Below are 57,671 nucleotides of genomic sequence, written 5' to 3' on the forward strand. Positions count from 1 at the left end.
AGTTGTTGGTGGTTGATAGTTGGTTATTTCCAATCCCCAATGCCCAATCCCCAATGCCCAATCCCCAATGCCCAATCCCCAATGCCCGATCCCCGATCCCTAATGCCCTACTTGCTAAGGCCTCATATAATATAGTAAAAGTCTGGTTGCAATTGTGATTTGGTGAATTATTCTGCACTGTCTTCAGAAGTAGACCCCAGTTCTGTATTTCCTTTTGAACTGGATGCGTTCCAGCTAGATGCGATCGCTTCTCTCAATGCTGGACGTTCTGTGGTGGTTTGTGCGCCAACAGGTTCGGGTAAAACCTTAGTTGGAGAGTATGGAATTTATCGTGCCTTGGCGCGAGGAAAACGGGTATTTTATACTACCCCCCTGAAGGCACTTTCTAACCAAAAATTACGTGATTTTCGTGACCAATTCGGCTTTGATGCCGTTGGGTTGTTAACAGGAGATGCTTCGATCAATCGGGATGCACCAATTGTAGTCATGACTACAGAAATTTTCCGCAACATGCTTTACGGCACACCGATTGGGCAAGTTGGTATCTCCTTAACAGACGTCGAAGCAGTGGTGTTAGATGAATGCCACTACATGAACGATCGCCAACGGGGAACAGTTTGGGAAGAATCGATAATTTATTGTCCCCACGAAATTCAACTGATTGCTCTATCAGCAACAGTCGCCAATAGTGAACAACTCACCGATTGGCTAAATCAAGTCCACGGTCCGACTGATCTGATCTACTCAGATTATCGTCCCGTTCCTTTGGAATTTCACTTTGGAAATCTCAAAGGGGTATTTCCACTGTTGAATGACAATAAAACCCAAATTAACCCGCGTCTGCTCAAACGAAACAGAAAAAAAGAATTAGAAAAAGGCAAGGGCAATCGCAGACCGGAAGCACCTAGTATAAATTTTATTCTTAGTCATCTCCAGCAACGAGATATGCTGCCAGCAATCTACTTTATCTTCAGTCGTCGCGGCTGTGATAAAGCAGTGACAGAAGTAGGTGATATGTGGCTGGTGAATGAGCAAGAAGCACAGCAACTACGGCGACAAATTGACGACTTTTTCAGCCGTAACCCAGACGCGGGGCGAGCCGGACATATTGCTCCCCTCTACCGTGGTATCGCTGCACACCACGCCGGGATTTTACCTGCGTGGAAAGTACTAGTAGAAGAACTATTTCAGCAAGGACTAATTAAAGTCGTATTTGCCACAGAAACCCTAGCAGCAGGAATTAATATGCCTGCTCGCACAACAGTTATTTCTACCATATCTAAGCGTACTGATACTGGACACCGGATGTTGACAGCTTCTGAATTTCTGCAAATGGCAGGAAGAGCAGGACGTCGGGGTATGGATGAAGTTGGTCATGTGGTGACATTACAAACTCCCTTTGAGGGAGCAGAACACGCAGCAGCTTTGGCAATCAAAAAACCAGACCCGTTGGTCAGCCATTTTACGCCCAGTTATGGCATGGTGTTGAACTTGCTGCAAATTCATACTCTTGATGAAGCTAGAGAACTCATCGAGCGCAGTTTTGGTCAGTATCTAGCAAATGTACATCTCCAACCAAGGCAGCAATATATTGCCCAGTTGCAAGCAGAATTAGAAGAAATTAATACACAAATTGCTGCGGTAGAAGAAAGCGAAATCGCTAGCTATGAAAAACTGCGACAACGCCTGAAAGTAGAACAAAAATTATTAAACACACTGCAAGAGCAAGCAAACGAAGGGCGGCAAGAAGAATTAAATATGATGCTCAACTTTGCCGTCTCAGGAACATTACTTAGTCTTAAAGGTAAATACCTAACAACGTCTCTACCAGTAACCGCAGTACTAGTCGGCAAAACCCAAGGTGCTAGCCAAACACATTATTTAGTGTGTTTAGGGAGAGATAACCGTTGGTATGTAGCAACTACAGCAGATGTAGTCAATTTATATGCAGAATTACCGAAAATTGATGTACCTCCTGACTTGCTACCACCTGCACAGATGAATTTAAAGCCAGGACAGTCCTGTCGTGGTGAAGAAGAAAGTAGAGTGATCGCTAACCAAATTCCCGAACCAGAGGAATTTCTACACACACCGCCCGAAGTCGTAGAACAACTCCATGTAGTTGCCTGTTTACGAGAGCAAATAGAAGCTCACCCACTGCATAAAACTGGCAATGTCGGTACTATTTTCAAACGAAAAGTACGGGCTGCCGAACTAGAAGAAGAAATTCAAGAATTGCAAATCCAGATAGAGCAACAATCCCAACGACATTGGGAAGAGTTTCTTAACCTGATTGAAATTTTGCAGTATTTTGAAGCCTTAGATAACTTATTACCTACACAATTAGGACAAATTGCCGCCGCAATTCGGGGTGAAAATGAACTGTGGCTTGGTTTAGTCCTTGCTAGTGGAGAACTAGATAACCTCGATCCCCATTGTTTAGCAGCAGCAGCAGCAGCATTAGTCACAGAAACTCCACGTCCTGATAGTAAAGTGCGCTTTGAACTTAGTGATGAAGTTGCAGAAGCTTTAGCGAAATTACGGGGAATTCGCCGCAAGATGTTCCAACTACAACGCCGCTATAACGTCGCTTTACCCATCTGGTTGGAGTTTGAATTAATCGCTTTAGTTGAAAAGTGGGCATTAGGGATGGATTGGGTTGAACTGTGCGACAATACTAGTCTTGATGAAGGTGATGTCGTACGGATTTTGAGGCGGACACTGGATTTATTATCCCAAATTCCCCACGTACCTTATATGTCAGAGTCCTTAAGACGTAATGCTTTACGTGCTATCCAGTTAATTGATCGATTCCCAGTCAATGAAGTTATGGAATAGTCATAAATCAGTTATCAGTTATCAGTTATCAGTTATCAGTTATCAAATTAAACTACTCACTGTTAACTGTTAACTGATTCATGCCCGATCCCCGTACCTATGAGAAGCCGCTGACGCGTCTACGCGAAGCGTCTCCTCTGGAGAATCCCCAATCCCTCTTTTCACTCTGGGTATTCGTGAGAAACAAACGGAACTTCTACTATTTCACCTGCAACTTCTCCAACTTGAACTTGCAAACCGACACCACCAGCTTTAGTACGGATATAGCCTAAACCACGATAACCATCGACAGTTTCAACGCAACTGGTCAATTTACCGACTTTTTCATCTCCTACTGTAATTCCTGTTCCTGGTTCGACAGCAGCACTCAGTTTGAGACCCCAAAGATATTGTTTTATACCTTTATAAGTATTTAAACGGGCAATAGTTTCTTGACCAATATAACAACCTTTATTAAAGGAAATTGTCTGCCATAAACCCACTTCCAAGGGATTGTAATCATCAGTTAATTCTTGCTCAGGAACCGGGCGACCTTGTGTAATTCGTAACGCTTCCCAAGCGCGATCGCTCATCGGTACTGCGCCTAACTCAACAATTTTATTCCAGACGATTTCTTTGATAGAGGCTGGCAAAATTAGAGTGTAGCCAGGAGAAGCTAAACCACTACCCACAGCAATATCTATACCATCAAATACTTGGTGATTTCCGTAGGATTGACCAATAATGGCGTTACCACCTAGCTTTTCAATAATCGTGTCACTGGCTGGCCCGATCAAACTTAAAGTTGCAGTTTCATCAGTGACATCAGTCAGTTGTACTTTATCAGCAAAAAAGATATAACGATCTAGCCACTGTAACAGATACTCACGACGGTTAGGTGAAACCAAAAGTAGGACTGCATCTTCCATCACATAGCCGGTTGCTAAGTCAATGGTACGAGCAGTGGATGTCACAAAAACTGTATCACAGCCTTGTCCTGGTTGCAGCTTTTGAAAATCGTTGGTGCTTTGGTTGTGCAGAAAACGCAGACGATCGCCATCCGAAACTTTAATACGTCCCCAGTGTGAGCGATCGCATATTGCAACTGTGGTTTGTGCTGCTGCGATCGCTGCTGTGTCTTGAGTGTCAATGGCAAATGTAGGCATAGTAATATATGAATTGAAACCACGACAAAATTTATCTTTGGAAAATCAACCACCAATGCACACCGAGTAGATTATGCGTTGTTGTTAATTATTAATTATTGTTAGCTATCTTTGCACTTTAGTTTATGCAATCAACTGGCGAAAACGTTTTTCTTTGGCAATTAATTCAAAATCTATGTCGGTTTCTGCTTGTTGTTTATATCTGGGATTGAAATTAATTGCTTGTTGGAGATTTTCTAAAGCTAATTCTAGCTGAGACTGTAAAGCATAACAGGCGGCTTTATTGTAATAGGCGTTGGCGTAATCTGGTTTAATATTCAAGGCGCGATCAAAGCTTTGAATTGCTTCATCGTCATCACCAAGCATAACTAAGGCGTAACCTCTGTTATTCCAAGCTTTGTAAGAGTCGGGATTTAATTGTAGTGCTGTGTCAAAAGATGCGATCGCTTCTTCGTATTCTTCCAATTCTTCTAGGGCTAATCCTCGGTTTAACCAAGCCACAGCATCATCTGGTTTAATTTTTACGGCTCTATCAAAACATTGAAAAGCTTCTTTTTGGCGCTTTAATAATCCTAGTGCTACACCTTTATCACACCAAGCTTGATGATATTCAGAGTTGATTTGTAAGGCTTGATCATAACAAGCGATCGCATCTTGGTATTGTTTTAATCTTCCCAAAGCAATACCCTGCTTCAACCAAATTAGCGGTTCGCCTGGGTTAAGTTTAATTGCTTTTTTGTAGAGAGCGATCGCATCTTCATAACGTTTTTCTGCAAACACCACATCTGCTTGTTTGAGGTAATCATCAACAGTCAATATATCCTGTGCTTCAGTAGTTTCTGAATCTACTGGTTGTGACGGTGCTGGCTCTAATATTTCTTGCACTTCCACAGTTACCACTTCTAAATTAGCTGGAGGTGTAATTTCAGCTAATTGTTTAAGAGTTTCTGCTTTTTGTTGTTGGGCTTCTGTTTGTAATTGGGCAAGTTGTGAGAGAAAATCTGACTTAATCTTTTCTAGCTTTTCTATAATTTCCAATTTTTGTGATTGTGCATTTGATTGTAATTCGGAATACTGAGCAGCAAATTCCGATCCTGATTTTTCGAGATTTTCAATTACTAATTCTTTACTACGTTTAACGTCTATCAACAACTTAGAAATTTGTGAGCCAATTTCAGTTTGTAATTTCTCTAACCTTTTAATGATACGCTGCTTTTGCTGGATAGCTTCTGTTTGTACATCACTAAGTTGAAACTTAATCTCAGATAATGTTTTATCTATTTCTGTTAAAACTTGGTCTTTTTGTTGTTGAGTTCCTACCTGCCATTGCGTCAGCTGGGCTGTAAAATCTGCTTGCGATTTTTCCAATCTTTTTATAACTTTTTGCTTTTGTTCTTGAGTCTCTGATTGCACATTATTCAATTGACATGTTAACTCAGATATTGATTGTTCTACTTCAGCCCAAGCTTGTTGTTTTTGTTGTCGAGTCTCTGTTTGTAAGTTTGACAATTGAGAGGAAAATTCTGATTGTAAATTTTGCAAACCTGCAATAATTTGTTGCTTGTGTTCCTCTAATGCCAAATTTGAGCCAGCTAATTGAGATGCAAATTGTGATATTAACTCTTGCTTAGAAGTTTGTAAATCTGCAAAAGCTTGCTCTTTTTGTTGTTGAGTCATGATATTTAAATTAGCAAGCTGTGTCGCAAATTCCGATTGCCAATTAGTCACATTTGCTAAAACTTGCTGTTGCTGTTGCTCAAGTTCCGATTGCCATTTTGCTAATAGAGTTCTAAATTCTTGTCGTGATTTTTCTAAGTCAGCAACTGTTTGTGCTTGATTTTGTTGATTAGCTGATTGATACTCTGCTAATTTTCCAACAAACTCTGCTTGTAAATTTTCTATATTTGCTATGATTCGCTGTTTTTCTTTTTGAGTATCAGACTGAATTTCAGTAATTTTTGATGTTAATTCTGTGATTGATTGTTCTAATTTTGTAAAAGCTTGTTCTTTCTGTTGTTGAGTGCTTGTTTTAATATCAGATAGTTGTGCCGAAAATTCTAACTGAGTTTTATTTAATTTTTCTCTAATTTGTTCATTTTTTTGTTTAACTTCTGACTGCCAAGCAGTTAATTGAGAAGTAAATTCGTGTCGAGATGCGTCTAATTCAGTGAAAGTTTCTTCTCTTTGTTTTTGATGTTCGTATTTAAAATCAGAGATTTCTGATATTAGTTCTGATCTTAATTTTCCTAAAGTATCAAGCGTTATATTTTTTTGATGTTGAGCATCTATTTCTAATTCTGACAATCGAGCGCCAAATTCTGCTTCTAGATTTTTTAATTGTTGTTTCGATGCATTTATTTGTGTTTCTAGTTGTGTTAATAAATGTACTTTTGACTCAGATATTTCCGATGGAATAACAGAGGTAATCTGTTCTCGTACCGCTTTGGCTTCTTGTTCTAAATCAGTGGTCAGATTTTTGGCTTGTTGGATACTCTGTTGTGCAGTTTGTCTCACACTAAGCAGTTGCTTTTGTAATTCTTCTAATTCCTTGAACTGCTGTGTCGCTTTATCTACGATTTCACGCACTACAGCCCGTCGCAATAGCCAAAAAGAAGCAATTACAGCGACTGGAAATACAGTCAGTATAATTACCCAAATATTTAGTAAACTGCGCGTACGACCAAAAGCCCGATCTACTTCTGTCTGGACTAGTTCTCGGACTTGTTGCTGTTGCGGTTGTTGAGTGACTGTAGGAGATGGCGAAACTTGAGCGATAACATCACCAACGGATAGTATAATGGTAGAAAATACTACAGCGCCTTGCAACAGGAATGCGTAGACAAATTGATGCTTGCTCTTCATGTACCTATCCTTATCCGTTTGGTCAGTTTTAAACTAAGCGTGCCTGTCTCCAATTTACCAGCCGTTGTCAGCCGTAATTCGAGGACGCAGCAACACCAAACAAAACCTATTCCTCCATAATAGAACTGTTATTGATTGGTTGTTGGTCACAGGGTCAATGGTCAAGCGTCATTGGGTATTGGCGGAAAGCGAGCCAAGCTTTGATATCTTCTGAGGTGAGTTCAGAAAAATTTTCCAGAATTTCTGCTTCGGTCATCCCACCTGCCAGATAAGCTAATCGTCATTCATTTTTCCAGACTGATTCGCTTGTAAGTACTTATGCAAAATTAATTAGACATTTTTTATTCTGTATCCTTGATTTGCCAAACCAAAGAGACAAACGAGATATATAAATAATTTTGCCTAATTACTTAGTAAGGGCTTTAGCCCTGATTTTATGCAACTTAAATGCTCATTAGTTTATTCCATGATATCGTACATGGTGATTCGCATTCCCCGAATACATGGCTTGCCACTGCGCTTTACAGGCTCGATCGTAATAATGTCTTGGTAGTTCATAAAACGCCATGAGGGAAAAATATCTATCTAAACATTATACCGAAACCTCTTTCTGCCCGCAGGCAGAGAATACTTCTAGAGCTTATCCGCAATATGTTGAGCAGCCTCTGCCGAAGTCCTCACTGGAATGATTTCAAAATGACCGAGATCGCTCCAAGCTTCGATCCAAACCTCAAACAAGGCTCGGTTATCTGTTCGCATGAGTTGGAAGCACCGAAAATAGTCTAAATCTACCCAACTGTCTACGTACTCAAGACCTGGTGGCAACTGACGACCATAATCGCGGGCGCGACGGTAAATATCAACAGCCGCTCCTGCATTGAAATATTCGATGACCATATAAAGCATTGATTTCAACCTCGATCTGATTCTCAATCGTCTCACAGATTACCTCTAAACATCGCCATAACCGACAGCGCAAGCTGCATCCTGATTTAAGTAAGTCACGGAGTTTGACGTAGTAGTTTACCCCAAAGCACTCCGACCTGAGATGGTCTTGATCTGGGAGAGATGTTTGAGTCTTTGCTTGTTTGCGATACTCTAACTCTGGATCGACTTTTGGCTACGCATCTTGCGGTTGATGAAAATATGGCTACATCAACGCAAAATCAGGCATTTCACACTGTTCTATTTCTCTATAAAGAAGTATTAAAACAAGATTTAGATTTAAAAGTAGATGCGGTACGGGCCAAGAAATATGCCTATCAATTGGGGAAGTTCAGTATAAAAGCTAAAGTAACCTAAAAAAGCCCAATTCCCAATCCCCAATCCCACCTCTACTGCGGACTAACCGTAGGGCTTGTTTTTTCTTTAGCCTGATTGTCGGCTGCTTGTTTAAATAATGGTTCAATTTTATTGCGCCAATATTCAATATTGGGTAATTTTTCGGGATGATCTTTGTAAGCCAAAACTTTATCCCATTGACCATTATCTAGTGCCTTATTAATTTCATTGAATAAAGCTTCTGATTTTGTCCAATCTTGCTGCCATTGGGTGATAATATCTGCTGTTTCTTTAAAATCAGACGCATTCCAAGGTATAGACTTCAGAAGTTCGATCGCTCTGTCTAAATCCCCAGATTCATATTTCTCTTTTGCTTGTTCTAAAATTTCACTAGCACTTTTATTGACAGCTTTATTTTGTGGTTTATCTGAGTCTGATTGTGATGAAGGTAATGGTGATGGTAAAGGTTGTGATGTTTTTGAGGGTGGTGTTTCTACATCAACCACAGGTTTTGTAGAAAGGGGACGATTAGCAATCACAGTACTATCATCTACTGTTTTAAGTGCAATCCCTCTATCTCGTAGACAAGAAACCCATTCTTCTTGATTTTTGATTGCATCCGAATATATCCAAGCTGAGTTCTTGGGGTCGATTTTAACTTCTACCCAACCAGCTTTTGTCCGCTTACCGGTGACTTCTAATTGCTTGCCTTTACTAAGTGTTTCTACAATGTTGTCATTGGCGATCGCCACTGGTTCGGAACGGAGATTAACTTTATTTGCACCAACCACAACAAAACAGTTACTGGCTGTGTCATTACCCCCCGAAAAACTAGTAGTGAAATTTTCGACATTTTTGACTAAAGCTGGAGCGACAACAGCAGCACTACCAGCCAAAATCACCAGAATACATAGCTGTAGTAAATCAAGACCACCGGAACTTCTACGAATGGTAGTATGCTGAGGCTGAGGGGTTGCTGATTTTGAAATTTCACGATTTACAGGTGCAACAGCGACAGTTCTTTGCTGAGACTGAAGCGATGGAGATTTGATAGATTGGTAGCTAGACTTTCTGGGGTTTGCTATGGACTCGGAATGCATACCCAGAGAATACAACGCCTGTAGTGCTTCTGTAGCAGTTTGGTAGCGGTCTTTAAAGTGATAGCGTACCATCTTGTCTAAAACTGCAACCAAATTTTGGTTGATAGGTACTAAATGTTGCCAAAGAATCTCACCAGTTTGAGTATCTTCTTGCAAATCGATTGGTGCTATTCCTGTCAATGCTTGAATCGCAATAATACCCAAAGCATAAATATCACTGTTGGGGCGGGGTTTACCTTGTCCTTGTTCTGTAGGCATATAACCGGGAGTACCAATTGCCACTGTTGCGGAAAAATGTCCACCACCGAATGCTTGAGGATATCCAGAAGGAGAACGTAAGTGTTTGACAGCGCCAAAGTCTACTAAAACTAATTTATGGTCAGAGGCACGACGAATTATATTATCTGGCTTGATATCCCGATGAATTACCCCGTGGCTATGAACAAATTCCAGAATATTGAGAACTTCTATCAATAAATCAATAACTTCGCCCTCAGTCCAAGCTTCATCAGGAATTAATTCATCATTGAGAGGATGTCCTTCAATAAATTCTTGTACCAGATAGAATTCTTGATTTTCGTCAAAATAAGCCAAAAGCCTGGGTATTTGGTCATGATTACCCAATTTTTCTAAGGTTTCGGCTTCATTGTGAAACAATCGCTTGGCAGTGTCAAAGATTGTAGGGTCGGTGCTAACTGGCTTGAGATGCTTCACCACACAAATAGGATTACCCGGTCGCTTCGTATCCTTGGCAATGTAGGTTTCTCCAAATCCTCCTGTTGCCAAAACTTGGATAACTTGGTATCGGTGGTCTAGTAACTTGCCAATCATATTCCCTCCCCAGTGTTTACACCCAGTGTTGCCAAATGGTAATAAATATCTCCAAGCTTTGATCGATAAAATCCGTTATCTTGAAAAAAGATTTGCACGTAAAACGCACTTTTTAATAGATACAAATTGTTAATTTATTTTTCAATAACATTTTTTAGTACCCATGCCTCCTAAAATCACCAACTCACTCGCTTGGCAGCAGGCTGAACTCCTCATGCAACCTGCTTTCATTCGCGTTGTTGATAACATTCGCAAGCTACTGGATCTCTCTGATTGGAAAGGAACTTACCAGGATGTACTGATTTGGCCCCTAGAAACCACAGAAGATACAAAAGCTATTGTTACGAAGCTTTTGCAAGAACTAGAAGCTGCAACACCAGAAAAAGCCATAGAAATTAGGGAGACACTAGCTCGTCTGCCAATTCCCCATCCAGGATATCACTTGTTTTTGCAGCGTCAAGAGCAAGAAGTCAGCGTAGATTTATGGGAATTATGTTATCAAGTGTGTTTTCTTGATTACACTTCCCCCAACAATGATGCAGTTGAGATTGATACTAGTTTAATAGATGAAGTGGGTGATGTGGATTGGCAACGTTTAGACAACAAGGCCAAGCAGTTAGTTGAACAGGTCTTTGCTTCTTTACCGTCGGAATAGGGGATCGCGGATCGGGGATTGGGGATTGGGGATTGGGGATTGGGGATTGGGGAACTCCTCCCCCAAGGGAGTGGGGATTAGGGGCGAAGGGGTAACGGGGATTGGGGATTGGGGATCGGGGATTGGGATTCTCGTTTTATCCCATATGGAACTTTTTGTTGCTTATACTCGTAGAAAATTGTCGGTGAGCAACTCACCACAAAATCTTCTATTGAGTATAAAACCATGCCACGCATCTTTGACAACATAGATTTGCAACTGCTACCGATTTTGCGAGAGACATTGAAAGTCTCTTATCGGTCAGATTTTTGCGTTGGCTATTTTAATCTCAGAGGTTGGCGAAAAATAGATGATTTAATTGAACAGTATGTTGGCAACGAAAAAGCTTGTTGTCGTTTGCTGATTGGGATGCAAAGTCGTGAGAGTGATGAAGTCCATGCAGCTTTCACCCTTGGTAGTGGTGATGGGCGGATCGATAATAGTGCGATCGCGCGTTATAAAAAACAGATGGCTAGTGAATTTCGCCAGCAGTTAACTATCGGTGCGCCTACGAATCAAGATGAAGCGGGTTTGCGACGGTTAAGTTATCAGCTAAAAACAAAGAAACTAATTATTAAACTGTTTCTGCGTCACCCTCTCCACGCCAAGTTGTACCTTGTACACCGACAAGATCCAAATGCACCAATAGTCGGATTTTTGGGTAGTAGTAACCTAACTTTGCCGGGATTGGCTAAACAAGGGGAATTGAATGTTGATATTTTAGACCACGATGCTTGCAACAAACTGCAAAAATGGTTTGATGATCGTTGGCAAGAATACGGTTGTATAGATATTTCCAAAGAACTAGCGGAAATTATTGATGAGAGTTGGGCGAGGGAAAAATTAATCCCACCTTACCACATTTACCTCAAGATTGCTTATCACTTATCTCATGAGGCGATCGCTGGACTTTCAGAGTTTCGCATTCCCCGTGAATTTAACAATTTATTTGATTTCCAAAAAGCAGCAGTGCAGCTAGCAGCGCGTCATGTTACTAGACGTGGTGGGGTGTTGGTGGGGGATGTGGTTGGTTTAGGGAAAACTTTAGTGGGAACCGCCCTTGCAAAAATATTACAGGAAGATTGTCTTTTAGAAACGCTGATTATTTGCCCGAAAAATTTGGTGCAAATGTGGCAGGAATATGTTGATAACTATAAGTTATATGCTAGAGTTTTGCCGATTAGTAAAGTACTTGTCGAATTACCAAAGTTACGTCGCTACCGAGTTGTGTTAATAGATGAAAGTCACAATTTACGTAACCGGGAAGGAAAAAGATATGGAGCGATCGCAGAATATATTAATGCTAACGAAAGTAAATGTATTCTACTTTCTGCTACACCTTATAACAAAACCTATCTTGACCTTTCTTCCCAATTAAGATTATTTGTACCAGAAGACCAGGATTTAGGTTTTCGACCAGAAGCTTTAATCAATGAACTTGGAGAATTAGAGTTTACTAGAAGACATCAATTTTCTGTACGTTCTTTAGCGGCGTTTGAAAAAAGCGAATATTCCGACGACTGGCGAGAGTTGATGAAACGCTACATGGTACGGCGGACGCGATCTTTTATTAAAGATAATTATGCCCATATAGATGCAACTGAACGTAAATATTTAGAATTTGTTGATGGGAGTCGTTCTTATTTCCCATATCGTATTCCTCGGACTGTCAAGTTTACTTTAGAATGTTCTGATAATGACGTTTATTCTCGGCTTTATTCTGAGTCAATGGTAGAGATAATTAATCAACTTAATCTACCTCGTTATGGGTTAGGAAATTACCTTGTCACCAAACACAAACAACCACCAACAGAAACTGAACAACGATTTTTAAATTCATTATTTCGTGGTGGACGTAGATTAATGGGATTTTCTCGTACCAATTTATTTAAACGCTTGGAAAGCAGTGGAATTGCTTTTCTCCAATCAATTGAACGTCATATTTTACGAAATTTTATTTATTTATATGCCCTACAACACGAACTTGATCTTCCTATTGGTACTCAAGATCCTGAGTTATTAAATACAAGTAATAACGATGAAGATGCTGAGTCGATTACAGCAACTTTGTTTGATACAGAAACCGAAGATGATATCGAAGAATCTTCCGTGCAAAAAGAAACAGACGCAGCAAACTTAACAGAACAAAGTTTTCGTCAAAAAGCAGAGTTAATTTATACTGAATATGCAACTCGCTATCAACGGCGATTTAGGTGGTTGCGTTCTACACTATTTGATATCAAAAAATTAAAACGGGATTTGTTGGCGGATGCTAAAGCACTGATCAATGTGTTGCAACATTGTGGCGAGTGGAATTCCCAAGAAGATAAAAAATTTGCTGCTTTGGTCGAATTACTAACAAAAACTCACCCAAAAGATAAGATACTAATTTTTACCCAATTTGCCGATACAGTACGTTATCTGACTGAGAATCTACAGGCGATCAAGATTACTCATGTAGCAGGAGTGACAGGTCAATCAAAAAACCCTACGGAATTGACGGGAAGATTTAGTCCTGTGAGTAATGGAAAAGGCGATCGCATCACCCCTTCTCAAGAATTACGTATCTTAATTGCTACCGATATTCTCAGTGAAGGTCACAATCTGCAAGACTGTGCAATTATCATCAATTGGGATTTACCTTGGGCTATTATTAGGCTAATCCAAAGGGCGGGACGAGTAGACCGGATTGGACAAAATGCTGAAAACATTCTCTGTTATTCTTTCTTACCAGCAGAGGGAGTAGAACGCATTATTAATTTACGGGGGCGATTGCGTCAACGACTACAAGAAAATGCGGAAGTAGTAGGAACCGATGAAGCATTTTTTGAAGATGATGATACACAGGTAATTCTCGACCTCTATAATGAAAAATCTGGAATTTTGGATGGCGAAGAAGACACAGAAGTAGACTTAACATCGGAAGCATTTCAAATTTGGAAAAAAGCTACGGATAATAATCCAACTTTGAAAAAGATGATTGAAGAAATGCCAAATGTGGTTTATTCTACTCGCGCCCATACTCCCCAACCTGTGCAACCAGAGGGAGTATTACTTTATATGAAAACCACTGAGGGGAATGATTCTTTAATTTATGTTGATCGCGAAGGAAAAAGTGTTACTCAATCGCAATTAGCTGTTTTAAAAATGGCAACTTGTGAAGAATCCACTCCCGCCATTCCCAGAGATAAACAGCATCACGAATTAGTTAAAAAAGGTACGGAACTGATTGCTGAGGAAGAAAAAAATATGGGTGGTCAATTGGGAAGACCATCAGGTGCAAGATTCCGCACTTATGAACGCTTAAAAAGTTATGTTCAGGAAATGAAAGGGACTTTATTTATTACTGATGAATTGCTAAAAGCAATAGATGATATTTATCGTTACCCGTTAAGACAGTCAGCCATTGATAAGTAGGTGGGCATGAAAAAACCAAACTATGTTAAGGTATGTAAATACGGAAAATGCATCTACCGAGGTGACTAAGTTATGGGCGCTCGTTTAAGAGTATTTTTAACTCGTGAGCAAGATAACACCTTGTTAAAACTGAGAACTGCGGATGTACCGCAGAAAGTTAAAGACCGAGCAGAGGTAATCAGACTAAACGCTCACGGCTGGTATGTAGAAAAAATAGCTGCTCACTTTAACTGGACTTCACAGACCGTGAGAGAAGTTTTGCATAAATGGCAAAAACTAGGTCTGGAAGGGCTTTGGGAATTAGCAGGTCGAGGGGGAAAACTGAAGTGGTCCGAAGAAGACATAATCTTTTTGGAAGAGTGCCTTAAAAAAGAACCACGTACATATAACAGTCGTCAACTTGCTGAAAAATTGTCAAGCGATCGCAAAATCAAACTGAGTCCTGACAGATTAAGACGGGTACTCAAAAAAAGGGGGTCAACTGGAAACGAACTAGGAAAAGTCACAAAGGAAAACAAGACCCAATAGCGCGAGTTTGTAAACAAGCAGACTTAGAGATGTTAGAACTGGCTGCTGCTACGGGAGAAATAGACCTGAAATACCTTGATGAATCTGGATTTTGTACGTGGAGCGAACCTAGTTATACATATTACTTTCGAGGTAAGCAAAAACGCTTAGAGCAAAGTAAGCGTCGTGGTCGAAGGTTAAGCATTATCGGGTTCTTTCAACCCTTAATCAGTTTTGTTTACGGTCTGATTATTGGAGGCGTTGATAGCAAAGTTTACATCCAAATGATGGAGCAAGAAGCCCAAGAAGCATCAAAAAGTGGGCGTATCCGAGTCATAGTGCAAGATAACAGTCCTATACATAGATCCCAGAAAGTCCAGCAGTTATGGTCAAAGTGGGAAAACCTTGGTTTGTATATCTTCTTTTTACCCAAGTATTGTTCCGAGATGAATCCAATTGAATTAGAGTGGCAACACCTCAAAAAAGACGAAATATCAGGACAAATGTTTGATGATGAATTAGACCTTGCCTATGCTGTCATCAATGGAGTCGAAGCAAGGGGGGAAAAGGGCAACTACAGTACCACACGTATTAAATTTTCCAATAGGAATGGTTAATTTTTCGTTACATACTTATAAATTTTCACGCCCACCTACTTACAAAAACCGGAAATTGCAGCAGCTTGGTTAGAATATCAGAGTCAATATCCTTATGTGAGTGCTTATTATCGTTCGTCTGAAGATTATAAAAATCAGATTTCTATTGTTAATGGTAAAAAAGCTGGTACAGATATTAATCTTTATAAATTATTTGTCGAACGCTGCTTTCATTTGCTGCGAGATGGTGGGGAATGTGGAATTGTCATTCCTAGTGGAATCTACACTGATTTAGGAACTAAGCAACTGCGAGAAATGCTGTTTAGCCAAACAAAGGTAACTGGATTATTTTGTTTGGAGAATCGTAAAGAAGTTTTTGAAGGTGTTCATCGTAGTTTCAAAATAGTCGTTCTTACCTTTGCTAAAGGTGGTAAAACAACTGAGTTTCCATCGGCTTTTATGCGACTTGATGTACAGGAGTTGGAAAGATTTCCGAGTCAAGAAAGTTTGCGGATAAGTTTTGATATGGTGCGGAAACTCTCGCCTGATTCACTTTCGGTGATGGAGTTTAAGAATGAAATAGATGTCCGCATTGCTGAGAAAATGCTGAGGTTTCCTTTGTTAGGGGAAAAGATTGATGGTAAATGGAATCTGCGGTTAACTCGTGAATTTGACATGACTAATGATAGTCATTTATTTAAGCAACAGCCTGGGAAAGGAAGGATACCGCTTTATGAAGGTAAGATGATTCATCAGTTTACGCATCAATTTGCGGAACCAAGATATTGGGTAGATGAACAGGAAGGTAGGAAAGCAATATTGGGAAGGAATGGAAATGATAATGGTCAGAAGTTAGATTATCAAAATTATCGTTTAGGGTTTAGGGACGTAGCATCAAGCACTAATGAAAGGACAATGATTTCGGGAATTATCCCGCCTAATCTTTTTGCAGGTAACACACTAATTGTCTCAGAACCATTCAGCAATCAGCAGGAATTATTGTCTGTCTGCGCTGTACTAAATAGCTTTGCTTGTGATTTTGTAATTCGCCAGAAAGTTACGGCGCATTGCAATATGTTCTATGTTTACCAACTACCAATACCACGTCTAACACAAACCGATCGCCACTTCACGGACATCGTAGAACGCGCCGCTAAACTCATCTGCACCACCCCAGAATTTGACGAACTGGCGCAAGAGACGTTAAATTTAACGTCTCTACAATGTGGCGTTACCGATGAAACAGATCGCGCCAAACTCCGCGCCGAACTTGATGGAATCGTAGCGCACCTCTACGGCTTAACCGAAGAAGAATTTACTTACATTCTCAGCACATTTCCCATTGTTTCAGAACAAGTCAAACAGGATGCATTAGAAGCTTATCGCACCTTTGCACCCATGACTGGCGATGCAGAAATTGTGGTGATTTATCCGGTTGTATGAAATCACCCTGCGATCCCCGAACCCCAATCCCCGAACCCCAATCCCTGATCCCCGATCCCCTATCCCCAATCAAAACTGACGTGACCATTCACTAGGCCAGCGTTCCACGACTACTTTCGTTTGCGTAAAAAACTCAACTGCGTGATTACCTTGACCGTGTAAATCACCAAAAAAGCTGTCTTTCCAGCCGCTAAAGGGGAAAAATGCCATAGGTGCGGCGACTCCGATGTTGATACCGATATTACCTGCTTCTGCTTCATAGCGAAACTTCCGTGCTGCTGCGCCACTGGTGGTAAACAAACAAGCCATATTGCCATACTGACCACTGTTGACGAAAGCGATCGCTTCATCAATATTGTTTACATGGATTAAACTCAGTACTGGCCCGAAAATTTCGGTTTTGGCAATTTCACTCGCCGGATCGACATTTTGCAAAATTGTGGGACGCACAAAGTAACCTTGTTCATGTCCAAAAATGTCTGGTTGGCGTCCATCTACTAACAACGTCGCGCCACTGTCTGCACCTTTTTGAATTAAGCTCTCAATTCTGTCTTTACTTTGGGCAGAAATCACTGGCCCCATCTCTACCCCTGGTTCTAAACCATTACCTACCACTCGCTTTTTGGCAGTTTCTGCGATCGCTTCTGTAAAAGTTTGCCGTGCTTCCCCCACAGTAACAGCGATTGAAGCTGCTAAACAACGTTGTCCTGCACAACCAAAGGCGCTATCCGCAGTAATCCGCCTGGTCATTTCCATATCTGCATCCGGTAGGACAATAATCGGATTCTTCGCACCACCTTGGCACTGGACACGCTTACCGTTTGCTGCGGCTCGACTATAAATATATTTTGCTACAGGTGTGGAACCAACAAAACTTATTGCCCGAATTTGCGGATGATCTAGAATAGCATCTACAGCTTGTTTCGTCCCATTCACGAGATTGATCACGCCTTTGGGAAAGCCTGTTTTGTCCAGTAACTGGAAGATTTTTTGCATTGTCAGTGGCACTTTTTCCGAAGGCTTGACAATATAGGTATTACCGCAGGCGATCGCATAGGGCATAAACCAAAATGGTATCATTCCTGGAAAGTTGAACGGCCCAATCACCGCACATACTCCCAGTGGTTGGCGAATCATCATCTCATCAATTCCCCGCGCGATGTCTTCCAGATTTGTCCCCTGCATCATCATCGGAATACCGCAAGCGATTTCGACATTTTCAATGGCGCGGCGCATCTCACCCTTCGACTCAGCTAAAGTTTTACCGCATTCTTGAGTAATTGTACGGGCTAAATCTTCAAAGTTTTCTTCTAATAAATTTTTCAGTTTAAATAAATACTGTACCCGTTCTGTCGGTGGAGTCCGTCGCCATGTAACAAAAGCTGTGGCAGCTGCTTCCGTAGCTTGATTGACCTCAGATGCAGTTGACAGAGGCACTTTCGCCAATATTTCCGTCGTCGCTGGGTTAATTACATCTAAAAATTCTGTAGCATTAGATGCACACCATTGACCATTGATATAGTTAGGTAATGTAATAATTGTTGCCATTACGTAGATATTTATTTCCTAAGATCAAAATATAAGAATATAAATATCTTAGTCTTTAACTGTTTTTGCTAAAGATGAAGCATACAGCTGCTCTTGGTAGGATTTACGGATTTTTTGTAAAGCATTAGTAGAATTTGTTCAGATCCCCGACTTCTTGAAGAAGTCGGGGATCTATAACACCTCAGTCGTTGTGCGGCAAATACTGAAATCTTTTTTGATTCTTCTAATTTTTAATCAGTGCAATTTCTGAGGTTATAGGTATTATAAATTTAATATTATCGATTTGTTACGCAACTAGGTGCAATTCATATAAGTTTTATGAAATAAGCATTTGCATGAGTTTGTTATTATTTTTTAGTAACATTCTCATCAGCAAATGCCCTTATATGAAAATCGCTGCAAATGTATAAAAAGTACTATATTCTCACTTAAAAAATGAGTATGATAAATGAAAGGTTTGCTTAAAATTTAAGAAAAACAGGATAAAGCACCCACAGCCAGGAATAAAATTCTAAAATTTAAGAAATATTAAATAAAATTGAGGATATTATGGCTGCGAAAGTAGAAATTTACACTTGGAGGACTTGCCCATTTTGCATCCGCGCTAAAAGCTTGCTGAAGAAAAAGGGGGTGAACTTCACCGAGTACAGCATTGATGGAGATGAAGCAGCACGGGAGAAAATGGCTCAAAGAGCAAATGGAAGACGCTCGTTACCACAAATTTTCATCAATAATGTTCATGTTGGTGGTTGTGATGACATATACGCTTTAGACGCTAGAGATCAGCTAGATAATTTATTAGCTTCTGCCAATACCGTCTAGATGAAGGAGTTTGATGGTATTTTGATTGGCGAGCGGTCGTCGCAAAACTTGTTTAACCATCAGGGGATAATTTAAATTAAATCACCGATACTTCTTTGATGGTACAGAGCAAGCACAAAGATCTCTAGAGCCACTCCAAAATCTAAAATCGAATGACCGTGAAATTTGCTGGCAATTGAGGCAGAAAGCGTGAAATTGGCTTTTATTATTGATCCCATCCAGACCCTTGACCCTTGTCATGACACAAGCGTCGCCCTAATGGAAGCAGCACATGTCATGGGACATGAAGTCTGGATTACCCAAGCGAATTTATTGAGTGTAGTAGCAGGTAAAGCTTGGGCTATTTTGGAACGGGTAGAACTTGTACCTATTGAACTGGTGGAGGAACGCTGGGTAGCAGCGAATCCTTGGTACACTTTAGGCGATCGCATCTGCATGTCTTTGGAAACAATGGATGCTGTATTCATGCGAACCGATCCACCAGTGACAGTTTCATACCTCTATGCCACCTACATTTTGGACTACATTGACCAAAACAAAACCATGGTAATCAATAGTCCTAGTGGTATCCGAGCGGCAAATGAAAAAATGTACGCTCTTCAGTTTACCAAAGTAATACCAGAGACTATTGTTACCGCTGATAAGCAGATTATCCGAGATTTTGTAGAAGCAAAAGGTACAGCAGTTCTCAAACCATTAGGTAATAAAGCTGGTGAGGGAATTTTAATTTTACAACCAGGCGATCGCAACCTCAACTCGATTATCGAACTCAGTACTTTTCGGGGTGGAGTACCTGTCATGGTACAAAATTTTATCTCAGAGGCGAAACAGGGAGATAAACGGATCATCCTTCTCGATGGGAAACCGATTGGAGCAGTTAATCGCCTTTCTGCTAGTGGAGAATTTCGCAATAACATGGCCGCTGGTGGTACAGTTGCCAAAACCGAAATTACCCCAAAAGAACACGAAATTTGCTCCGAAGTTGCCGAAACCCTACGTCAAGACGGCTTAGTATTTGTTGGGATCGATGTCATTGGTGGCTACTTGACAGAAGTTAATGTCACCAGTCCTACAGGAATACGTGAAATTGATCGACTAGAGGGTATTCGCCTTGGTCATCTGGTGATGAAATGGGTTGAGCAGACAAAAAATTTATAAATTATTGATGATGAATTATGAAATTTTTCAACCTTCATAATTCATGATTCATCTGTAATTTTTCTTGCACCCTGGAAACCAAAACAATAAATTACAAATAACATAAACAGTTACAGTGGCATCCGGTAGTGAAATTTAGACCGAACAGTTAAAAAATAGCTTTGTGCTGAAAGACGACAAAAGCAAAATCAGTCCACTATTAACAATACTTATCTCGACCCAAGACATTATTAAGACAACTAAATCAATAACCATAACAAAGGCGATCGCTTCGCTTTTTACCAAACACACTGATGATTTCAAACAATCTGACTCTAGCCTAAGCTAATTTCAGTCTATGGGATAGGTAGATGAGTTTAGATACTGATTGGCTAGACCAAAAATGGTAACTAAATTGCTGATCTTAACTCCTGTTATTAACTCGCAAAATTAGAAATGAGCAGCCGGCAAGCCAACAGTTAATCTTTTAATTGCGTGGTGGTGTCCGCTTCCGCAGAAAATCAGGAATATCCAATATGGTTCCTTTTTCTTTTGGTTCTGGAGTTGGGGTTGGTGGATTAGGCGCAGGAGGTTGTTGCATTGGTCTTCTTTGTGGTTGGGGTTGTACTACTCGCCCTTGGGTAACGGTTGGCTGTTGTGCAGTTGGGGCCTCACCTGTAAATCCAGTTGCAATCACGGTAAGTCTGACTTCACCTTGGAGTCTGTCATCAATCACCGCTCCAAAAATAATATTGGCATTGGGATCAACCACTTCATAAATTGTTTCAGCAGCAGCATTCACCTCGTGTAATGTGAGATCGCTACCACCAGTGATGTTAAAGACAACACCCCTAGCTCCCTCAATCGAACATTCGAGTAATGGGGAAGAAATCGCTGCGATCGCAGCTTCTCTGGCTCTAGATTTTCCAGAACCAATACCGATCCCCATTAATGCTGATCCTGCATCTGCCATTACTGCTCGCACATCTGCAAAGTCAACATTGATCAAACCAGGAATCGTAATAATATCGGAAATGCCTTGTACCCCTTGGCGCAACACATCATCTGCATAGCGAAAAGCTTCTTGCATCGGTGTTTGTTCGGGGATCACTTCCAGGAGCTTGTTATTAGGGATGATAATCAATGTATCTACCCTACTTTTTAGCCCTTCGATCCCTTGCTCTGATTGGCTGATTCGGCGACGCCCCTCAAAGATAAAGGGACGTGTAACTACACCAACGGTAAGAGCGCCCATTTCTTTGGCGACTTCTGCCACAATTGGTGCTGCACCTGTACCAGTTCCACCACCCATACCAGCGGTAATAAATACTAAATCCGCACCGTCTAAAGCCGTAGCAATCTCATCTCGTGATTCCTCAGCAGCTTTTTGACCAATAGCAGGATTACCACCTGCTCCCAACCCCCGTGTCAGCTTCTGTCCTATTTGTAGTCTGCTCGGAGCTGCTGCCAAAGTCAGAGCTTGAGCATCCGTGTTGATAGACCAAAACTCTACGCCACTGACATCTGATGCAATCATGCGGTTAACAGCATTGCTTCCACCGCCACCTACACCGATCACTTTAATGTTGGCAACTCGACCGGGAACAATGTCGCCGATTCGAGTATCTTCACGCTCAATTTTTTTAGTGTCATTATTTTGCCCAAAGCTCAACCCTGAATGATTAAACGGATTTGTGGAATTCACAGCCAGTGAAAAAGCAGACTGTCCTGGAGATTGGGAGTTTTTATAGGTAAGTCCTTGGTTATTATCAAGTGTCATTGGATTCACAAAGGTAGATAAACGGCTTTTTAAGGTGTTATTCACCTAAGAGTCAACTATAGTTTGACGCTGCCATCAACAATATGACATTGTTTTTTCTTGTTCTCCCCACTTCCAACCCTTTCAGGATTAGAGGTAGAAACATTTGTTATGGGGTAAGTCATCAAGGCGCCTGTTTGCACAGTTAATTCTAGAGAAGTATACCTACTATTTACCTGAAAATGACCTGTATCACTTCCACCAGACATTAATATATTCACTGCTTTTTTACCGATTTGGTTCGGTATACCTTTGGTAGCCCCAATCACCTTTTTCTTTTGCTGCCATTGCTTTATATTGGTCATTAATTTTACAGTCAGAAGTGTATTTTTTTTCTTTTCTCATTAAAATAACCCAGATTTTTGGTATAAAATATTAGGCATAAAACTATTAAAACATTGCTGAAAGGCAAAAATAGATAGTTCAAAGTTCAAAAATCGCATAGTTTTGTGGTCTTTAATTATACAATTGTATTGAAGAATCGAATTTCTGCACGTAAAATACTGTGCTAATTGTATTACTTGCAAAGACTAGTCATGATACGTCAGTTCTCGGTTGATGATATGTTGAATTGGATTCACCATTAGGGATAATTGCAACTTTAGACAAATTTAATGTCTTAATATTTTATTTACCTATGCTCCAAATAGAGGTGACAGAAAAATTATGTTTGTAGTGTTTTACTGAGGTTTTGAAACATCTTATTGATTTACTGTTTTACTTACCTCAATTAAAACATCTATCAGACAGGCAACTCTCGACAAGTATTTAAAAGCAACTGTTTACCTACATGAGTTGGCAGGTAGTAAAGAGAACTTCAATATAGCAAGTATTATGCTAAACTGAAGATTGGGTAGTGAAAAATTGCTTTTAGGTAAGATGCTATAAGTAAAGAACCTAACATCTTCTACCCGTCATTAGATGTTAATTAAATAACAATAAGAGCTTTTACTGTCTAAAGAGAGGTTTTGCAACTAATCCTCCAGTTGTAATTACGAAGTTAACGCCGATTTTGACATAGGTGACTCGGTAAACCCAACTCAACAATAAACATATTATTCAACATAAAACTTCTTTATAGCCTAAGAATCTTCTAACATCAAACACGTAGATTTTTTTTGGTCGATTTGGAAATTGGTTTACTGTTTTTGTGGTTCATTTGTACTAATAAATGTTCTGGATTTTTCAGATCGATGTACTCTATTTCATTGGGATTCAGTTGCGAAGGGAGATGGCGAATTTGGGCAAGTACCTTTATTTGTTCTGGTAACTGGGGACTTGGTGTACCGAGATGTACCAAACCTAATTCTGTTTTTATAATTAAGTTTGTTGGGTCTTGCCAATCTATTTCCGTCACTTTTAAGGAAGTTTGGCTGATCGCTTCATAAAGAGAACTCCAATAAGGACGATATTGTTCTGGTGATCCGATAACTTTTAAAGTTGGCAGCTTAACTCTAGAGTTGAGGGAAGTGAAATTTTTTAAAGGTATCCATACGCCATAAGCATCTAGTAATCCCATGGTTGCTTTTGTATTAGCATTTTTACTATTGGCTTGTTCTCGACGCCTTTGAGCGAGAGCGATTGGTGTTCTTTCCTGAATTTGGACTACCAAACCAGGAGGAAACAGGCGACGACTCACAGTTGCTTGAGCAATACTTGGTTGTTGCTGTAGAGAACGAGCAATCCGAGATGGTTCAATCTTCCACAAAGATTGAGGATAAGACAATACCAGTAAAGACTGAACTTCTTGATCCGAAAGTAATTGATTTCCTGTAATCACAACATCTTTAGGAGTTTTGAGAACCCAATTTGGTTGAATTGCTATCCAAAGCAAACCACCCGCCAAACTAGTTACGGCCAGAGTTCGCCAAATCGCTTGAATAAATTTGATCAGCCGCTTTCTACGTAACTTTTTACGGCGTCCTGCTAGGATTGTGCGGGAAATTGATACTATGCTAGCCATTCAAACCTCTTCCACACTCTTAATCCAAGTCGTTAGTTGCACATCTGTAACATTCAATAATTGTAGTCAAAGCTGCCTTTTCAACACTGTACAGCAACAAAATTAAGATTTGACAAAATCCATAGACGCACAAAATGCGCCTTCAATGGAAAGTAATCTAAAATCCAAAATCCTGTTAGCGGATGACCCCCAGCCCCTATTCCCCCCATTTGGGGGTTAGGGGCTTGTACTCTGCTCGGAATGATTAGTCATCATGTTAATTAAAGAATATACAAAAAATATTGACAAATAGATACTTTAGTGAATGCATCATACCTCCAGAACAGAGTCATCAGCAAAAACGAAATTATACTCTGATTTTGCATTCTTCAGAGATAATTCTCTGCTCAAAACTCCTACTAAAATAGTCGATAGTATAATCTATGACAATAAAAATGGCATGTTTTCTAAATTGTTGCGAAAAATAAAAATACCGTGATTTTGCAAAAAAATAGTCATAATAATTACTGTTTTGATACTAAAATTGCTTGATACATTTTTTAACTACTTGGATTCAATGTTATATAAAATACAAATCATGCAATTGTAAATCTAGTAAATTTCACCCTTAAAGTCTTATGATGATTGACATTATCTTATCTACGATTAAAATTAGAGGTTGTCAAAATCTCAACAACAGGTGTAAAAAAGACAAGATACAACCCACTAATCAGGGATGATAAAATTCTTACCATGCTACTGACTTACTGTTGACAAAAAATGCAGAAGTAAGTCTCATGCATACTTTGATAGTAAGGTAATTAATTTATACTTTTTATACTCAAAATAAATCTGCATCTACATGAAAACATCACTAAATTTGCAACGCTTTTATCAAGCCTGTAATCCTAGTAAAACCCTGGTAATGGGTGATGCATCAGATCGACAATACTACATAGACTTTTCTGATGTGCGTGGTTGCAAAATTGTGGAAGAACTGCAACGCACAATAGTCCGTATTTCTCCAGATGACCCAACTTGTCAATTATTTACAGGTCATATTGGTTGCGGTAAATCAACAGAATTACAGCGCTTAAAGACAGAACTAGAACAGACAGGGTTCCATGTGGTCTATTTTGAATCCAGTCAAGACTTAGACATGGCCGATATTGATGTCAGCGATATTTTGCTGAGTATAGCTCGTCAAGTCAGCACTAGTTTAGAAGCAATTAACATCAAAGAGAAATCAGGTTATTTTGCCAATCTGTTTCGAGAAATTGGGGATTTTTTACAGACCCCGATAGAATTATCAGCAGAAGCAGAATTGTCTTTAGGGATTGCAAAAATTAGCGCTAAAACCAAAGACAGTCCGCAACTACGCAATCAACTGCGACAGTACTTGGAACCACGCACCAATAGTATTTTGCAAGCAATCAACGAAGAATTGCTAGACAAAGCTGTTCAACACCTAAAGCAGCGTGGTCAAAAAGGATTGGTAGTGATTGTCGATAACTTAGATCGAGTCGATATGCGCTCCTTAGCTTCAGGGCGATCGCTACCAGAATATCTTTTCATTGACCGAGGTGAACAGTTACGCCGACTCAAGTGCCATATGGTCTATACTATCCCCCTGGCATTAATTTTTTCTAATGAGTACGAAACACTCAAAAACCGTCTTGGGGGTGGTATCGCTCCGAAGGTGTTACCAATGGTACTAGTACGCCAAAGAGATGGTAGTGACTACGAACCAGGAATTTCTCTGTTACGCCAACTAGTACTAACAAGGGCTTTTCCTGAAATTTCCTGGAATGCAAGGTTAAGCTTAATCACAGAGTTATTTGATCATCCTCAAACTTTAGATCGACTATGTCGGATCAGTGGTGGTCATATTCGTAATCTGCTAGGTCTGTTATACAGTTGTTTGCAACGGCAAGATCCACCTTTTTCTCAGGATTGTTTAGAAGCAGTAATCAAAGATTATCGTGATGACTTGCTATTAGCAATTGATGAACAAGTCTGGGAATTGCTATTAGAAGTAGTTAATCAACAAAGTGTCAAAGGCGAATCTGATTACCAGACATTGCTACGCAGTATGTTTATCTTTGAATACCGTGATACTACAGGACGCTGGTTTGGTATCAGTCCAGCATTAGCAGAAACAGAAAAAATCCGCACTTGGCAACAAAATAGGCTTATTCACAACTCATAACTATAATTCTGAAGTTTTCTAAAATCTAAAATCGGATGACAGAGTGGAAATTCACAGCTACTGATAACGCGAGCGAAAATCAGCGTTCTGTGCAAAGGTTGATCCGGGCGATCGCACTTTCCAAAGGTCAATTTGCTCTAATTTTAGTGCGATGTAATTACAGTCAACTATGCGAACAAATGTTAGAGAACCTCCGTTCTTTAACTCAAAATATTTACTTACGAGAAGTTTTTCTTTCGACCTCATCTACTGCTCTACATACCATTATCATTTCAGAATTATTTTTGGATAATCCTGCTGTGGTTACAGATTGTTTACCATCTGCTGTGATGGTTTTCGGTCTAGAAAAAGTCAGTGCTTTGGAAAACTTATTAATTGGTATCAACCAAGCACGAGATATCTATGGTGATAGTTTTCCTTTTCCCGTAATCTTGTGGCTTACAGACGAAGTCGCAACATTGCTATCGAGATTAGCACCTGATTTTAAGAGTTGGGCAGCAACTACAATCAAATTTGAAATGGCAAAAGAAGATCTGATTGCTTTAATTAAGCAACAGACAGAATCTTTATTTGCCAACATTTTAGCAGCAGGCGCAGAACAGTTTTTATCTAATGCTGCTCTTGATTTAGATCCTAAATCTCAGCAACGTTATGAAATAGAGTCAGCACGTCATGATTTGGAAACACGTTATGGCGTCAAATTAGAACCAGAATTAACAGCAAGTCTCGAATTTGTCTTGGGACGCGATCGCTATGCTAATGATGAAATTGAAGAAGCTTTAAATTATTTTCAGCACAGTTTAGAGCTTTGGGAACAGGAAGAGAACACGGATAAGTTCTCCATGTCTTCTACACGCTCACTACTCAGACAAGCCGTTGTCCTCTTTCACCAAGGACTGTGCTATCGTCGGATGGCTGAATTACGTCCTGCGCTCAACAGAAGATATTGGCAAGATGCACTGTTGTGGTTTAGAAAATGTCTAGGAGTTCTAGAAAAAGCACACAGACAAGATTTAGTAGCTAAATTCATTTTGCCAGCTTGCGAAATGTTGCAACGTTTACAAGCTTGGCAAGATTTACAAGCATTAGCTCTCAAGTCTCTAGAATTGCATCGAGTCTATGGTGATGAAGTGCAAGTCGCACAAGACTATGGTTTTTTAGCTGCTGTAGCTGCTTCTGAGTCAAATTGGACAGCAGCCCATGAATTAGCTAATTCTGCACTTTCTATTGCTGAGGAAGCACCAGAAGTTTCTCGTCAACAAGAAAGTTCTCATCTGCTGTTACTAGGTCGGACACAGCGACAGATGGGAGAGTGGGAAGAAGCAGTCAATAATCTAGAGTGGGCGAAAATTGTTTGTGAACCACAGTATGAGCCATCGCTGTACTTAGAAATAGTGGATGAATTGCGATCGCTATATTTTGTTGAAGGCCATGACTACTTAGAGGCATTTAATCTCAAGCAAGAAAAAATTCAAATTGAGCATCAGTACGGCTTTCGTGCTTTCATTGGCGCTAGTCAACTACAGCCACAACGTTACAGAATTAATTCAGCCTTACACTCACAAACAAACACAAACTTTCCCGAAGAAATTGCCCAAGAAATAGCCGCTTCTGGAAGACAGCAAGATATTAATCGCTTAATTGAAAGAATTACCCGTGCAGACTGTAAACTCACAGTTATTCATGGTCCTAGTGGTGTTGGTAAAAGTTCAATTCTCAAAGCTGGTTTAATACCAGCTTTAAAACAAACAATTATCGGAGAACGTAATCCTTTACAGATTATTTTATCTGTTTATACAGATTGGCAAACAAGTTTAGGACATAGTTTAAACCAGGCGCTTGCTCAAACAGAAATCACTACTCATAGTGACTTTTCTCACAATCTTTTGATCGAGAAGTTAAAGTTTTTAACTGATCGTAAGTATACGATTATCTTGGTGTTTGACCAGTTTGAAGAGTTTTTCTTTGTTAATAAAAATGTTTTGATTAGAACCGAATTTTACCAGTTTTTTAGTGAATGTTTAAATATTGCTTTTGTAAAAATTATTTTATCCTTGCGAGAAGATTATTTACACTATTTATTGGAATTAGAACGTTTATGTAATCAAAATAATGCTCATGGTTATGATTTAGATGTAATTAATAAAAATATTCTGGATAAAGATATTCGTTACTACTTAGGAAAATTTTCTAAGAAAGATGCAATTGCTGTTATTCAAAGTCTCAATCAACGTTCTTATTATGAATTAAGCCATGAGTTAATCAACCAAATAGTAAATGATTTAGCAGGAGATATTGAAGAAGTAAATCCAATTGAATTACAAATAGTTTGCGCCCAACTACAAACAGAAAATATAATTACTATTGAAGAGTATAAGCGTTGTGGTGGCTCTAAAAAATTAGTACAGCGTTGGTTAGAAGAAGTAATCAAAGATTGTGGTCAGGAAAATGAACAGTTAAGTTGGAAATTATTGTTTGAATTAAGTGATGAAAAAGGTACACGACCGATTAAAACCAAAGCTGATTTAGTAGCGGCGCTGATCAAAGAAAGAGATGGAGAAATAAGGAAATGGGGAGAGCAAGGGGCGAGTAAAACCATCACCCCATCCCGAAATCTTAACCACCCCATCACTAATATAGAAATGATTTTAGACATATTGGTGGGTAATGGTTTAGTATTGCGAGTTCGGGAAGAATCAGGCGATCGCTATCAATTAGTTCATGATTACTTAGTAGAACCAATTCGTCAAAAAAATAACTATGGCATAGTTGCAGAACTTGCCAAAGTCAGATTTGAAAAAACCAAAGCTGAAGTAGCTCAAAAAGTTAGTCAAGAAAAACTGAATTTAGTTTTACAAAGACGATTGCGAGAGGCACGTATCGCAGGTGTATTATTGGCAATCATGTCAACAACAATCGCAGGGTTATGGTGGCAAGCTGACTTACAAAAAAGAGCAGCTATTCGTGAAACAATGCGGGCAGAACGTAGTGAGACTAACTTGAAAATTAGTGCAATCACTGCTTCCTCAGAAGCTTTATTTGTCTCTAATAAAGAATTTGATGCTCTTCTAGAAAGTTTACGGGCATGGCAGCAATTCAAGCAAGCAAATGGAGTACAACCAGATACCAGGATGCGGGTAGTAACAGCATTACAGCAGGCAGTATACGGAGTCACCGAAGTCAATCGGCTAGAAGCACACAATGATATTGTTTGGGGTATTGCATTCAGCCCTGATGGCAAATTATTGGCATCAGGTAGCCGCGATCGCACAATCAAATTATGGCATCCTAACGGTGCGTTAATCCAAACTCTGAATGATCATAGCGATGCAATCACTGGTCTGAGCTTTAGTCCTGATGGTCAAACTCTCGCCTCTGCTAGTCGCGACAAAACAGTTAAACTTTGGCGTCGTCATCCAATCACAGGAGAATTTTTTACCCAACCCGAAAAAACTCTCCAAGGACATAGAGATTGGATTTTCAGCGTTAATTTCAGCCCAGATGGCAAACTATTAGCTACAGGTGGTAAAGACACAAATGTTAAATTATGGCGTCAGGATGGAAAATTAATCAAAACACTCCGGGGACATCAAGGTTGGGTGAATTCGGTCAGCTTTAGTCCTGATGCTCAATTTCTCGCCTCAGCTAGTGACGACAAAACAGTCAAAATCTGGAGACGCGACGGTAAACTACTGAAAACTTTGTTAACGCATCAAGAGGGAGTGACAACCCTGGCTTTTAGCCCTAACGGTCAAATACTAGCAACATCAGGTCGAGATAAAACTATCAAGCTTTGGCGACGTTCGGATAAAAGTGATAAAGATATTTATGATTTTCATCTTTATAAAACTTTACAACAACACAACACTACTGTTTGGAATCTCAACTTTAGTTCTGACGGTCAACAGCTAGCTTGTGCTGGTGATGACAACACTGTATACCTATGGAAAATCAATGAAAAAGGCGAGTTGGAAAATCAACCTGACAGAACTTTCAAAGGACACAGTGATGGTGTTGTTAGTGTAGCTTTCAGTCCTGATCATAGGCTATTGGCATCGGCTAGTTATGACAAAACAGTAAGACTATGGAGTCTAAACGCCTTGAGACTACCTGTCCTTCAAGGTCATACAGACCGAGTTTTGAGTGTGACTTGGAGTCGTGATGGCAAAATGTTAGCTTCTGGTAGTAAGGATCACACTGTTAAACTCTGGCAACGTGAACTCAAGAGCGGTAAAGCTCACTTATCTAAAACTCTGGTGGAACACACTGATAGGGTTCCTAGTGTCAATTTTGACCCACAAGGTCAGATGTTAGCTTCAGGAAGTTATGACAGAACGGTGAAACTTTGGGGGTTAGATGGTCATCTCATCAAGACCCTAACAGGACATAGCGATAGTGTCATGAGTGTTAGTTTCAGCCCAGACGGAGAGTTATTAGCATCAGCGAGTAAAGATCAAAGCGTGAAGCTTTGGAATCGTAAAGGTCAGTTAGTTAAAACTTTATTAGGACATCAGGGTTGGGTAAACAGCGTCAGTTTTAGCCCGAATGGTCAAATTCTTGCTTCCGCCAGTGATGACCAAACGGTAAAACTTTGGCGACGAAACGGTACTTTGTTGAAAACTTTTTCACCTCATGATAGTTGGGTTTTGGGTGTAAGTTTTAGTCCTACTGATCATTTACTAGCTTCTGCTAGCTGGGATAATACCGTAAGGTTATGGCGTTCTGACGGCACATTATTGAAAACTTTGTTAAAGGGCTACAGTGATAGTGTTAACTCTGTAACTTTTAGCCCCAACGGCGAGATTCTTGCTGCTGCTGGCTGGGATAGCACAGTGAAAATTTGGAGTCATGATGGCAAATTGATTAAAACTCTCAATGGGCATCATGCTCCGGTATTGAGTGTTAGTTTTAGTCCCGATAGTCAAACATTAGCATCTGCTGGTGATGACAACACCATCATCTTATGGAATTTAGATATGAATGACTTACTGGTGCATGGTTGTCATTGGGTAAGTAATTATCTTCGCTACAATCGCAACGTTGATCAACGCGATCGCTCCCTCTGTTATGGTGTCAAAAGTCAGTAATTAGTCGCCCTTCATGTTCCCACAGGGTATTTCTAATTGTTTTGTCCCCCGTGTCCCCCACACTCCCCTCACATCTTCATTTCCTCTCCAGAAGTAGCCTCTGATGGCAAATTTGCTAAAAATTGTTGCAGTCTCATCCGTTCAATATAAGGCCAACCACCCTCTGACTCGATATCTTTCAGTAATGAATACAGTGCTTGACGATTATTAGGCAAATTATTCTGAAAAGCTCCATCTCGAATCTCTCGGTGTAATTTTTCCAACAGTCTTAATAAAGCCAAAAGAGCGATACTATCTCCTTGACAAAATGCTACTGCATCATGTACATCGCTAACTATGTCTTGTAACTTACAAGATAATTTCTCTGACTCAAAAATTCTGCTTTGATTCATGCCAGCTTCTATAAACTAGATCAACTCAAATTTACAGCAATAAAAGCAGAAAGCCCACTCCTAGAAGGAGTCGGATGAATGCGTAGAGGCTTTAGCCTCAGTCAATCAAAACGAAGATATTTTACTTTCATTGTTTGCTAAAAGACGTGTTGACGGAAAACTAAAGAAAATCTGCTTTTAACTCTTGATCAGCTTATGCAAAGTGTGTTGATCTGAACTATAAGTTACCGTAGAGATACTCAGTACAGCCATTAGGTAGCTAAATACGATCTCAGCATTTTTGATAAATACATGGTAAATGTGAGATCGCTTTGATTTTGAGTTAAAAAAAATCGTATGATCTGGCTGATGATCCCCCATAAAAATATGGGCTGTATGTAGTGGCGGCACATATATCACAAAACGACAAAGGCGATACCGCGAAAGTAAAAATACTGGCAGACTCACGGACAGTGGGTGATCACCCAAACAAGTTGTAGCAACCGTGTTACAGTCGTTTACAACTTGACAAAGACGTCTAAAAGTCAAAACAGTATCTTCTTTCGACGAATCTGCTCAAGTTACTGTGTATCGGGGTGTACTCATCCATAAACACACCCTAACTTTAACCAAATGCCGCCAAAAATGGAACTGCTTGTTTTTACTCGTCCTTAAGATGCTTGTCCTTATGGATACTGTGTCTTGGTTAGTCTGATGTTTTAAGCTTCAGGCTCAACAAGTAAAAATTCGGGTCAGTTGCAGTTTTACAACTTAAGATATCAATTTTTGACATTGAGGTTGACCATGAGGTTTCGCGCTGTAATTGTTGCACTCTTAGCTTTGTGCTTGGGGTTACTAACTGCTTGTAGTGAGGGTCCGACTGCTGGTAGTACAGATTTACTTACCTACGATCAAATTAAAGGAACTGGTCTGGCTAACAAGTGTCCCCAACTCACAGAAACAAGTCGTGGTTCTATTCCCATTGATGCTAGCCAATCCTACGTCATAAAAGAACTTTGCTTAGAACCAACCAATTTCTTTGTCAGAGAAGAACCTGCGAATAAGCGTCAAAAAGCCGAATTTGTTCCAGGGAAATTAGTAACTCGCAAGACCTATTCGTTGGATCAAATCGAAGGCGACCTAAAGATTAATTCTGATGGTAGCCTGACCTTTGTGGAAAAAGATGGCTTTGACTTCCAAGCTACCACCGTGCAATTAGCTGGAGGTGAGAGAGTACCTTTCTTGTTTACCATCAAAGGTTTAGTCGCTCAGTCACAACCTGGTATGACCAGCATTAATACCTCAACAGATTTTGAAGGTGCTTTTAGAGTTCCTTCTTATCGTGGTGCTACCTTCTTAGATCCTAAAGGTCGTGGTGTCGCCAGTGGTTATGATAATGCTGTGGCTCTCCCAGCTCAGTCTGATGATGAAGAGCTTCTTCGCGCTAATGTTAAGCGTGCTGATGTTCTTAACGGTAAAATCTCCCTCTCTGTAGCCAAAGTAGATAGTTCTACTGGTGAAATTGCGGGTACTTTTGAGAGTGACCAACCCTCTGACACTGATTTAGGTGCTGGTGAACCTAAGGATGTGAAAGTTCGTGGTATCTTCTATGCTCGCTTGGAACAAGCTCGTAGCTAAATGATTTTCGGTAGAAAACCTGAGTAAAACTCAAGATAGCTATTGTTATGCTCTTTGTAGCGATCGCAATAGCTAATCCCTAATCACCCTTATGACACTAAATCATAAGGGTGATTCTGTTTAAGTATTTTTTGGGAAAAATTTTTCTTGCTCTAATTGGTATTTCTTGAATATTAGTTTTTATATATACGTCATATCTGTCTTTAATTACTTAAGTTAAGTACAATCTCGGTTTCAATTAAAGTAAAAATTTTTATATCCTTTGTATGTATTTTCAAAAACTATTGGTCATACCAAAGTTGACTAAATAATTACTCTTTTCTACTGATTTAAATCCAGTCTCCATTGTCATACTCCTAATAGCAGACACTTCTATCAGAATTCTTTGTGTCCGCTATGGGGGTTAGTTGACCTGTTTGTATTTTGATTGAAATCTTTAAATGCATGACATGCACAATTGGAGCTTGGTTTAGCAGTGAATATTTAACTGTTTGTTTGTCAAGAGAAACAAAACGGTGCTATCTATGCCAACCACACTCACCAATGAACTGAAACATGAAATCTTACAGCTGCTACGAGAATATCAGCAATCTCGTTCGGCAAATGTTCGCAATCAACTGGTAAAACTCAATTTTGGACTAGTGAGAAAAGAAGCTCACTATTGGATAAACCAGTGCCATGAAAGTTATGAAGATTTACTCCAGGTAGGCTGTCTAGGTTTAATTCGAGCAATTGAAAGATTTGAAATTTCTAAAGGTCATGCTTTCAGTTCTTTTGCCATTCCCTACATTCGGGGGGAAATTCAACATTATCTGCGAGATAAAGGTGTGACCGTACGAATTCCCCGACGCTACCTAGCACTGCAACAGCAGGCTATAGGAGTTTCGCGTTCTTTGCAAGAGAAATACAATCGCCAACCAACCGATGCAGAATTAGCCACAGCACTGGAAATTTCTACCCAGGAATGGCAGGAAATTAAATTAGCATGGATAAATCGCGCTCCTTTAAGCTTAGATGTACCAGTCCAGGATGGAGAAGAAGGAGCTACTTGCTTGGGAGAGTTGGTTGTTGATCATCGCTATCGTAGTTTTCAGCTAGCACAAGAAGATCAAATTCGCTTGCAACAAGCGCTGTTTCAGCTCGAAAAACGTACCCGTGAAGTCTTGGAATTTGTGTTTTTACACGATTTAACACAAAAACAAGTAGCAGAGCAGCTAGGTATTAGTGTTGTCACTGTTTCTCGCAGAGTTAAAAAAGGGCTGGATTTGTTGAAACAATCAATGAGTGTTGCAGAAGATTAAATGCCAAAAGTTGAGTTATAACGGTATCAGATTTCACATGAGCTTTTATATATAAGCATGTTGAATTTGATACACACAAATTTTCTGGTGAGAGAGAGGGGCTGATGGGTATAAATTTCAAAATATTAGTTGCAGCCATTTTTGTTTTAGCGATCGCCTCCTGTGCTTCTGAAGGTGAACAACAATCTAGTAATCCAATACCACCGCCTAATACACCAGCAAAAACGCAAAAACCACCAGCACAATCATTCAATAACCCTGTAGTTCCTCCGCAAGCAACTTCACTGACTTCTGCTTCTGCTAGCTTGATTCAACCCACAAATGCAAAAGCACGGATAAATATTGTCTCAAAAGGACGTAATGACCCGTTTGCTCAAATTGTTGGACAATCTCCTCTAGGAGTGGCGGATTCTACTATGGGAATGCGGCCTGTTCCCAGATTACTGCCTTTACCAATTACCAACACTAGAGGTAAATTAATAGCGACAAGAACACCGCAAAAAAGCAGTGTAGTGTTAAATGCCAAATTAAATAAATCAAAAAACAATATCAATAAAGCAGTTTCCAGCAAAAATCTGCCAAAATTAACTCCTGTCTTACCTAAAGTCATACCCCCGGTTGTTCCCGACCAACGTTTAGCATCTGTATTACCACCACCACCACAACCAGATTTAGCCAAGGCTGTTTTTGTGAGTGGTGTGGTCATGCTTGGTAATCAACTTCAAGCTATTATCAAAGTACCAAATGAACCAACTAGCCGCTACGTACAGGCAGGACAGCGATTAGCAAACGGAGTTTTAATCAAACGTATTGAAATGAACGAAGGTTCGGAACCGATCATCATTTTGGAACAATATGGTATTGAAGTTAGCAAAATGGTTGGTGAAGCACCTGCTACCAGCCCAACAACAGCGACAACAGCCACCACTGGTGGACTACCTACCTGACACGGTAAAGTAGAGTGTGGGGCTTGTGTCGGAACTAGTTAAAAAAGATGAAGACAAAAGAAAAAGTAGAATTTACTGGTTTACCTCTGGCAGTTTATCGCGAGGTAGCGGCTCATCTACGGCAAGTAGAAGGAGTGGAAGTAGAATTTATTCCCCAATCTTCCCCACAGTTTGATTACAACCAAAGCCAAATTGCTGGTTTGTGGATTTCAGTTTCTCCCGACTTTGATTGTGTTAGTCAGCAAAGAGTCGAACAAATTTTGGCTTATTATCGCGATCGCTATATGTGAATTGAATCAAATTCAAACCATCGCAATTTTGGGTAAAGTTTATCTACCCAATTTTTTTGTGTTGGAAAACTTGATTAGTTTTGAGGTTGCAACAATACTTCAATTGCACACAAAATTCACAATATTTTACAAATAAGTATGATTTTAACAAAACTTGACTTGATCGTAGCTATAATTTTAGTAGTGTCATGTTATACGTTGAATTAATTAATATACTATTTTATTTATAATAAGGCTCTTGTAGTTCGTGACAAGCGAAATAGTTATTCCAGGGAAGCAATCACTTAGTTATTTTCAAAAAATATTACTAGAAATAATTCCTCGCATACCTGGATATGGAGGAAGGGATGTAGTATTTGCAATAGATCTGACAGAAAGTGTCGGATTCAATGATGAAGGGCGCACACGCTTACGTCAGATAGTAGAAGATAGCTTACAACCTGGTGACTCAGTTTATATTGTTCCTTTTGCCAGAGATATTATTTTATCAGATAGACGAACAGGTGTAAATCCATTAGGAACATCTATACATATTTTTAACAAAAATCAAGAAAATATTGATCGAATTTTAGAGAAAATTCCTTTTGCATCTGATCCAAATCATTACGGAACAGATATTCAACAAGCTGAATTAAATATTTATCAGGGTGTAGCACAACTCAATCAAAATCGTTTACATAAAAATCAACCAATCAAACCGCAATCTGTGGTTTGGCTTACCGATGCACCTTTACTTACAAAACCAGGTATTAGTTCAGATATTTGGAATGAAACTCCTGCTGAGAGTCCTTTTCGGATAGAAAATTCTCCAGAGAGTCAACAACGACAAGCTTGGATTCAGACATTACCTTTAAAGGAGCGATCGCTCTCGATTAAGACTCAAAATAACAAAGAATACACACTTACTATAATAGATATTCCCCCGACAGTACAAGAACTTTGTACACCAGTACCAGGAGGTCGAGAAACTTGTCTCGTAAATTCTTATTTATTTAACCAACTTTGGCTACCTGGCTTAATTTCATTATTAATATTTACCGGATTTATTTTGGGAATAATGAAATTGTACAAGCTTCAAAAAAAATGGGAATTAATCGTAGATTTTGAAATCACAGAACAACCGGAAGATCAAAAATGTCGATTACCAAATCATAAACGCATTGCTATTGGTGAATATGATCCTAGCTGTGTGGATTCCATTGATTGTCCAGGAGCAGAAGTAAGAGGATATTTAGAACGTAAAGGTGAAAAACTTTATCTCATACCTACAAATTATGCACCCATTTATTTAAATGGTCACGAAATCAAATCACGCACTCTGATATCTAATTCTCGATTCCGAATGAATTGTCCTGATGCTCGTAACCGTGAATACGAAATAGTAATTAAAATCAACAAATAGCCTGAAATATTAGGTAAAAATTATATGATTAATATCACTGGTAATGAACTTCAGTATCGGGGAATTAACCGAACAGTATGTATCGGTTTAGGTGGGACTGGACGTGATGTATTGATGCGAATTAGACGGTTAATCGTAGATAGATATGGAGATTTAAATAACTTACCAATTGTCAGTTTTGTTCACATCGATACTGATAAAGCAGCAACTCAAGTAACTGGTATTCGTACAGGAAGTATTTATCATGGTGTTGATCTCAGCTTTACAGAAGCAGAAAAGGTCAGCGCCACTATGTCTACTAGCGAAGTTACTATGTTTGTACAAGGACTAGAACGGCGCTCTGAGTACACCCGTCATGGTCCCTATGACCACATTGGAATGTGGTTTCCCCAACAGTTAATTAGAAATATTAAAGCTGTAGAAGAAGGTGCTAAAGGTATTAGACCAGTAGGAAGATTAGCATTTTTTCATAATTATCAAAAAATTACTACAGCAATTGAAACAGCAGAAAGACGTACTAGAGGACATGATCCAATATTACTAAGAACAGGTTTAAGAATTGAACCGGGACTAAATATTTTTGTTGTGGGTTCTCTGTGTGGTGGTACAGGGAGCGGTATGTTTTTAGATGTTGCTTATAGTCTTAGACATCTTTATGTAAATCAAAATGTACAGATTGTCGGCTATTTAATAATTAGTCCACAATTATACGGCAATACTCCTAGCATGAGTGCTAATACTTATGCTGCTCTTAAAGAGCTAAATTATTATAGTATTCCCAGCACAACATTTGAAGCTTGTTATGATATTCAAAATCTAGTTTTTATTCGAGAACGTCGTCCAGCCTTTGACTATGCTTATTTAGTTTCTCATCAAACTGGAGGTGAATATCAAATTCTCACCCAAGGTAAGTTGTGCAATGTCATTGCTCACAAAATAGCTTTAGATTTTTCTGGAGAATTAGCACCGATAGTTAAAGGAAATCGAGATAATTTTTTGCAGCATTTAATTCAGTGGGACAAGCACCCTCGCCCAAATAGTCAGCGTTATTTAACTTTTGGATTATCAGCAATTTATTTTCCTCGCGATACTATTGTGCAAATTGCTCTAACTCATGTGAGTTTACAACTAGTAAAATTCTGGTTAACTGGTGAAGGTCAAAGTCCAGATCCTGTGACTTTACTAGAAAGATTTATTTTTCAATATCGCTGGCACAGTGATCTAGCAAAAAAAGATGGTATAGTTACTAGACTGACAGAGTCAGTGCAAGAATCAAACAAGAGTTTTATTAACGCAATCTCCGCATGGAGAACTAAATTAGAAAAGTTAATTAGTAATTGTCAAAATCGAGATGATCGCGATAGTGTTCGTCAGCAATTAGCAAGGGAATTTCGTGAACAATTTCGCAAAATTCAACCAGGTGAAACTGAGAGTAGCAGAGGAATTTGGTTGACAAGATTATTACATATTACTCCAAATATTACTAAAGAATTACAGTCAAATATTGACGATTTTATTATTCAGTTACTCACACCCAGCGATCCTAACTTTTCAATTAAAAATAGTCGTGACTGGCTAGATATTTTGCAATATGAACTGAGTAATTATCTCCAGAATATCCAAGAAGAAATGATGGGGTTTAATGGATGGAAAACTCTTGAAGATATAGAGAGAAAGTGGCGCAATGCAGAACAGGTAATAGAAGATATTGAACAAAAACCTAGTATTCCTTTTATTAGTAATAAAAATCACCAAGTCCATTTAGAAGCAAAAAAAGTCATCAAAGAAATTTGCGATTTAATCAAACAAAACTTTGATTTTGCAGTCCTTCAGGAAGCTTTGCAAATTGTCACTAATTTGGAAAAACACGTTCAAGAAAGAATTACCTTACTTGCTGCGTTTCATAGCTTGGTAGAAAGTTTGCAAAATATTTATGAAAAACAAGAAAGAGATTTAAAACAACTAAATTTTGATGAGATGAGCGGTGAAGCTATCTTTGATAGTGAAGATGTTGAACTTTGTTATCAAACAATGTTACCAAAAGACGATTTTCGTCGTCAGCTGGTGTTAGCAAGCGCAGAAATTACTGAAGTAACCGGAAAAGGACAGAGTTTAGCAAGTTTTATTGATCGCGATCGCGCAGTAGCACTGCAACTTCAAAAAGAAATCGATGTCAATGTTGATAAATTATTTGCTCCTCGTTGTAACAATATTGTTAACTCCGTAATCAAGCGGTTCATGCAAAATTATTCGATTTCTGCACGTTCAACTCGTTTAGCACAAATTATGCAGGAAGCTGAACCACTGCTGAGTCTAAATTTAAGTGATCCTTACTTTCGTGATGATCCTGCTAAAAGTAGTCAACTTATAGGGTTTAAAGATGTAGATGAACTAGAAGTACAACAATTTAAAATTTTATTGGGGAAAGATTTGGGAATTACTGGTGACAAATTTAAACCCACCCAATCTGATGATGAAATTTTAATTGTGAATGAGTACGCCGGTTTTCCTCTAAGGTTGATTAGCAGTCTGGAAAACATGAGAAATCCATACTTGCGCGAACTTAATTCTCCTACTTCTTTTCTCCATAATGATTCTCGAATTTCTTTCCCTGATATTGTCCCCCCTGATGTCAGAATTATTGAACAACTAGAGGATGTTTTTTATCCTGCTCTTGCTTTTGAATTATTACAAGAAAACCAGGAAAATCATGAATTAGAGTTTCAATATTACGATAGTTTGCGCGATATTTATAATACTGCATCTTTGAGTCCAGAATGGAGCCAAGCACTAGAAGAACTTGCTAACCGCAAGGACATAAGTACAGAGTTGCATAAACGTTTGGATAATGAAATTTCTCAGATAGCAAAAGAACCTCAACTTTGGGAAAGTGAATACTTACCGAAGTTGCGAGAGTTTGTCAAAAAAATTGATGAATTACCAGAAGACAGTCCAAATTATCCTTATAAAGCAACAGTTGTAGGAACACTCAATAGCAGCGATCCCAATGCAAAAGAGGGAATTATTATTCGCTTTCGGAAAAAAATGGATGAGCGATTTAACTCTACTGTACAGCGAAATTTTCCACCTACAAATACCATAAATCAGAAAGCTATACCTGGTGAAATAGTTATTGATCCACCTGGAGATTTCAACGATAATAGAGCAAAAAGACGTTCCGAACTAGAGAAATTAAAGCAGGATTTAGAAGAAGGATTTTTAACCACAGAGGAGTACGAAAGAGAACGGCAAAGAATATTTACCAAATATCCACTGTAATATCATAGATATCAAAATATCTAAATTTCCTGTCTTTTTTATGTTGATGGAGTTTATTGATCTGTCAATGCTATCTATATAGTTGCAACCTAACAAAGTTTTTTCATGCCACCAATACCCATTCCCCTAATCATTCTATCTTTCATCTTAGTTATTTTACCCTGTGTATTTGCTGTAGTTTTACGAATTACTCTTTATAAGCATCTAATTTTTTTAGAACAGCGACTTAGAAGATTAATTAATAGACAGGAACGTGGACAACAACCGAAAATTATTGAAGATTTAGAAAGAAGATTTTTACATGCAAGTAAAAATCTAGACCATGTCAATACTACCGCATTAATTGAAGATGCTTATAGTCGAGAAAAAATAGGTTCCATTACTTGCGAACAAATCGATTATTTATGTCGAACTTTGCCAAACTTACTACTAGCTTTTGGTTTATTTGGCACTTTTGTGGGTATTACATTTAATTTATATACCCTTGGTGAAACAATTAATCAAAGTAATGCTAGTAATATCAGTACCTTGGTTGCAGAATTAGAGAAACCACTCCAAGGTATGAGTATAGCTTTTGTTAGTAGTTTGATAGCTTTATGTTTTAGCGCTTTACTAACAGTCATAAATTTATCTCTAAATACAAGTTTATTAAAATACCGCTTAATTAGCTGCTTAGAAGATTATCTAGATAATATTTATCAACCTCAAGTCCAGGGTGACACTCGTCTTGATAAAATTGTGAATAAAATGGTGTCCCAACAGGAAAGATTCTTAGCTAATTTTGGTAATACTGTTCGCACAGCAGTAGAAACATCTTTAGGAAAAGTAACACAGCAAATAGCAGATAGTAATAAAGAGGTTGCTGATTTAGCTAGACAAGTATATGAAAGTTTTACACAATCTGCTGGAACCATATCTGCTGCTGCGAATGAGTTTAAGTTCACCATTGAAGAATTAAATCAAAAAGCAGAGATATTTAAACAAGCTGCTGATACTTTTGATCAAAGTCAGTTTCCTGCAAAATTATCAGAAGCTACAGCAGATTTAGCTACTATACAGGAAAAATTTTATGATTCTACCGCTAGTTTAGCCGAAGCAACAACAGTTATAGCTACGGTAGTAAAAGAGGTTCAGCGTTGTAGTCAAGAGTTAATTAATCTAGGTGCAGAAATTAAAGAGATTAATACAACTTCTGTACAAATGTTAAAGTTGCATCAAAATAATCAGCAATCTCTGAGTGAGATTATTCCACAACTGAAACAAGGAGCAACTAGTTTTTCAAAAGCTGTTAACAAACTGGATAAATTAGAACAAAGAATTACTAATGATGCAGAGAGTTTAGAAAAACTCATAGAAAATGTGAAAACCTATACTCAGCAAGTCAATTCAGCAATAGAAATTACAGGCGATCGCTTGATTTCTAATTTATCCCAACAACTAGGTACAAACCAAAAACAAATCCAAACTGTAATTGCTAATTTAGAAGGATACGCCAATCAATTAAGTGTAAAGTTTGACACGCTCACTTTAGACATGGTGCAGTTAATTAAAGACAATAACGCAGGTTATCAAACAGTAGGAACCAGGCTCATAGAAGGTGTAAACAAGCAAACTATACAGGTTACAAGAAGTATAGAAGAATGTATTAAAAATCTTAACGATACTAAATTTGAAATTTACAGACTGAGACAAAATTTGGAAAATTTTCCAGAAAAAGCACCAGATACATTAGATGGCTTGAATAAATTTTAAAATAAAATTTTTAGTTTATGTCTAAGCGATCGCGACCTTTTAATGAACATGAAGACCTCAATATTTGGCAAGCATTTACAGACCTCATGTCTAATGCTTTCATGATACTTTTATTGTTACTATTAATAATTAGTGTTAAATATACAATATCACAAATATCAAATAAGAAAGATACGGCAACAGGTAGACCACCAATTTTTTTAATCAAAGACGAAAATTACAGATTTGAGCCTGGTAGCGCGGCAATTCCTCCAGATATGCTCAATTATATTATTAATAAAATTGTGCCTGGTATTGAAAAAACAACAAGAGATTACAATATCGATACTGTAGAAATTATTGGTCATACTGATGAGCAATCTATTGGAAACGGTATAGCCAGTAATCTAGACAATAATTTAGAAGCATTTGCTAGTGATAAAGGTGCTGTCGTCGCCCTGAAACCAGGATCTAATGCTGATTTAGGGTTAATGCGTTCTTTAGCAGTAGTCAAAGAACTCTTGAAAATTCAAAAACAAAAAGGTCGCATGTCAGGAATTAAATTTCGTGCCTACTCAGCAGCACAATTAATATTACCAAACGGAGAATTTGCCCCTGTTCCCAAGGGAGTGCGTCAACCAGAAGCAACACGACGACGCATTGAATTTCGCTTTACTCGCTTAGGTGAAGTGCAAGAACTTAATTGAACATAGGGATTGGGAATTATCCGTCATGAGCCGCACTCGTGTACCGGAATTAACTTCGCAGTAAATCCGTAGCCCTCTGTATCCATACGCTAGATACATAGCCGCTACGCACCTACTGGTGTTTACTTATGACCATTGATACCTGAGAAATGATCACCGGGGATTCTTTAAAAACAGTTTCAATTTCCGAAACGAAGGTGACAAAAGCTGTAGGAAGAGAGTAGCTTATTTGATAATAACAAGCGGCACTCAGCAGCTATGGTAAAAGAATTAGCAATCCGCACCAATGGACTGACGAAGCAATTTGACAGGCACGTTGCCGTTAATAATGTTGATTTAGAAATTTATACAGGTGAGGTATATGGCTTAATCGGCCCCAATGGTGCAGGTAAAACAACTCTCATTCGGATGTTAGCAGCAGCAGAAGAACCGACTACGGGTGAGATTTATATTAATGGCGATCGCTTCTTACGTGACCAAAGTAACCCTACTCTTAAGCGTCGTCTTGGTTACTTACCTGATGACTATCCTCTATATGAGGAACTGACAGTCTGGGACTACCTAGATTATTTTGCCCGTTTGTATCGTTTGCGAGAACCACGCCGGACAAAACGTCTGCATGAGGTTTTAGAACTAATACAACTGGGGAATAAACGCAATAGCTTGATTTCCACTTTGTCACGGGGGATGAAACAGCGCCTCAGTTTGGCGCGCACAATCATTCATGAACCAATTTTGCTGCTGTTAGATGAACCTGTTTCAGGACTCGATCCAATTGCGAGGATGCAGTTTCGAGAAATCATCAAAGTCTTGCAAGAAGCGGGAATGACAATCTTAATTTCTTCCCATGTTCTCAGCGATTTGGCAGAATTATGTACTTCGGTGGGAATCATGGAACTTGGTTATTTAGTAGAAAGTGCATCACTACAACAACTCTATCAACGTCTTGCCCGTCAACAAATTGTCATCTCAACTTTAGGAAAGCAAGAGGAACTGTTAGCAGAACTTAAGAATAATGCTTTTGTGGAAGAGTGGGAAGTCATTAGTGCTAAAAATAGCGTGCGGGTGAATTTTTCTGGTAAGCAGGAAGACTGTGCTAACTTGTTGCGATCGCTCATCCAAGCTGACATTCCGATTAGCGAATTTCATTGCACCCAAGAAGACCTAGAAACTATTTTCCTCAAGCTTGGTCATAAACAAGCATCTTAGTCAAGGGTCAATTGTCAATAGTCAATTGTTACTCTCCACATATCCCCCGTCCCCCTTGTCCCCCTTCCAATCCCTGATCCCCAACCCCCAACCTTGGAGTTTTTCACCTATGTTGCTCAATTTTATGGATAGAATAGGCGACTGGAACCCGCAATTATTGCGGGAAATTAAAGGTCGTCTCAAAGTTTTCCCTGTGGCGATCGCCTGTATTACATCTTTAATTGGTCAGTTGATATTGTTCCTGTATCAATTGCGGGAGATACCAGGCGAAAAATATCAAATGTCAGGTACTTATTGCCGCTTAGGAGAAGTTTACAAACAACAAGTAAACGATATTTACCCACAGATTAGCAAACTGCAACAACAATTATCTTGGCTAAACAAATCTAAAAATTATGATGCGTCAGCAGTTCAATCTTTAACACAACAAATAGACCAACTTAAGGCTCAAGAAAAAAATATTAATAATATTTTGTACAATAAGTACTGCCCTCTTGAGCAAATTAATATGCAGCAGTGGTGGCGAGATCACTGGGAATATATATTCCTATCACTGACTGTCATTTTTATTTTCACACTATTAGTTGCGGGTACTTATTTACTGATTAATAACTTAGCTCAAGAAGAAAATCGCGGTACATTAAATTTTTTGCGTCTTAGCCCCCAGTCAGAAACAAGTATTTTGACTGGTAAAATGTTGGGAGTTCCAATATTAATTTATCTGGCAGTTGTAGTCGCAATACCTTTTCATTTATTAGCAGGTCGTGCTGCTAATATTGCCTTTAGTCACATTTTGAGTTTTTATGTCATTTTAGGTGCTAGTTGCTTTTTCTTCTATAGTACCGCACTATTATTTGGCTTTGTTAGTCGTTTATTCAGTGGATTTCAGCCTTGGTTGGGTAGTGGCGCAGTTCTCATTTTCTTGTTTGTGACAATGCAACTTGCATCTTCTGGACCATATTTAGATAATGCAGCTGCTTGGTTAAGACTTTTCAGTCCCTTTGATATGACGGCTTATTTATTCCCCAATTTGTTCCGTAGATATAATTGGGAATTACTGGAACAAATACAATTTTTCTACCTACCTGTTGGAAAAAGCCTTCTTTGTTTAGTGGGTTTAAATATAGTCAATTATGGTTTGTGGAGTTATTGGGTTTGGTATGGTTTAAAGCGCCGCTTTCGTAACCCAAACTCTCCAATGCTAAGTAAGGGACAAAGTTATTTGCTTGTTGCTTATTTGCAACTTATTCTTTGGGGGTTCACTCTCCAGTATTTCAAAAATTATCGTCATTACTACTCCAATGGAAATCCTGCTCCTGCTTATTACGATTTCAACTATCAAGTAACGCAAAACTTTGGCTTGATAATGTTTTTTAACTTGCTGTTACTGTTTGGTTTAATGACAATTCTCTCACCACATCGGCAAGCAATTCAAGATTGGGCTAGATATCGACATCAAAAAATTTCCCAACGTAAAGGATTTTGGCAAAATTCTTTATTACAAGATTTAATCTGGGGTGAAAAAAGTCCAGCAATAGTCACAATCGCAATCAATCTTGTGATTGTGAGTCTTCCATTAGTAACTTGGATTTTAGTTGCACTTTCTTTGCAGACGAATCATAACAATAGCTTAAATTGGCTAGTTAACGAAGTTGGTCGCTTCAAAGCAATTTTAGGTGTAGTTTTGTTTATCTGTATGATGATGATCTACGCCACAATCGCGCAAATCATCCTATTGATGAAAACTTCCAAACGTGCGGTTTGGGCAATTGGAACTGTCGCTACAGTGATGTTTTTACCGCCCATGTTTTTAGGAATGTTGAGTCTGAATCCAGATAAAAATTCTACGTTATGGTTGCTTTCAAGTTTTCCTTGGGCAGGGTTAGAATATACGACGAGTACAACTGTTTTTATCGCTCTTTTGAGTGAGTTGAGTATTTTAGGATTGTTAAACTTACAGTTGAAACGTCAAATAAAAATAGCAGGAGAATCTGCTACTAAAGCTTTGCTAACAAAAAGCTAAGGCGAAGTTTGTAGTAAGGACTTTAGTTCTAAAGATTTAAGCGCTAAAGCGCTTACTACGAACTGGAAAAATTGACTTAACAAAATACACTTTAATTCGAGAGTGTCGCCATGCTAAACAATTTTCTAGATCGATTGGGAGACTGGAATCCGCAATGGTTGCGCGAACTCAAAGGACGTCTGCAACTACGCAATATCATACTGACAACGATCATTTCCTTAGGTAGTCAATTTTTGCTCTTTATAGCTTTTCAAGCTCGATTACCAATTTCTCAGGATAGATTTCTTAATAATTCTAATAAGTATTGTACAGGTAAACTTTTATATGGATTACCGAAATGTTTATCAGATGAATTTGGCGATCCTATCATCAATTGGCAGTTGTGGTGGCTCGATTTATTTACATGGCTGAGTATTTGTGCCTGTTTTAGTCTTTTGGTGATCGGGATTTATCTGCTTATTAGTGATTTAGCTAGTGAAGAACGACGTGGAACGCTGAATTTTATTCGTCTTAGTCCCCAAGAATCCCAAAATATTTTAGTGGGAAAAATGTTAGGAGTGCCAATTTTGCCTTATCTGGCGATCGCTTTGGTAATTCCTTTGCATGTATTATCAGGATTAACAGCAAATATTTCCTTCGGATCGATTTTAGGCTTTGATGCTGTTGTCTTAGCTGCTTGTCTATTTTATTACAGTGCAGCGTTGCTATTTAGCTTAGTTGGTTCTTGGTTAGGTGGTTTTCAAGCTTGGTTGGGTAGTGGAGTTGTTCTTGGTTTTCTACTCATAACTAAGCAGTCACTTGTTTATATCTCAACTAATTCTGCATTTCTTTTTTTGAGATTTTTTAACCCATATTACTTTATTCCTCGGTTATCAGACAGTTATGAATTTAGTTCTACATATCTATGGAACGATTTTAATTGGTTCGTTTTACCTCTAGAAAATAGCGAGTTCATAATTACTGGTTTAGCAATTGGAAATTTCTTTTCGCTAATGTATTTTACTTGGCAAGCTTTACAGCGTTGTTTTCGTAATCCTAATGCTACTATGCTGAGTAAGCGCCAGAGTTATTTACTGACTTTTTACTTTACTATTTCATCTTTAGGGTGTGCGAATTGGCAATCAATTATTTCGGAGAATTTTTCTTATTCATCGGTAATGAAAGATGAGCTAGCTTGCTTATTATTTTTACAGTTTTGGCTATTTTTGTACTTAATTGCAGCTATAACTCCTCATCGTCAAACTTTACAAGACTGGGCGCGCTACCGTCACATTGCTGATCATAAGAGTTTAGGAAATCGCTATATTAAAGATTTGATTTGGGGAGAAAAAAGCCCTTCTTTGGTGGCGATCGCATTAAATGCAAGTATTGCCATAACTTTTCTTAGTTCATTAATTATTCTGGCTAATAATAACACTCAAACCAAAATGAGTGCTGTTTATGCTCTGATTTTGGCTGGTAGTTTAGCTATGCTTTATGCTGCGTTAGCCCAGCTCATGTTACTTAAAAAAACTCGACATCGGATATTTTGGACTGTTGGTAGTCTTGGCGCTGTAATTGTTTTGCCAGTATTAATTATGCTGATGTTTTGGTCTAATTATCCTGGTAATAGCAATTTTATTGGGTTATTTTCAGTAGCAGCACCGCTTCTTGCTTTGTATACACCCGACCAAGAGTCATTATATTCTCTCGGAGTGTTATTTGTAATTTTTATGCAAGTCATGATCACAGGATTACTGATATTACAGTTGCGGAGACAATTGCGAAAAGTAGGAGAATCTACAACGAAGGTGTTATTTGCTACCCAAAGCAACCACAGATAATTGAACACTTACTGTTGATGAGGCTGTGATAGACTCGATGTGTCGCGATCGCGTTTCTGGCATTCTGCACATTGATACCAACAAATAAAGAACAAACCGTTGTACCAGACGCGATATATCGCGTCTAAATTCATACCGAGATTTAGCAACGCCAAAATTTTACTAGTTATATCTGCTATCTGTACACGTAAATTTTCAAAAATTTACGCACCAATATAAAATTTTATACATCAGCAGCTGCAACCTTAAAATTAGCTGAGAAAGTCATAAAAGTTTTCTAAATTAAATATAAGTTTCTTAGATGGAAATCTTTAGCTAGTCATAATCTGTAGACAAATTCTTCAAGCAACAATCAATTTAAAGTTCAAATCACAGCTTTCAGAATCGATAGATCTTGTCTTGAGGAAATTTAATCATGAATTGGAAATATTTATTGCTACCAAGTATAGCATCTCTAGCAATAGCCAGTTGGGTCAGAGAAGTTCAATCAGCTGAAACTTATATTGCTGTGAATACTCAAACAGAGGCTGTAGTTCAGTTAACAAAATCTCAAGTTTCAACAGTTACAAAATCTGGAAATTTTGTCTCTGGAGAACACACAACTCAAGGCACAGCTAGGATTACTACAAAAAACGGAAAATCCTTCCTAGAGCTTGATCAGTCATTCAAAACTTCCAATATGGGACCAGACTTAGTAGTAATTTTACATCGTTCAGATAATGTAATTGGTTCAACCAAGCCACCATCATATTCCTTAAAAAAAGGAGATTACGTCATTCTTGGTCGCTTACAAAAATTTAGCGGCGGTCAAAGCTATGTCATTCCTGACAATATCAATTTAGCAGAATACAAATCTGCTGTTATCTGGTGCCGTAAGTTCAATGCTACCTTCGGCGCTGCCAAACTAAGCAATAGCTAATAATCAACACTCAAGAACTAATAGCTTCCTCTAATACAGTCAACCTGGTGCAAATATAGGTGAGGGAGCGCAACAAGCAGAGATTGTCTTTGCTAAATCGAGTCAAACTCTGACCTGGAAGCAAGGAGATGGTAGTATTTTAGAATTTGCCGAAGCGAATGATATTCATCCTCTCTTCAGTTGTTGTGCGGGTATTTGCGGAATTTGTATGTGTAAAATAAATGCAGGTGAGGTTGCTTATCAGGAAGAACCAACTGCTGCAATTGATGAGGGTTCGGTGTTGATTTGTATTTCTCAACCGGGAAGTTCTAGGGTAGTGTTGGATATTTAGCTTCTGTTCAAAGAACAATAGTTGCAAGGTTTTTAGTTGTTTGTCCTGGTACCAAGTCTACCTTTTGTTTGGAAAATCAAAAATATAGCAGTGATCGCAGTTGGAATCAGCAAATTGATTTCAGTAAATAGCTGAGGAACAAAGCTTTCAGACTCGACTGTACCTCCTAACCCAATCGAATCGTTGATTAAACCATACATGGCGATCGCAATAATTGTCGTTTGTCCTAACAGATTCCAGAAATGGGTCATGAGGATTGAAACAAAGGTAAGCCGCAGTGTAAAAACACACAGATAAACTAATCCTCCAGTCAAGCCGAAGACATTAAAAAGATCAAATTTGACAGGAAAATGCCAGAGTCCCCACAGAAGTCCCAAAATGAGGGTGGCTTTGAGCGGGCTAAAGCGCTACTGGAATTATGGCTATTTCAATAAGAACTGAAATTACATAAAACCATATCAACGGATGTTTCTTAATGCTGCCTACAAACTGTTTGGTCATTGAGATTGTTCTCTTTTCTAATAAGTCGGTTTACCTGAGAAAACTGCCAAGTGCGTCTGAACAGCGAAGGTTGAAATCAGCCGATTTCATCACTTTCTACCAAATCTAGCCCATATTAAAAATTACTATAGGAATCAATTTAATTTTTAATTTTTGTTGGCGTAGACTGCACTCTGCGCCAACAAAAATTTACTACAGATTTATTTTCTCTTTCCTGCTCAGAGTTTCCTCTCTCTACGATTCATAAATCAAACCCGATTACTATAGAGATCACAAATCAGTTAATTAGGACTTACGCACACTCTACGAATTCTTGGCTTCTACCTTACGGTAGACACGTAGTGGCTTCCGCAGGTAGCCGCTAGCGCGTCTAAGGCGTCTTGGCGGTTAGATCAATTAACCTTTTTGGCAATTTTTGCGTAAGTCCTGTTAATATAACTGCGCTAAAAATTCTCATCCGTAAAAAATTTATCTGAATAATTTTTATTTCGTTAATTTTAAGTATTTTTAGATTAAAATTAATAAAATTTTCTTATATTTTATATTTTTTCCTGACTTATATGTTATCAATAATCTATTTATCAACATTTTACAGATCATAGAGTCAAATACAAATGTCATTAAAACTTGTCTCAGTAATCATTCCTTGTTTTAACGCAGAAAGGTGGTTGAAGGAAGCAATTGATAGCTGCTTACAACAAACTTACCCCAATATCGAAATTCTGGTGATTGATGATGGTTCAACTGATAATTCCTTAGAAATTATCAAAACTTATGGCAATAAAGTTATCTGGAAAAGCTTACCCCATCAAGGGGGAAACCATGTCAGAAATTATGGCTTTCATTTATCAAAAGGAGAGTATATCCAGTATCTAGATGCAGACGACTACATCTTACCTGAAAAAATTTCCAGACAAGTAAATTTTTTAGAGAAAACAGGAGCCGATGTTGTTTATGGTGATTGGAGATATAAACATCATTATGCAGATGGAACAAGTTTTTTAGGGCCTATACAAATAGCCAAAACACAAACTGACATCCTTGAATCTTTACTAGCAAATTGGTGGACTGCTGTCGCCTCATTACTTTACAGAAGAAGTGCAGTCAAAAATAGCGGTGGATGGGATGAAAAGTTGTTAGCAGCACAAGATAGAGATTTCTTCTTATCAGTAGTCATGAATGGTGCAAAAGTAGTATATCAGCCAGGTTGCTATGCAGTTTATAGAAGATACGGCAATGTGACAGTTTCCACTTTGAGTAAATCTCGTTGGATAGAATGCCAAAATTTAGTACTACAAAAAGCACAAAATACGCTAGTACAGTCAAATAAATTGACACTGAAATATCGTTATGCCTTAGCTGTATCTTATTTTGAATTGGCACGAGAATCATTGAAAGTTGACTATTCAATGTACCCGCGATTTTTGGAAAAAACTTTAATCTTGTCTCCCGATTTTAAGCATAAAAGTAAGCGCATAGCATATAACTTAATTCAAAAAATTTTGGGATTTCGACACACAGAAAGAATATTCTTTTTATTGTCGTCTCTCAAAAAATTGCTCAAATCACTTAATCAATTTTTGATTAACACAAAAGAAAAATTCAGTATAATATCATAATTAAGTAGATCTGCACGAATAAAGTTAACTCGTAAGGATCGTCATTCGTAATTTGTCATTAGTTCATGATGGCTAAGTGTTGTTCTAATCTTGCATTTAGGAATACAGATGAATAGTTCAAAAGTTGTCGCAATTATTACAGGTGTTTTTTCCATTATTTTAGCGATCGCCTACCTACTCCTCGTACAAATCATCGACTTTCGCGGCGAAATGAAACCGGCCCCCATCAGTGAAGCAGAACAGCCAGTATCGATAGTTACTCCCTTATATACAAACAGTTGATTGAAAACAAGCCAGTGCGATCGCTAACTATTTATCATCCAAAGTTTCAATCAACAAATCTACTTGTTGTTGTCGCTGTTGTAAAAAACTTTCGCACTCACCTAAATACTCAACAGCCTTAGCAAACTGCTCAAACACATCAGCCAAATCCAACTCACCCGCCTCAATTTGAGCGATAATACCCTCAATTTCAGCAACCTTCGCCTCATAATTCCAAACTTCTATTTCTACAGACTTAGAATTAGAAGAATTACTGCGCTTAACCATGCAAATCTCCGCGTCCTCTGCGCCTCTGCGGTTTAAATTTTACTCTTTTTTACCCGTCACCCTGACTTTAACCTCACCCCGTCCCAACTGTATCACCAACTCTTGCCCCCTAGCTAATTCAGTCGCATTGCGAACAATCATCCCATTTTCTTGTCTAACCACCGCATAACCACGTTGTAATACAGCTTGCGGATCAAGAGTTGTCAGCTTCTGTCGTAACATCTCCAAATGCTGAGTTGCTTGTTGGAGTTTACCAGATGTAATTTGCACTAATTTCTGACGTTGCCAAACCAGCATTTGCATCTGTTGCTGTACTTGCTTATCCAAGCGCAAACGCCGCAAACGTTCCCCCAATCCTTGCAGTTGATTTTCAGCTGTTACTAACTTTCTTTGCACAACCTGCTGTAAATTTACAACTCGCTGCTCATGCTGATTATATAGGTCTGTCAGAGCCGGAACAACTCGTTCAGCTGCCGCAGTCGGAGTATGCACATTCTCATCTGCAACTAAATCCACCAAAGACTCATCCCTTTGATGTCCAATTCCGGTAATCACAGGAATCGTACAATTAGCGACTGCTCGTACCACCCGCTCATCATTAAAACAAGCCAATTCCTCAACAGCACCCCCTCCCCGCGATAAAATTAATACCTCAGCCCGTCCATCACGTTCAACCCGTTCAATTGCCTTTACAATAGAGTCTGGTGCTTGCTCACCCTGGACTGTAGCCGGAGAAAATAAAACACGTAAACCTGGATATCTGTGTCTCAAAGTCTTTTGGATATCACCCCAAGCAGCAGCAGTCGGTGAAGTGACAACAGCAATAGTTTGAGGATGAAGTGGAAGAGATTTTTTCCTTTGTGGATCAAACAATCCTTCTGCTTCTAAGCGGTTTCGCAGTTGTTGATAACGCAACGCCTGCAAGCCCACACCAGCCGGTAAAGCTTGCCAAACAGAAAGCTGATATTCTCCGCGTGCTGGGTATAGTCGGATACTGCCCAAAATAATTAACTGCTCACCCACAGTCGGTCTTTGCATCAGTTTAGGCAATTGCCCATTCCACACCACACATTTAATTCCTGCTCCATGATCGGGATCTTGCAGTGTAAAAAATAAACCACTACGATGATTGTTAGCACTAGAAACTTCTCCAATCACCCAAACCTGTCGCAATTGCTCATCTTGTTCTAGTAACAAGCGAATGTAATCAGTCAAACCAGCAACGGTAACAGCTGTATCAGGAATTACAAACTCAGTAAAATCAGCACTCATTCGATTTTGGATTTTGGATAATTTATTTTTTGGTGTTCCCTAAATAGCTAAACGAGAATTAACAAATGTCTTGTAAATAAACGTAAAAATATGCCTATAGTAGCGCTTGACGAGGCGCATAGCTAATACATACTGCATAATAACCAAGATAGAGTAGTTCGCACTATGTAGCGATTAGCCACAAAAAAATGTCAAAATAGTATATCTGTTCTATAAATCTTCCCAAGCAACACTCCCTAAATCCATATATATAGAGGTAGGAATGGCTGTTAATACTGATAATGCAGGCAAGCAAAAAGCGCTCAACATGGTACTCAACCAGATTGAGCGTACTTTTGGCAAAGGAACAATCATGCGCTTGGGCGACGCCACCCGGATGCGGGTAGAAACCATCTCTAGTGGGGCGCTGACTTTAGATTTGGCTTTAGGCGGCGGTTTACCCAAAGGTCGAGTGATTGAAATATATGGTCCAGAAAGTTCTGGGAAAACGACATTAGCACTACACGCCGTTGCAGAAGTGCAAAGAAATGGTGGGATTGCTGCTTATGTTGATGCTGAACACGCCTTAGATCCTACCTACGCCGCAGCTTTAGGTGTAGATACAGAAAACTTATTGGTTTCCCAACCAGATACGGGAGAATCAGCATTAGAAATTGTTGATCAACTCGTTCGTTCAGCAGCAGTAGATATAGTCGTCATTGACTCGGTAGCAGCCCTAGTTCCCCGTGCAGAAATCGAAGGCGATATGGGCGATGCTCACGTTGGTCTTCAGGCAAGATTGATGAGCCAAGCTCTCCGTAAAATTACTGGCAATATTGGTAAATCTGGCTGCACAGTCATTTTCCTCAACCAGTTACGACAAAAAATTGGTATCAGCTACGGAAACCCAGAAACTACAACTGGTGGTAATGCACTTAAATATTATGCTTCGGTACGCTTAGATATCCGCCGGATTCAAACCTTGAAAAAAGGAACCGAGGAATTTGGTAATCGCGTTAAAGTCAAAGTTGCGAAAAATAAAGTCGCGCCACCTTTTAGAATTGCAGAATTTGACATCATTTTTGGTAGGGGTATTTCTACCTTGGGTTGTCTTGTGGATTTGGCAGAAGAAACTGGTGTTATCAACCGTAAGGGAGCATGGTATAGCTACAATGGCGACAATATTTCCCAAGGTCGAGATAACGCCATTAAGTACTTAGAAGAAAAAACAGAATTTGCTGAACAAATTAAGCAGCTAGTCCGGGAAAAACTAGAAAAAGGAGCTGTTGTTTCTGCTAACTCTGTCAGCAAAACAAGCGAGGACGAAGAAGAAGATATGGATGATGCTTCTGAGGAGGAATAGTATTTGTTGTTTATTGAGACCCGCCTGCGATTGAAATCGCAGTCTCATAGTAAAAGTCTGCTTAAAGCAGACTACTTGATAAAATCAAGTCGTATTTATACGACTTGTGCTATTAGCTAAGGGTTTAAACCCTTAGTATATTGAAAAAATAGGGATGTTCTCCTTATTTTGTAGAGATGTGCCATGGCACGTCTCTATAAATTTGTATGAATGACGGAGGCTTCACGCCTGTTAAAATAAATCAAGTTATTTGCTTTCTCTACTGAATTGGAACATCTTGACCCCAAACGATACGGATTAGCGTTGCACACTACAACCCCTGAATTGGGTTTGGCAATTAGTAACTTTGCTGGAGATGGGCGTTCTGCTGTCTGGAATTTGGAACGTGAGTTATCCAGTCTTATGCATCAATACTTAATAGAATTTATTAAACCCCAAACTTGGGTAGACTTGGGCTTTATTGCTGTAGCTAAGGGACCAGGTGGTTTTACTGGAACTCGAATTGGGGTAGTTGCTGCTAGGACTTTGGGACAACAGCTAGAAATTCCTGTATTTGCTATCTCCACATTAGCAGCAGTAGCTTTGTCACAAGCAAACAAGAGTGTGATTGCTGTACAAATGGCGGCACAAAGGGGTCAAATTTTTGCTGCTATCTATCAATCTGCACCTGATGGTTTGGGACTCCAAGTGTTATTACCAGATACTGTATTCACCCCAGAAGCATGGCAGAAAAAGTTAGCAACCTGGAATAGTGATTATCAGCTCGTTGAAGCAAAATCAGAATTAGCTGCAACAGTGACAAGCATTTTGCAGCTAGCGTATCTGGAATGGCAAGCAGGAAAGCGTCTTCATTGGTCAGAAGCACTTCCATTCTACGGACAGCATCCAGTCGAGATTTAGGTTAATATAATTATTCTGAGCGATCGCACAGAAGTTTACAGCTAAAGTCGGTTAAAAGGCGACTGCTCAGGTTTTAACCCATTAAAATGAGTTTAGGCTTTGAGGCGAAAATTGATTTACGGCTGGAAACTATCCCTTATTTTTGATCAACATCACTTGCACAATTTGTGTGGCGATATCACTGGAAATACCTAAAGCTTGGTATAAATCATTCAAAAAATCTCGCTCTTCCTGAGAAACGATTCCATCAGATAATACTAAATCGGTGGCTACTGCAAAAGCTGCTTCCCGCAAATCATTTGGTAGAGAATCCTTAGCAGCATTAAATAAAACATCAATACCGTCGCCCTTTAAAATTCCCAGAAGTTTGTCAAACATTCTAATGATGACATCATGAGAATAACTTCTAAAAAGTCTCATCCGAGACAGGGTCGATGAGATAGCACGCGCCTCCTCTTCAGAAAGATAACCGTCTGAGGCTGTTGCTGCCAGAGTAATGGCGGCAAATGCTTCTGCTGGAGTGAATGCGTCTTGAACTTGGCTTTGTGCGCTGGACATTTTGTCGAATAAACCCATTGTAGTTTGCTCCTTGGCTCTGGTCTTAGTCTATGTATAATTGCTGAGTTTTTGTCACCATTTAGGTAACTAATGAAACTCTGTAAGACTCTTGACCTTAGTGTTCCCAAGATTTTTATCTAGTGAACACAGCACTCAATGGTTTTCGACAACAAGTTACATTTTTAGCTTGCAATTAGCGAAACAGCCTGGGAGAGGTTTGGCGATCGCCTGTTTTTTCTATTGTTTCAATTACTGCCAAACCAATACCAGAACCTGCAATCAGCAGACCTACCGATATCAAAAAGGCATTTACAAGCATGTGGAGGGCTTCATCAAAGAAAATGTAGGTGGTCATAGCTTTGCTCTCTTTAACTCTGTTGTGCTAGTACTATTTGTTTCTTCACAGCTTGATGGCTGATTTTCGCTTTTTTATTTACCAGCATCTGCATCTTAACAAAACTTTAGGTCTTTAGCGAGATGCCTAGCTATTTTTCTTTTGAAAGATTTGAATAAATTTAGCTAATCTTTTTATTAAGCTACATGCTGTTCAGTAAGTAAATTTTAAAAATATACCTTTTATTTTTACGTAACATTTTTATAGTCACTTAGTGTTTTAAATTACAAAGAAAGGCAGAGGGCAGGAGGCACTTATGCTGAAGGCATTCTGTCTCCTGCCCTCTGAAAAAACTTTAGTTATGGGTTTAAAGCCCATTTAAAAAAAGATGTTTTTCGAGACGCATAGCGCGAGGAAAAACGGCGTCCTTGCTTCAATCCCACGTTTTTAAACGTGGGTTCCTTCTGCCCTCTGCCCTCTGCCTTCTGCCTTCTGAATCTATAAATCTGTTAAAATGATGAGCTTGTTTGCTAAGATTAAGAATCGCAAAGTTCAGATATCCGACTTCTTTAAGAAGTCGGATATCTTGTCACTACAGCTAGTAAATAAGTGATATTAACAACTGTAATTGTGATTTTGAGTCTTTTATAAGACATGGTAAAGATGAAAATTTTGATATTTGATGATTATTTCAGTTAGAATTGGCATATATTTTTTTACTTTTTAAATAAAAAAAGACTACAAATATATTTGTTGGTACTGAAATTCTCTACAAAAACTCATGTGGCTACTTACATAAAGAATTGGTATCAGGCAAATGCGTTACAAGGTTCTGGTATAGTTTACTACAGTGATGCCACACTGCTTTGTTGTGAATCTCTTTACTATAAGTAAGGAGAGCGTCAAAATAGTAAGCTACCTTTGTCTGCTGAACTAGACTTAAATTTGTATATCGTTTGTGTAGTGCCAGGTTTATGAATTCTCAGATTATTGAAAATACAAGCAAAAAAGCATTTTTATTAGAAGTTGGTACAGAAGAACTACCTGCAAGCTTTTTGAGTAGTGCGATCGCACAGTGGAAATCGCTGATTCCTCAAAGTCTCCGAGAAAATAGTCTCAACAGTGAATCTGTAGAAATTTACGGTACTCCCCGACGTCTAGCAGTATTGATTAAAGGTTTACCATCCCAGCAAGCCGACAGGGAAGAAGAAATTAAAGGTCCACCCGCCCAAACAGCTTTTAAAGACGGAAAACCCACCCCAGCAGCACAAGGTTTTGCTAAAAAGCAAGGTGTGGAACTTGATGCTTTTGAAATTCGCAGCACCGATAAAGGCGATTTTGTCTTTG

At 38.9% G+C, this 57,671-nt stretch carries 43 protein-coding genes and 1 pseudogene (1 of these 44 running past the window's edge); 28 read left to right on the forward strand and 16 right to left on the reverse strand.

Annotated elements, in window-relative coordinates:
- Positions 1-162 precede the first annotated feature (162 nt).
- Positions 163-2,838, forward strand: a complete 2,676-nt coding sequence (locus tag B4U84_RS16535) for a DEAD/DEAH box helicase (protein WP_131120993.1) — start codon at positions 163-165, stop codon at positions 2,836-2,838.
- Between the two features lie 161 nt (positions 2,839-2,999).
- Here B4U84_RS16535 and ygfZ read toward each other — a convergent pair whose 3' ends face one another.
- From ygfZ to B4U84_RS16560, 5 genes and pseudogenes are all read right to left on the reverse strand, one after another.
- Positions 3,000-3,983, reverse strand: coding sequence for a CAF17-like 4Fe-4S cluster assembly/insertion protein YgfZ (gene ygfZ, locus B4U84_RS16540; protein ID WP_131119533.1), 984 nt, complete (start codon positions 3,981-3,983; stop codon positions 3,000-3,002).
- A 123-nt stretch (positions 3,984-4,106) separates the two neighbouring features.
- Positions 4,107-6,845 carry a tetratricopeptide repeat protein gene (locus B4U84_RS16545; RefSeq protein WP_131119535.1) on the reverse strand — a complete coding sequence of 913 codons (2,739 nt, stop codon included), beginning with the start codon at positions 6,843-6,845 and terminating at the stop codon, positions 4,107-4,109.
- Between the two features lie 154 nt (positions 6,846-6,999).
- Entirely contained in the window at positions 7,000-7,113 is a 114-nt protein-coding gene (locus tag B4U84_RS16550) for a DUF433 domain-containing protein (protein ID WP_476426458.1), read from the reverse strand.
- Between the two features lie 194 nt (positions 7,114-7,307).
- Positions 7,308-7,403 (reverse strand): annotated as a pseudogene (locus B4U84_RS16555) (DUF433 domain-containing protein); the annotation flags it as partial.
- 75 nt (positions 7,404-7,478) lie between these two features.
- Positions 7,479-7,751, reverse strand: coding sequence for a DUF3303 domain-containing protein (locus B4U84_RS16560; RefSeq protein ID WP_026081859.1), 273 nt, complete (start codon positions 7,749-7,751; stop codon positions 7,479-7,481).
- Between the two features lie 162 nt (positions 7,752-7,913).
- Here B4U84_RS16560 and B4U84_RS31210 point away from each other — a divergent pair, with 162 nt between their 5' ends.
- A complete protein-coding gene (locus B4U84_RS31210) occupies positions 7,914-8,147 on the forward strand; it encodes a phage integrase N-terminal SAM-like domain-containing protein (protein ID WP_017310201.1) in 234 nt (77 codons plus the stop codon).
- A 32-nt stretch (positions 8,148-8,179) separates the two neighbouring features.
- On the opposite strand, the gene B4U84_RS16570 is transcribed toward B4U84_RS31210, so the two are convergent.
- Positions 8,180-10,057 (reverse strand): protein kinase domain-containing protein, encoded by a 1,878-nt coding sequence (locus B4U84_RS16570; RefSeq protein WP_017310202.1) that lies wholly within the window; start codon positions 10,055-10,057, stop codon positions 8,180-8,182.
- A 163-nt stretch (positions 10,058-10,220) separates the two neighbouring features.
- Here B4U84_RS16570 and B4U84_RS16575 point away from each other — a divergent pair, with 163 nt between their 5' ends.
- The 4 genes from B4U84_RS16575 (at position 10,221) to B4U84_RS16590 (ending at position 16,714) form a co-directional block, all read left to right on the forward strand.
- Positions 10,221-10,712: a hypothetical protein gene (locus tag B4U84_RS16575; protein ID WP_017310203.1), complete on the forward strand. Its 492-nt coding sequence runs from the start codon at positions 10,221-10,223 to the stop codon at positions 10,710-10,712.
- 225 nt (positions 10,713-10,937) lie between these two features.
- On the forward strand, positions 10,938-14,168 hold the full coding sequence (locus B4U84_RS16580) for a DEAD/DEAH box helicase family protein (RefSeq protein WP_131119537.1): 3,231 nt from the start codon (positions 10,938-10,940) through the stop codon (positions 14,166-14,168).
- Between the two features lie 72 nt (positions 14,169-14,240).
- Positions 14,241-15,292 (forward strand): IS630 family transposase gene (locus B4U84_RS16585; protein ID WP_165490309.1). Its coding sequence is split into 2 segments (ribosomal slippage): positions 14,241-14,633 and positions 14,636-15,292, totalling 1,050 coding nucleotides; the frame shifts between segments, so codons are not numbered across the junction.
- A gap of 96 nt (positions 15,293-15,388) precedes the next feature.
- Entirely contained in the window at positions 15,389-16,714 is a 1,326-nt protein-coding gene (locus B4U84_RS16590) for an Eco57I restriction-modification methylase domain-containing protein (RefSeq protein ID WP_242677655.1), read from the forward strand.
- Positions 16,715-16,783: 69 nt separating this feature from the next.
- On the opposite strand, the gene B4U84_RS16595 is transcribed toward B4U84_RS16590, so the two are convergent.
- Positions 16,784-18,262 (reverse strand): CoA-acylating methylmalonate-semialdehyde dehydrogenase, encoded by a 1,479-nt coding sequence (locus tag B4U84_RS16595; protein WP_131119540.1) that lies wholly within the window; start codon positions 18,260-18,262, stop codon positions 16,784-16,786.
- A 549-nt stretch (positions 18,263-18,811) separates the two neighbouring features.
- On the opposite strand from B4U84_RS16595, the gene grxC reads away from it, so the two are divergent.
- Together grxC and gshB are read left to right on the forward strand one after the other, a co-directional pair.
- Positions 18,812-19,084: a glutaredoxin 3 gene (gene grxC / locus B4U84_RS16600; RefSeq protein ID WP_131119541.1), complete on the forward strand. Its 273-nt coding sequence runs from the start codon at positions 18,812-18,814 to the stop codon at positions 19,082-19,084.
- Positions 19,085-19,273: 189 nt separating this feature from the next.
- Positions 19,274-20,242, forward strand: coding sequence for a glutathione synthase (gene gshB, locus B4U84_RS16605; RefSeq protein ID WP_207390964.1), 969 nt, complete (start codon positions 19,274-19,276; stop codon positions 20,240-20,242).
- A 466-nt stretch (positions 20,243-20,708) separates the two neighbouring features.
- Here gshB and ftsZ read toward each other — a convergent pair whose 3' ends face one another.
- The 3 genes from ftsZ to B4U84_RS16625 form a co-directional block, all read right to left on the reverse strand.
- On the reverse strand, positions 20,709-22,001 hold the full coding sequence (gene ftsZ, locus B4U84_RS16610) for a cell division protein FtsZ (RefSeq protein WP_131119545.1): 1,293 nt from the start codon (positions 21,999-22,001) through the stop codon (positions 20,709-20,711).
- A gap of 56 nt (positions 22,002-22,057) precedes the next feature.
- On the reverse strand, positions 22,058-22,345 hold the full coding sequence (locus B4U84_RS16615; protein WP_017310209.1) for a hypothetical protein: 288 nt from the start codon (positions 22,343-22,345) through the stop codon (positions 22,058-22,060).
- A gap of 794 nt (positions 22,346-23,139) precedes the next feature.
- Entirely contained in the window at positions 23,140-24,003 is an 864-nt protein-coding gene (locus B4U84_RS16625) for a cell division protein FtsQ/DivIB (protein WP_131119547.1), read from the reverse strand.
- Positions 24,004-24,844: 841 nt separating this feature from the next.
- Here B4U84_RS16625 and B4U84_RS16630 point away from each other — a divergent pair.
- A complete protein-coding gene (locus tag B4U84_RS16630) occupies positions 24,845-26,191 on the forward strand; it encodes an ATP-binding protein (RefSeq protein WP_131119549.1) in 1,347 nt (448 codons plus the stop codon).
- Positions 26,192-26,226: 35 nt separating this feature from the next.
- The gene (locus B4U84_RS16635) at positions 26,227-31,278 is read left to right on the forward strand and encodes a WD40 domain-containing protein (protein ID WP_131119551.1); all 5,052 of its coding nucleotides are present in this window, start codon (positions 26,227-26,229) and stop codon (positions 31,276-31,278) included.
- Between the two features lie 68 nt (positions 31,279-31,346).
- Here B4U84_RS16635 and B4U84_RS16640 read toward each other — a convergent pair whose 3' ends face one another.
- Positions 31,347-31,670 carry a hypothetical protein gene (locus B4U84_RS16640; RefSeq protein ID WP_131119553.1) on the reverse strand — a complete coding sequence of 108 codons (324 nt, stop codon included), beginning with the start codon at positions 31,668-31,670 and terminating at the stop codon, positions 31,347-31,349.
- 783 nt (positions 31,671-32,453) lie between these two features.
- On the opposite strand from B4U84_RS16640, the gene B4U84_RS16645 reads away from it, so the two are divergent.
- From B4U84_RS16645 to B4U84_RS31630, 13 genes are all read left to right on the forward strand, one after another.
- Complete coding sequence (locus tag B4U84_RS16645; protein WP_017310215.1) at positions 32,454-33,287, forward strand: photosystem II manganese-stabilizing polypeptide; 834 nt, start codon at positions 32,454-32,456, stop codon at positions 33,285-33,287.
- Between the two features lie 524 nt (positions 33,288-33,811).
- Positions 33,812-34,588, forward strand: coding sequence for an RNA polymerase sigma factor SigF (locus B4U84_RS16650; RefSeq protein WP_017310216.1), 777 nt, complete (start codon positions 33,812-33,814; stop codon positions 34,586-34,588).
- Positions 34,589-34,692: 104 nt separating this feature from the next.
- Positions 34,693-35,535, forward strand: coding sequence for a hypothetical protein (locus tag B4U84_RS16655; RefSeq protein ID WP_131119555.1), 843 nt, complete (start codon positions 34,693-34,695; stop codon positions 35,533-35,535).
- A gap of 47 nt (positions 35,536-35,582) precedes the next feature.
- Positions 35,583-35,825: a hypothetical protein gene (locus tag B4U84_RS16660; protein WP_044449994.1), complete on the forward strand. Its 243-nt coding sequence runs from the start codon at positions 35,583-35,585 to the stop codon at positions 35,823-35,825.
- Between the two features lie 247 nt (positions 35,826-36,072).
- On the forward strand, positions 36,073-37,227 hold the full coding sequence (locus B4U84_RS16665; protein ID WP_131119557.1) for a vWA domain-containing protein: 1,155 nt from the start codon (positions 36,073-36,075) through the stop codon (positions 37,225-37,227).
- A gap of 24 nt (positions 37,228-37,251) precedes the next feature.
- The gene (locus B4U84_RS16670) at positions 37,252-40,506 is read left to right on the forward strand and encodes a tubulin-like doman-containing protein (protein ID WP_131119558.1); all 3,255 of its coding nucleotides are present in this window, start codon (positions 37,252-37,254) and stop codon (positions 40,504-40,506) included.
- Positions 40,507-40,611: 105 nt separating this feature from the next.
- Entirely contained in the window at positions 40,612-42,258 is a 1,647-nt protein-coding gene (locus B4U84_RS16675; RefSeq protein ID WP_131119560.1) for a hypothetical protein, read from the forward strand.
- 17 nt (positions 42,259-42,275) lie between these two features.
- Entirely contained in the window at positions 42,276-42,944 is a 669-nt protein-coding gene (locus B4U84_RS16680; protein ID WP_131119562.1) for an OmpA family protein, read from the forward strand.
- 258 nt (positions 42,945-43,202) lie between these two features.
- Entirely contained in the window at positions 43,203-44,153 is a 951-nt protein-coding gene (locus B4U84_RS16685; protein ID WP_017310226.1) for an ABC transporter ATP-binding protein, read from the forward strand.
- Between the two features lie 109 nt (positions 44,154-44,262).
- Positions 44,263-46,176, forward strand: a complete 1,914-nt coding sequence (locus B4U84_RS16690; protein WP_131119564.1) for an ABC transporter permease subunit — start codon at positions 44,263-44,265, stop codon at positions 46,174-46,176.
- A 110-nt stretch (positions 46,177-46,286) separates the two neighbouring features.
- Positions 46,287-47,999: a hypothetical protein gene (locus B4U84_RS16695; protein ID WP_044449989.1), complete on the forward strand. Its 1,713-nt coding sequence runs from the start codon at positions 46,287-46,289 to the stop codon at positions 47,997-47,999.
- Between the two features lie 415 nt (positions 48,000-48,414).
- Positions 48,415-48,918: a DM13 domain-containing protein gene (locus B4U84_RS16700; protein WP_131119566.1), complete on the forward strand. Its 504-nt coding sequence runs from the start codon at positions 48,415-48,417 to the stop codon at positions 48,916-48,918.
- Between the two features lie 109 nt (positions 48,919-49,027).
- Positions 49,028-49,249 (forward strand): 2Fe-2S iron-sulfur cluster-binding protein, encoded by a 222-nt coding sequence (locus B4U84_RS31630; RefSeq protein ID WP_278248354.1) that lies wholly within the window; start codon positions 49,028-49,030, stop codon positions 49,247-49,249.
- A gap of 32 nt (positions 49,250-49,281) precedes the next feature.
- Here the strand turns inward: B4U84_RS31630 and B4U84_RS16710 are convergent, their stop codons facing one another.
- Entirely contained in the window at positions 49,282-49,500 is a 219-nt protein-coding gene (locus B4U84_RS16710) for a hypothetical protein (protein ID WP_131119570.1), read from the reverse strand.
- A gap of 864 nt (positions 49,501-50,364) precedes the next feature.
- Between B4U84_RS16710 and B4U84_RS16715 the strand changes: the two genes are divergently transcribed.
- Together B4U84_RS16715 and B4U84_RS30640 are read left to right on the forward strand one after the other, a co-directional pair.
- Positions 50,365-51,369, forward strand: coding sequence for a glycosyltransferase (locus B4U84_RS16715; protein ID WP_165490310.1), 1,005 nt, complete (start codon positions 50,365-50,367; stop codon positions 51,367-51,369).
- 108 nt (positions 51,370-51,477) lie between these two features.
- The gene (locus tag B4U84_RS30640; RefSeq protein ID WP_017310233.1) at positions 51,478-51,651 is read left to right on the forward strand and encodes a hypothetical protein; all 174 of its coding nucleotides are present in this window, start codon (positions 51,478-51,480) and stop codon (positions 51,649-51,651) included.
- Between the two features lie 27 nt (positions 51,652-51,678).
- On the opposite strand, the gene xseB is transcribed toward B4U84_RS30640, so the two are convergent.
- Both xseB and xseA read right to left on the reverse strand, forming a co-directional pair.
- Positions 51,679-51,918, reverse strand: coding sequence for an exodeoxyribonuclease VII small subunit (gene xseB, locus B4U84_RS16720; protein ID WP_017310234.1), 240 nt, complete (start codon positions 51,916-51,918; stop codon positions 51,679-51,681).
- 39 nt (positions 51,919-51,957) lie between these two features.
- Positions 51,958-53,190, reverse strand: coding sequence for an exodeoxyribonuclease VII large subunit (gene xseA, locus B4U84_RS16725; protein WP_017310235.1), 1,233 nt, complete (start codon positions 53,188-53,190; stop codon positions 51,958-51,960).
- Positions 53,191-53,452: 262 nt separating this feature from the next.
- Here xseA and recA point away from each other — a divergent pair, with 262 nt between their 5' ends.
- A complete protein-coding gene (gene recA, locus B4U84_RS16730) occupies positions 53,453-54,532 on the forward strand; it encodes a recombinase RecA (RefSeq protein WP_017310236.1) in 1,080 nt (359 codons plus the stop codon).
- 303 nt (positions 54,533-54,835) lie between these two features.
- Positions 54,836-55,432 (forward strand): tRNA (adenosine(37)-N6)-threonylcarbamoyltransferase complex dimerization subunit type 1 TsaB, encoded by a 597-nt coding sequence (gene tsaB, locus B4U84_RS16735; RefSeq protein ID WP_231294961.1) that lies wholly within the window; start codon positions 54,836-54,838, stop codon positions 55,430-55,432.
- Between the two features lie 129 nt (positions 55,433-55,561).
- Here tsaB and B4U84_RS16740 read toward each other — a convergent pair whose 3' ends face one another.
- Both B4U84_RS16740 and B4U84_RS30645 read right to left on the reverse strand, forming a co-directional pair.
- Entirely contained in the window at positions 55,562-56,008 is a 447-nt protein-coding gene (locus B4U84_RS16740; protein ID WP_017310238.1) for a tellurite resistance TerB family protein, read from the reverse strand.
- 175 nt (positions 56,009-56,183) lie between these two features.
- Positions 56,184-56,345 (reverse strand): hypothetical protein, encoded by a 162-nt coding sequence (locus B4U84_RS30645; RefSeq protein WP_017310239.1) that lies wholly within the window; start codon positions 56,343-56,345, stop codon positions 56,184-56,186.
- A 953-nt stretch (positions 56,346-57,298) separates the two neighbouring features.
- On the opposite strand from B4U84_RS30645, the gene glyS reads away from it, so the two are divergent.
- Positions 57,299-57,671 carry the start of a glycine--tRNA ligase subunit beta gene (glyS, locus tag B4U84_RS16745; RefSeq protein WP_131119575.1) on the forward strand. It continues 1,808 nt past the right edge of the window, so 373 of the gene's 2,181 nt are visible here — the first part of the coding sequence; its start codon is at positions 57,299-57,301; the stop codon falls past the right edge of the window.

It is taken from the genome of Westiellopsis prolifica IICB1 (genome assembly GCF_004323185.1).
GTDB classification, from domain to species: Bacteria; Cyanobacteriota; Cyanobacteriia; order Cyanobacteriales; family Nostocaceae; genus Pelatocladus; species Pelatocladus prolificus_A.

Bases quoted from the DNA above. Each gene is read 5' to 3' on its own strand.
- ftsZ (WP_131119545.1), bottom strand. From the start codon at position 22,001: ATGACACTTGATAATAACCAAGGACTTACCTATAAAAACTCCCAATCT.
- B4U84_RS16650 (WP_017310216.1), top strand. From the start codon at position 33,812: ATGCCAACCACACTCACCAATGAACTGAAACATGAAATCTTACAGCTG.
- B4U84_RS16670 (WP_131119558.1), top strand. From the start codon at position 37,252: ATGATTAATATCACTGGTAATGAACTTCAGTATCGGGGAATTAACCGA.
- B4U84_RS16655 (WP_131119555.1), top strand. From the start codon at position 34,693: ATGGGTATAAATTTCAAAATATTAGTTGCAGCCATTTTTGTTTTAGCG.
- xseA (WP_017310235.1), bottom strand. From the start codon at position 53,190: ATGAGTGCTGATTTTACTGAGTTTGTAATTCCTGATACAGCTGTTACC.
- ygfZ (WP_131119533.1), bottom strand. From the start codon at position 3,983: ATGCCTACATTTGCCATTGACACTCAAGACACAGCAGCGATCGCAGCA.
- B4U84_RS16685 (WP_017310226.1), top strand. From the start codon at position 43,203: ATGGTAAAAGAATTAGCAATCCGCACCAATGGACTGACGAAGCAATTT.
- B4U84_RS16695 (WP_044449989.1), top strand. From the start codon at position 46,287: ATGCTAAACAATTTTCTAGATCGATTGGGAGACTGGAATCCGCAATGG.
- B4U84_RS16595 (WP_131119540.1), bottom strand. From the start codon at position 18,262: ATGGCAACAATTATTACATTACCTAACTATATCAATGGTCAATGGTGT.
- B4U84_RS16690 (WP_131119564.1), top strand. From the start codon at position 44,263: ATGTTGCTCAATTTTATGGATAGAATAGGCGACTGGAACCCGCAATTA.
- B4U84_RS16570 (WP_017310202.1), bottom strand. From the start codon at position 10,057: ATGATTGGCAAGTTACTAGACCACCGATACCAAGTTATCCAAGTTTTG.
- B4U84_RS16640 (WP_131119553.1), bottom strand. From the start codon at position 31,670: ATGAATCAAAGCAGAATTTTTGAGTCAGAGAAATTATCTTGTAAGTTA.
- B4U84_RS16635 (WP_131119551.1), top strand. From the start codon at position 26,227: ATGACAGAGTGGAAATTCACAGCTACTGATAACGCGAGCGAAAATCAG.
- B4U84_RS16715 (WP_165490310.1), top strand. From the start codon at position 50,365: ATGTCATTAAAACTTGTCTCAGTAATCATTCCTTGTTTTAACGCAGAA.
- B4U84_RS16680 (WP_131119562.1), top strand. From the start codon at position 42,276: ATGTCTAAGCGATCGCGACCTTTTAATGAACATGAAGACCTCAATATT.
- xseB (WP_017310234.1), bottom strand. From the start codon at position 51,918: ATGGTTAAGCGCAGTAATTCTTCTAATTCTAAGTCTGTAGAAATAGAA.
- B4U84_RS16630 (WP_131119549.1), top strand. From the start codon at position 24,845: ATGAAAACATCACTAAATTTGCAACGCTTTTATCAAGCCTGTAATCCT.
- recA (WP_017310236.1), top strand. From the start codon at position 53,453: ATGGCTGTTAATACTGATAATGCAGGCAAGCAAAAAGCGCTCAACATG.
- B4U84_RS16575 (WP_017310203.1), top strand. From the start codon at position 10,221: ATGCCTCCTAAAATCACCAACTCACTCGCTTGGCAGCAGGCTGAACTC.
- B4U84_RS16580 (WP_131119537.1), top strand. From the start codon at position 10,938: ATGCCACGCATCTTTGACAACATAGATTTGCAACTGCTACCGATTTTG.
- B4U84_RS30640 (WP_017310233.1), top strand. From the start codon at position 51,478: ATGAATAGTTCAAAAGTTGTCGCAATTATTACAGGTGTTTTTTCCATT.
- grxC (WP_131119541.1), top strand. From the start codon at position 18,812: ATGGCTGCGAAAGTAGAAATTTACACTTGGAGGACTTGCCCATTTTGC.
- B4U84_RS30645 (WP_017310239.1), bottom strand. From the start codon at position 56,345: ATGACCACCTACATTTTCTTTGATGAAGCCCTCCACATGCTTGTAAAT.
- B4U84_RS16700 (WP_131119566.1), top strand. From the start codon at position 48,415: ATGAATTGGAAATATTTATTGCTACCAAGTATAGCATCTCTAGCAATA.
- B4U84_RS16625 (WP_131119547.1), bottom strand. From the start codon at position 24,003: ATGGCTAGCATAGTATCAATTTCCCGCACAATCCTAGCAGGACGCCGT.
- B4U84_RS16740 (WP_017310238.1), bottom strand. From the start codon at position 56,008: ATGGGTTTATTCGACAAAATGTCCAGCGCACAAAGCCAAGTTCAAGAC.
- B4U84_RS16560 (WP_026081859.1), bottom strand. From the start codon at position 7,751: ATGCTTTATATGGTCATCGAATATTTCAATGCAGGAGCGGCTGTTGAT.
- B4U84_RS16710 (WP_131119570.1), bottom strand. From the start codon at position 49,500: ATGACCCATTTCTGGAATCTGTTAGGACAAACGACAATTATTGCGATC.
- B4U84_RS16660 (WP_044449994.1), top strand. From the start codon at position 35,583: ATGAAGACAAAAGAAAAAGTAGAATTTACTGGTTTACCTCTGGCAGTT.
- B4U84_RS16645 (WP_017310215.1), top strand. From the start codon at position 32,454: ATGAGGTTTCGCGCTGTAATTGTTGCACTCTTAGCTTTGTGCTTGGGG.
- B4U84_RS16545 (WP_131119535.1), bottom strand. From the start codon at position 6,845: ATGAAGAGCAAGCATCAATTTGTCTACGCATTCCTGTTGCAAGGCGCT.
- B4U84_RS16615 (WP_017310209.1), bottom strand. From the start codon at position 22,345: ATGACCAATATAAAGCAATGGCAGCAAAAGAAAAAGGTGATTGGGGCT.
- B4U84_RS16675 (WP_131119560.1), top strand. From the start codon at position 40,612: ATGCCACCAATACCCATTCCCCTAATCATTCTATCTTTCATCTTAGTT.
- B4U84_RS31210 (WP_017310201.1), top strand. From the start codon at position 7,914: ATGTTTGAGTCTTTGCTTGTTTGCGATACTCTAACTCTGGATCGACTT.